General features: G+C 69.0%; 45 protein-coding genes. 13 read left to right on the forward strand and 32 right to left on the reverse strand.

Annotated elements, in window-relative coordinates; genetic code table 11:
- Positions 1-76 precede the first annotated feature (76 nt).
- On the reverse strand, positions 77-1,867 hold the full coding sequence (locus AC3WPZ_RS05510) for a DEAD/DEAH box helicase (protein WP_492438538.1): 1,791 nt from the start codon (positions 1,865-1,867) through the stop codon (positions 77-79).
- Between the two features lie 307 nt (positions 1,868-2,174).
- Here AC3WPZ_RS05510 and ettA point away from each other — a divergent pair, with 307 nt between their 5' ends.
- From ettA to AC3WPZ_RS05525, 3 genes are all read left to right on the forward strand, one after another.
- Positions 2,175-3,836, forward strand: coding sequence for an energy-dependent translational throttle protein EttA (gene ettA / locus AC3WPZ_RS05515; protein WP_291121668.1), 1,662 nt, complete (start codon positions 2,175-2,177; stop codon positions 3,834-3,836).
- Positions 3,837-3,953: 117 nt separating this feature from the next.
- Positions 3,954-4,508 carry a DUF1415 domain-containing protein gene (locus AC3WPZ_RS05520; RefSeq protein WP_382321028.1) on the forward strand — a complete coding sequence of 185 codons (555 nt, stop codon included), beginning with the start codon at positions 3,954-3,956 and terminating at the stop codon, positions 4,506-4,508.
- Between the two features lie 109 nt (positions 4,509-4,617).
- Complete coding sequence (locus AC3WPZ_RS05525; RefSeq protein ID WP_444687116.1) at positions 4,618-6,732, forward strand: DUF1631 family protein; 2,115 nt, start codon at positions 4,618-4,620, stop codon at positions 6,730-6,732.
- A gap of 10 nt (positions 6,733-6,742) precedes the next feature.
- On the opposite strand, the gene AC3WPZ_RS05530 is transcribed toward AC3WPZ_RS05525, so the two are convergent.
- Positions 6,743-8,071, reverse strand: coding sequence for a TAXI family TRAP transporter solute-binding subunit (locus AC3WPZ_RS05530; protein ID WP_382156196.1), 1,329 nt, complete (start codon positions 8,069-8,071; stop codon positions 6,743-6,745).
- Between the two features lie 170 nt (positions 8,072-8,241).
- Between AC3WPZ_RS05530 and AC3WPZ_RS05535 the strand changes: the two genes are divergently transcribed.
- Entirely contained in the window at positions 8,242-9,207 is a 966-nt protein-coding gene (locus tag AC3WPZ_RS05535; RefSeq protein WP_382321026.1) for a Bug family tripartite tricarboxylate transporter substrate binding protein, read from the forward strand.
- Positions 9,208-9,214: 7 nt separating this feature from the next.
- On the opposite strand, the gene AC3WPZ_RS05540 is transcribed toward AC3WPZ_RS05535, so the two are convergent.
- The 15 genes from AC3WPZ_RS05540 to AC3WPZ_RS05610 form a co-directional block, all read right to left on the reverse strand.
- The gene (locus AC3WPZ_RS05540) at positions 9,215-10,801 is read right to left on the reverse strand and encodes a methyl-accepting chemotaxis protein (protein WP_492438524.1); all 1,587 of its coding nucleotides are present in this window, start codon (positions 10,799-10,801) and stop codon (positions 9,215-9,217) included.
- Between the two features lie 112 nt (positions 10,802-10,913).
- The gene (locus tag AC3WPZ_RS05545; RefSeq protein WP_492438526.1) at positions 10,914-11,648 is read right to left on the reverse strand and encodes a copper-binding protein; all 735 of its coding nucleotides are present in this window, start codon (positions 11,646-11,648) and stop codon (positions 10,914-10,916) included.
- A 23-nt stretch (positions 11,649-11,671) separates the two neighbouring features.
- Positions 11,672-12,190: a cupredoxin domain-containing protein gene (locus tag AC3WPZ_RS05550; RefSeq protein WP_382156202.1), complete on the reverse strand. Its 519-nt coding sequence runs from the start codon at positions 12,188-12,190 to the stop codon at positions 11,672-11,674.
- Between the two features lie 23 nt (positions 12,191-12,213).
- Complete coding sequence (locus AC3WPZ_RS05555; RefSeq protein WP_444687113.1) at positions 12,214-13,623, reverse strand: multicopper oxidase family protein; 1,410 nt, start codon at positions 13,621-13,623, stop codon at positions 12,214-12,216.
- A 1-nt stretch (position 13,624) separates the two neighbouring features.
- Positions 13,625-15,001 (reverse strand): TolC family protein, encoded by a 1,377-nt coding sequence (locus AC3WPZ_RS05560; protein WP_444687112.1) that lies wholly within the window; start codon positions 14,999-15,001, stop codon positions 13,625-13,627.
- Between the two features lie 80 nt (positions 15,002-15,081).
- Positions 15,082-15,471: a hypothetical protein gene (locus AC3WPZ_RS05565; protein ID WP_444687111.1), complete on the reverse strand. Its 390-nt coding sequence runs from the start codon at positions 15,469-15,471 to the stop codon at positions 15,082-15,084.
- 41 nt (positions 15,472-15,512) lie between these two features.
- Complete coding sequence (locus tag AC3WPZ_RS05570; protein ID WP_444687110.1) at positions 15,513-16,586, reverse strand: glycerophosphodiester phosphodiesterase; 1,074 nt, start codon at positions 16,584-16,586, stop codon at positions 15,513-15,515.
- A 41-nt stretch (positions 16,587-16,627) separates the two neighbouring features.
- Complete coding sequence (locus AC3WPZ_RS05575; protein WP_444687109.1) at positions 16,628-17,371, reverse strand: amino acid ABC transporter ATP-binding protein; 744 nt, start codon at positions 17,369-17,371, stop codon at positions 16,628-16,630.
- A 12-nt stretch (positions 17,372-17,383) separates the two neighbouring features.
- Positions 17,384-18,487 (reverse strand): amino acid ABC transporter permease, encoded by a 1,104-nt coding sequence (locus tag AC3WPZ_RS05580; RefSeq protein ID WP_444687108.1) that lies wholly within the window; start codon positions 18,485-18,487, stop codon positions 17,384-17,386.
- 2 nt (positions 18,488-18,489) lie between these two features.
- On the reverse strand, positions 18,490-19,662 hold the full coding sequence (locus AC3WPZ_RS05585) for an amino acid ABC transporter permease (RefSeq protein WP_444687107.1): 1,173 nt from the start codon (positions 19,660-19,662) through the stop codon (positions 18,490-18,492).
- A 1-nt stretch (position 19,663) separates the two neighbouring features.
- Positions 19,664-20,698, reverse strand: a complete 1,035-nt coding sequence (locus AC3WPZ_RS05590) for an amino acid ABC transporter substrate-binding protein (RefSeq protein ID WP_382321010.1) — start codon at positions 20,696-20,698, stop codon at positions 19,664-19,666.
- Between the two features lie 287 nt (positions 20,699-20,985).
- On the reverse strand, positions 20,986-22,605 hold the full coding sequence (locus AC3WPZ_RS05595) for a hypothetical protein (RefSeq protein WP_444687106.1): 1,620 nt from the start codon (positions 22,603-22,605) through the stop codon (positions 20,986-20,988).
- A 37-nt stretch (positions 22,606-22,642) separates the two neighbouring features.
- A complete protein-coding gene (locus AC3WPZ_RS05600; RefSeq protein WP_291121655.1) occupies positions 22,643-23,194 on the reverse strand; it encodes a hypothetical protein in 552 nt (183 codons plus the stop codon).
- A 90-nt stretch (positions 23,195-23,284) separates the two neighbouring features.
- Positions 23,285-23,860 (reverse strand): hypothetical protein, encoded by a 576-nt coding sequence (locus AC3WPZ_RS05605; protein ID WP_444687105.1) that lies wholly within the window; start codon positions 23,858-23,860, stop codon positions 23,285-23,287.
- Positions 23,853-24,404: a hypothetical protein gene (locus AC3WPZ_RS05610; protein ID WP_444687104.1), complete on the reverse strand. Its 552-nt coding sequence runs from the start codon at positions 24,402-24,404 to the stop codon at positions 23,853-23,855. The genes AC3WPZ_RS05605 and AC3WPZ_RS05610 overlap by 8 nt, the downstream gene beginning before the upstream one ends.
- Positions 24,405-24,711: 307 nt before the next feature.
- On the opposite strand from AC3WPZ_RS05610, the gene AC3WPZ_RS05615 reads away from it, so the two are divergent.
- Complete coding sequence (locus tag AC3WPZ_RS05615) at positions 24,712-26,454, forward strand: long-chain fatty acid--CoA ligase (RefSeq protein ID WP_444687103.1); 1,743 nt, start codon at positions 24,712-24,714, stop codon at positions 26,452-26,454.
- A gap of 3 nt (positions 26,455-26,457) precedes the next feature.
- Here AC3WPZ_RS05615 and AC3WPZ_RS05620 read toward each other — a convergent pair whose 3' ends face one another.
- Complete coding sequence (locus AC3WPZ_RS05620; protein ID WP_382156226.1) at positions 26,458-27,369, reverse strand: LysR family transcriptional regulator; 912 nt, start codon at positions 27,367-27,369, stop codon at positions 26,458-26,460.
- A gap of 108 nt (positions 27,370-27,477) precedes the next feature.
- On the opposite strand from AC3WPZ_RS05620, the gene AC3WPZ_RS05625 reads away from it, so the two are divergent.
- The 6 genes from AC3WPZ_RS05625 (at position 27,478) to acuI (ending at position 35,599) form a co-directional block, all read left to right on the forward strand.
- Complete coding sequence (locus tag AC3WPZ_RS05625) at positions 27,478-28,311, forward strand: alpha/beta hydrolase (protein WP_382321000.1); 834 nt, start codon at positions 27,478-27,480, stop codon at positions 28,309-28,311.
- A gap of 91 nt (positions 28,312-28,402) precedes the next feature.
- Positions 28,403-29,623, forward strand: coding sequence for an efflux RND transporter periplasmic adaptor subunit (locus tag AC3WPZ_RS05630; protein WP_444687102.1), 1,221 nt, complete (start codon positions 28,403-28,405; stop codon positions 29,621-29,623).
- Between the two features lie 23 nt (positions 29,624-29,646).
- Positions 29,647-32,874 carry an efflux RND transporter permease subunit gene (locus tag AC3WPZ_RS05635; RefSeq protein WP_444687101.1) on the forward strand — a complete coding sequence of 1,076 codons (3,228 nt, stop codon included), beginning with the start codon at positions 29,647-29,649 and terminating at the stop codon, positions 32,872-32,874.
- 20 nt (positions 32,875-32,894) lie between these two features.
- A complete protein-coding gene (locus AC3WPZ_RS05640; RefSeq protein WP_444687100.1) occupies positions 32,895-34,319 on the forward strand; it encodes an efflux transporter outer membrane subunit in 1,425 nt (474 codons plus the stop codon).
- 38 nt (positions 34,320-34,357) lie between these two features.
- Positions 34,358-34,591: a hypothetical protein gene (locus AC3WPZ_RS05645; RefSeq protein WP_382320994.1), complete on the forward strand. Its 234-nt coding sequence runs from the start codon at positions 34,358-34,360 to the stop codon at positions 34,589-34,591.
- A gap of 3 nt (positions 34,592-34,594) precedes the next feature.
- Positions 34,595-35,599, forward strand: a complete 1,005-nt coding sequence (gene acuI / locus AC3WPZ_RS05650; RefSeq protein ID WP_382320991.1) for an acrylyl-CoA reductase (NADPH) — start codon at positions 34,595-34,597, stop codon at positions 35,597-35,599.
- A gap of 3 nt (positions 35,600-35,602) precedes the next feature.
- Here the strand turns inward: acuI and AC3WPZ_RS05655 are convergent, their stop codons facing one another.
- Both AC3WPZ_RS05655 and AC3WPZ_RS05660 read right to left on the reverse strand, forming a co-directional pair.
- On the reverse strand, positions 35,603-36,373 hold the full coding sequence (locus tag AC3WPZ_RS05655) for a DUF2189 domain-containing protein (protein WP_382156241.1): 771 nt from the start codon (positions 36,371-36,373) through the stop codon (positions 35,603-35,605).
- Between the two features lie 86 nt (positions 36,374-36,459).
- A complete protein-coding gene (locus tag AC3WPZ_RS05660; RefSeq protein ID WP_444687099.1) occupies positions 36,460-36,855 on the reverse strand; it encodes a bacteriohemerythrin in 396 nt (131 codons plus the stop codon).
- Positions 36,856-36,986: 131 nt separating this feature from the next.
- On the opposite strand from AC3WPZ_RS05660, the gene AC3WPZ_RS05665 reads away from it, so the two are divergent.
- Complete coding sequence (locus tag AC3WPZ_RS05665) at positions 36,987-37,736, forward strand: 2OG-Fe dioxygenase family protein (RefSeq protein ID WP_382156245.1); 750 nt, start codon at positions 36,987-36,989, stop codon at positions 37,734-37,736.
- Here the strand turns inward: AC3WPZ_RS05665 and AC3WPZ_RS05670 are convergent.
- From AC3WPZ_RS05670 to AC3WPZ_RS05695, 6 genes are read right to left on the reverse strand one after another with little or no spacing between them, the layout of a single operon-like run.
- Positions 37,728-40,049, reverse strand: a complete 2,322-nt coding sequence (locus tag AC3WPZ_RS05670; RefSeq protein ID WP_444687098.1) for a molybdopterin-dependent oxidoreductase — start codon at positions 40,047-40,049, stop codon at positions 37,728-37,730. The two genes, AC3WPZ_RS05665 and AC3WPZ_RS05670, sit on opposite strands and share 9 nt — an antisense overlap.
- Entirely contained in the window at positions 40,049-41,023 is a 975-nt protein-coding gene (locus AC3WPZ_RS05675; RefSeq protein WP_382328483.1) for a Bug family tripartite tricarboxylate transporter substrate binding protein, read from the reverse strand. Before AC3WPZ_RS05675 ends, AC3WPZ_RS05670 begins: the two co-directional genes overlap by 1 nt.
- A 32-nt stretch (positions 41,024-41,055) precedes the next feature.
- Positions 41,056-41,916 (reverse strand): sulfurtransferase, encoded by an 861-nt coding sequence (locus AC3WPZ_RS05680; protein ID WP_382320980.1) that lies wholly within the window; start codon positions 41,914-41,916, stop codon positions 41,056-41,058.
- A 13-nt stretch (positions 41,917-41,929) separates the two neighbouring features.
- Positions 41,930-42,925: a tripartite tricarboxylate transporter substrate binding protein gene (locus AC3WPZ_RS05685; RefSeq protein WP_382328485.1), complete on the reverse strand. Its 996-nt coding sequence runs from the start codon at positions 42,923-42,925 to the stop codon at positions 41,930-41,932.
- Between the two features lie 56 nt (positions 42,926-42,981).
- Positions 42,982-44,343 (reverse strand): adenylosuccinate lyase, encoded by a 1,362-nt coding sequence (gene purB, locus AC3WPZ_RS05690; protein ID WP_382320975.1) that lies wholly within the window; start codon positions 44,341-44,343, stop codon positions 42,982-42,984.
- Positions 44,344-44,358: 15 nt separating this feature from the next.
- Entirely contained in the window at positions 44,359-45,813 is a 1,455-nt protein-coding gene (locus AC3WPZ_RS05695) for an FAD-binding oxidoreductase (RefSeq protein WP_444687097.1), read from the reverse strand.
- Between the two features lie 116 nt (positions 45,814-45,929).
- Between AC3WPZ_RS05695 and AC3WPZ_RS05700 the strand changes: the two genes are divergently transcribed.
- A complete protein-coding gene (locus tag AC3WPZ_RS05700; RefSeq protein ID WP_382320970.1) occupies positions 45,930-46,703 on the forward strand; it encodes an IclR family transcriptional regulator in 774 nt (257 codons plus the stop codon).
- Between the two features lie 11 nt (positions 46,704-46,714).
- Here AC3WPZ_RS05700 and AC3WPZ_RS05705 read toward each other — a convergent pair whose 3' ends face one another.
- The 6 genes from AC3WPZ_RS05705 to AC3WPZ_RS05730 all read right to left on the reverse strand — a co-directional run bounded on the left by AC3WPZ_RS05705 (position 46,715) and on the right by AC3WPZ_RS05730 (position 51,950).
- On the reverse strand, positions 46,715-48,085 hold the full coding sequence (locus tag AC3WPZ_RS05705) for an MmgE/PrpD family protein (RefSeq protein ID WP_444687096.1): 1,371 nt from the start codon (positions 48,083-48,085) through the stop codon (positions 46,715-46,717).
- Positions 48,086-48,155: 70 nt separating this feature from the next.
- The gene (locus AC3WPZ_RS05710; RefSeq protein WP_444687095.1) at positions 48,156-48,701 is read right to left on the reverse strand and encodes a DUF4256 domain-containing protein; all 546 of its coding nucleotides are present in this window, start codon (positions 48,699-48,701) and stop codon (positions 48,156-48,158) included.
- A gap of 16 nt (positions 48,702-48,717) precedes the next feature.
- A complete protein-coding gene (gene bktB / locus AC3WPZ_RS05715; protein ID WP_382320964.1) occupies positions 48,718-49,908 on the reverse strand; it encodes a beta-ketothiolase BktB in 1,191 nt (396 codons plus the stop codon).
- A 55-nt stretch (positions 49,909-49,963) separates the two neighbouring features.
- Positions 49,964-50,536 (reverse strand): histidine phosphatase family protein, encoded by a 573-nt coding sequence (locus AC3WPZ_RS05720; protein WP_382320962.1) that lies wholly within the window; start codon positions 50,534-50,536, stop codon positions 49,964-49,966.
- Positions 50,537-50,554: 18 nt separating this feature from the next.
- Positions 50,555-51,334, reverse strand: coding sequence for an SDR family NAD(P)-dependent oxidoreductase (locus AC3WPZ_RS05725; protein ID WP_382320959.1), 780 nt, complete (start codon positions 51,332-51,334; stop codon positions 50,555-50,557).
- A 1-nt stretch (position 51,335) separates the two neighbouring features.
- Complete coding sequence (locus tag AC3WPZ_RS05730; RefSeq protein WP_444687094.1) at positions 51,336-51,950, reverse strand: RluA family pseudouridine synthase; 615 nt, start codon at positions 51,948-51,950, stop codon at positions 51,336-51,338.
- Between the last annotated feature and the right edge of the window lie 144 nt (positions 51,951-52,094).

Consider the following 52,094-nt stretch of genomic DNA (forward strand, 5'->3'; position numbering starts at 1 on the left):
CCCCCCCCCCCCCCCCCCCCGAGGGGGGTGGTGCGGTCAAGGGACATGACCGCACTGTAGTGGGAAAGCCGCCGCTTCAGCGGATGCGGCCGTAGCTGGTGCGCAGCGGGTCGGCCGGGCCACCCGCGTTGCCGCGCTGACCACCGCCGCCGCCGCCGCCACCGCCCTTGCCCCTGCCGCCACCGCGGTTGCCGGTGCGCATCGCGTCGATGCTGGTGCGCAGCGGATCGGGCTGGCCGCCCGGGTTGGCCGCGCGCGGACGGGGTTCCTTGATGCGCAGGCTGCCCAGGTGGGCGTTGGGGCCGGGCTGGCGCTCGGCACCGGGTTCGCGGTCCTCGCGCGGGCCGCGGTCTTCACGGAAGCCGCGATCTTCGCGCGGCGGGCGCTGGCCCTGCTGGCCACCACCGTGGCGCTGGCCCTGGCGCTGGCCATTGCCACCGCCGCCATTGCCATTGGCGCGTTGACCGCCGCCACCGTTGCCGCGACGGCCTTCGCCACGCGGGCCGTCGGCCTGGCTGCCATCACCCGCGGGGCGCTGGCGCTGACCGCCACCGCCGTTGCCACGGCCTTGCGGCTCGCTGGCCTTCTTCTCGCGCACGCGCTGCAGCATCTCGGTGCGCGCGGCCTTGGCGGCCGCCGCCATCACCTCGCGGCTGGGCGGCTTGCCCGCGCCACCCCAGATGGTCTGGCGGCCCATGGCGATGGGCTCGGCCTTCTCGCCTGGCTCTGGCATGAACTCGGGGAAGATCTGCACCGGGATCTGCTGCTTGGTGAAGCGCTCGATCTCCATCATGAAGCCTTCTTCGTCCAGGCTCACGAGGTTCACGGCTTCGCCGCTGTTGCCCGCGCGGCCGGTGCGGCCGATGCGGTGCACGTAGTCTTCGCTGACGTTGGGGATCTCGTAGTTCACGACGTGCGGCAGCTCGTCGATGTCGATGCCGCGCGCGGCGATGTCGGTCGCCACCAGGGCGCGGATCTCGCCACTCTTGAAGCCGGCCAGCGCCTGGGTGCGGGCACCCTGGCTCTTGTTGCCGTGCAGCGCCATCGCGTGGATGCCGTTCTTGGTGAGGTACTCGGCGACGTTGTTGGCGCCGAACTTGGTGCGCGTGAACACCAGCACCTGGCTCCAGTTGTGCTGGTTGATGATGTGCACCAGCAGGGCCTTCTTCTTGCCTCGGCCCACGGGGTGGATCACCTGGGTGATGCGCTGCACCGTGGTGTTGCGAGGAGTGACCTGGATGTGCAGCGGGTCCTTGAGCAGGGCGCTGGCGAGGTCGCGGATCTCGTCGCTGAAGGTGGCCGAGAACAGCAGGCTCTGCTTTTCCTTGGGCACCAGCGCGAGGATCTTCTTCACGTCGTGGATGAAGCCCATGTCGAGCATGCGGTCGGCTTCGTCCAGCACCAGCATCTGCACGGTGGAGAGGTCGAGGAAGCCTTGCTGCTGCAGGTCGAGCAGTCGGCCGGGGGTGGCCACCAGGATGTCGACGCCGCGCTTCATGGCGTTGATCTGCGGGTTCATGCCGACGCCGCCGAAGACGACGGTGGAGGTCAGCGAAAGGTGTTTGCCGTACACGCGCACCGACTCTTCGACCTGGGCGGCGAGTTCGCGGGTGGGGGTGAGCACCAGGGCACGGATGCCCACGCCGCCGAAGCGGCTCTTGGCGCGCTCGCTGCCGGAGAGGCGTTGCAGCAGCGGGAGGGTGAAGGCGGCGGTCTTGCCGGTGCCCGTCTGGGCGCCACCGAGCAGGTCGCGGCCGGCCAGCACGGCGGGGATGGCCTCCACCTGGATGGGGGTGGGGGTTTCGTAACCGTGCTCGCGCACGGCTTGCACGATGGCCGGGGCCAGGTTCAGATCGTCAAAGGTCATGTAGATGAGGCGCCCGTCCAGGGCGCTGGGGGCATCGGCCACTCCGGATGTCGCGGCCTGGTTGGCTGCGGCGCCCGGTCAGTCTGGGGCAGATGGATTCAGGAAGTCGGTGGCCGCAAGCGGGTTGCGCACACCCCGGCGAAGTGCCGGCGCCGAGCCAACTGAAGTGCCCGACAGGGTCTATTGTCGCACGATCGGGGCTTTGCCGCCGTCAACCGCCGCTCAAAAGCGGTCCATGGGTGTCTGAGGGGATAATCATGGGTTGCGCGGCCGTCCTGGCTGCAGATTCTTCAGGCAGAACATTCCCATGGCTCAATACGTCTTTTCCATGAACCGGGTCGGCAAGATCGTGCCGCCCAAGCGACAGATCCTCAAGGACATCTCGCTCTCGTTCTTCCCGGGCGCCAAGATCGGCGTGCTGGGCACCAACGGTTCGGGCAAGTCCACGCTGCTCAAGATCATGGCCGGCATCGACAAGGAGATCGAAGGCGAAGCGATCCCGATGCCGGGCATCCGCATCGGCTACCTGCCCCAGGAACCCCAGCTCGACCCCGAACAGAACGTGCGCGAGGCGGTCGAGGCCAGCATGAGCGGTGTGCGCGCCGCGCAGAAGCGCCTGGACGAGGTCTACGCGGCCTATGCCGAGGAAGACGCCGACTTCGACGCCCTGGCCGCCGAGCAGGCGCAGCTCGAAGCCATCATCGCGACTTCGGGCACCGACGGCGAACACCAGCTTGAAATCGCGGCCGACGCGCTGCGCCTGCCGCCCTGGGACGCCAAGATCGGCGTGCTCTCCGGCGGTGAGAAGCGCCGCGTGGCGCTGTGCTGCCTGCTGTTGTCCAAGCCCGACATGCTGTTGCTCGACGAGCCGACCAACCACTTGGACGCCGAATCGGTGGACTGGCTCGAGCAGTTCCTGCAACGTTTCCCCGGCACCGTGGTGGCCATCACCCACGATCGCTACTTCCTGGACAACGCGGCCGAGTGGATTCTCGAACTCGACCGCGGCCACGGCATTCCCTACAAGGGCAACTACTCCACCTGGCTGGAGCAGAAGGAAGCCCGCCTGGAGCAGGAGCAGCGCACCGAAGACGCCCGCACCAAGGCCATGAAGAAGGAACTGGAGTGGGTGCGCCAGAACCCCAAGGGCCGCCAGGCCAAGAGCAAGGCGCGCCTGGCCCGTTTCGAAGAGCTGAGCGACGTCGAGTACCAGAAGCGCAACGAAACCAACGAGATCTTCATTCCCGTGGCCGAGCGCCTGGGCAACGAGGTGTTCGAGTTCAAGAACGTCAGCAAGTCCTTCGGTGACCGCCTGCTGATCGACAACCTGAGCTTCCAGATCCCCGCGGGCGCCATCGTCGGCATCATCGGCCCCAACGGCGCGGGCAAGTCCACGCTGTTCAAGCTGATCAGCGGCAAGGAACAGCCAGACTCCGGCGAAGTGAAGATCGGCCAGACCGTGAAGATGGCCTTCGTCGACCAGAGCCGCGAAGGCCTGGACGGCGACAAGACCGTGTGGGAAGACATCTCCGGCGGTCTGGACATGATCACCGTGGGCAAGTTCCAGATGCCCAGCCGCGCGTACTGCGGCCGCTTCAACTTCTCCGGCGGCGACCAGCAAAAGCGCGTGGGCAGCCTCTCGGGCGGTGAACGCGGTCGCCTGCACCTGGCCAAGACGCTGGCCGAGGGCGGCAACGTGCTGCTGCTGGACGAACCCTCGAACGACCTGGACGTGGAAACCCTGCGCGCGCTCGAAGACGCGCTGCTCGAGTTCGCCGGTTGCGCGCTGGTCATCAGCCACGATCGCTGGTTCCTCGACCGCATCGCCACCCACATTCTGGCCGCCGAGGGCGACAGCCAGTGGGTGTTCTTCAACGGCAACTACCAGGAGTACGAAGCCGACAAGAAGAAGCGCCTGGGTGAAGAGGGTGCCAAGCCCAAGCGCATGCGCTTCAAAGCCTTGAAGTAAGCCCACCCCCGCGCCGGCCCGATGCTCGGGCCGTCACCCCCTCAAGGGGGCAATGCCTGCGGGCCGGGGGACCCGGACCCGCGGCATTCTGGACCAGCACCACCTCTTCTTCCCGACATGTCCACTTTGACCGCCGAAGACGTTCTTGCCGCCACGCGCCACTGGATCGAGAAGGCCGTCATCGGCCTGAACCTGTGTCCGTTCGCGCGCGCGGTGTACGTGAAGAACCAGGTGCGCATCGTGGTGAGTACGGCGCGGCACCTGGACGCCTTCCTGGACGATCTCGACCGCGAGCTCGACCTGCTGGTGAACACGCCGGCCGAAGAGATCGACACCACCCTGCTGGTGCATGCCACGCTGTTCCCCGATTTCGAGGTCTTCAACGACTTCCTCAACGTGGTGGACGACGTGGTGGCCGAGCACGAGCTCGAAGGTGTGATCCAGGTGGCGCCGTTTCACCCTTTGTTTCAATTCGAGGGCACGGCGCCGGACGACGTGACCAACGCCACCAACCGCGCGCCGTTTCCCACGCTGCACCTGCTGCGCGAGGACAGCGTCGAGCGCGCGATCGAGACCGCCGGCGGTGACGCCGACGCCATCGTCGAGCGCAACTTGCAGACCCTGCGCGAGCTGGGCGCCGATGGCTGGCGCGCATTGATGGCTGAGCGGTGAACGCCAGGCCTTTCCGGCCTACTTTTGCGCTATGGTGACGGCACCCTCCTGCCGATAATGTGCAGAACCCTTTCCGTTTTCTTCCCCGCTCACGAAGGACACCGGCTGCATGGACGCCAGCAACACCCAGGCCTTTGACGCCTGCCTCCGCGAAGCCCTGGCGCAGACCCGCGAGTGGGTGCCGCGCTGGCTGGGCAAGCTGCACAGCACCCTCAAGGACCGCGAGCTCTCGGCCAGCCAGCTCAGCGAGAAGCAGGGCATGCTGCAGGCCCGCACCACGCTGGAGTCGCACCGCGACCTGATCGCCACCCGTTTTCTCGCCGCGTTCGCCGAGTCGATGGAGAACGCCCTGCCGCACACCGGCACCGGTTCGCGCCGCTCGCCCACCGTGAGTTTCGACGAGCTCGAACTCATGGGCGACGACCAGGTGCAGGAAACCGTGGAGCTCGCCCGCGTGCAGCAGGTCGTCAAGATGGCGGTGGACGAAGAGCTGGTCACGCTGACCTCGCGCATGAGTGGCGCCCAGGGTCTCACGGTCGTGAACCCCGAGGCCAACCCCCTGCGGGTCGAGGTGATCGTGGCCGCGCTGATGACGGCGCTCAAGGGCCTGCATGTGGAAGCCGCGGTGCGCACGCGCTGGCTGCAGGTCGGCGCCATGTCGCTCGGCGACGAGCTGCGCCACCTGTACGCCTATTTGAGCAAGCAACTCGATCGTGCGGGCGTGAAGCCGGCCGGTTACGTGGTGACGCAGACCGCGGCGCCTCGCCGGTCGGTCGCGGTGGCCAGCCCGCGGGACGAAGCGGTCTCGGTGCAGGAAGTGCTGGTCAACGACAACCTGCTCACGCTCGACCATCTCCACCAGTTGCTGGTCGGCAACCTCGACCTCAACGAGAAGTCCAACAGCAAGACGGCGGTGTCGGACAACGTCATGGGCCGCACGCTGGCCAGCGAGGTGGTCACCCTCATGCTCAAGCGCATCGCGGCCGACGAGCGCCTGCTCGCGCCGGTGCGCAACCTGGTGCAGGACATGAAGCCCGCGCTGCTGCAGCTGGCGCGCAGCGAGCCGCGCTTCTTCGCCGACAAGCAGAACCCCGCGCGCCGCCTGCTCGACGCCATCACCGAGCGCAGCCTGGCCTTCACCAGCGAGATGGACCCGGGCTACAACCCGTTCTCCAACCAGGTGCGCGGCATCGTGCGCACCCTGCTCAAGCCGGGCGAGGACCTTGCCGAGCGCTTCCCCAGCCTGCTCGCGGACCTGCACCGTTCGCAAGCGGAGTCCGTGGCGCCCGCGCAGGTTCAGGCGCGTGGCCTGGCGGTGCAGACGCTGGTGCGCGTGGAGCAGCGCAATCTGCTGGCCGAACGCGTGGCGGCCGAGATCCGCGCGCGCAACGACTTCGACAAAGCGCCGGGTGTGGTGCGGCGCTTCCTCACCGGCCCCTGGTCGCAGGTGGTGGCGCAGGCGCGGCTGGAGATGTCCGAGTCTTCACCCGTGTCGCCGGTCGACTCGCCCGCGCGGCGCTACAGCGACATCCTGCCCGACCTGCTGTGGTCCAGCCAGCTGGCGCTGGCCAGCCTGAACAGGCCGCGCCTGGTCAAGGTCATCCCCGGCGTGCTGCGCACGCTGCGCGAAGGCCTGGACTCCATCGACTACCCGCGCGAGCAGACCGAGGCGTTTTTCCAGGCGCTCATGGGCCTGCACGAGGCGGCCTACAAGACCCAGCGCAGCAGCCAGGAGCCGCCGCCCGAGGAAGAACAGCCCAGCATCCAGCCGGAGATGGACGACGAGCCCTGGATGCAGCGCACCGAGGCGCGCGATTCCTGCCTGATGGACGACGTGCTGCTCGACTCTCAGCTGACCTCCACCCAGCCGGCGTTTCTCGAAACCCGGCCCATGCAGCGGCAGCGCGACTGGGCCGAGGTCAAGGCCGAGATGGCGGTGCAGCGCACCTCGGACCTGCCCGTGGGCTCCTGGGTCGATGTGCTGCAGGACGGTCAGGCCATGCGCTGGCAGATCACCTGGGCCAGCCCGCACGGCACGCTGTTCCTGTTCACCGGCGCGAACGGCCGTTCGCTGTCCATGACCAAGCGTGGGCTCGAACGCCTGCTGGAACAGGACCGCCTGCGCGTGGTGGCCGACCACGGCGTGGTGGACGAGGCCCTGGACGAGGTGGCTCGCCAGGCCTGGCTCAACAGCGCCATGGCGCAGGACAAAAAAGGCCCCTGAGGAACGGCCCTCAAGCCTTGCGCAGCAGCTTCTTGCGCACCAGGTGGATGTTGTTGCGCAACGCGTAGAGCTCGTCGGTGTACGACAGCGGCACCACCACCTTTTCCACCTTGGCCTCCATCGCGTTCAGCTGCTCCAGCAGCTCCTGCGCGCTCTCGTCGCTGTTTTCGCTGCGCTGCTCCACGTCGCGCAGTTCGGCGTACCAGCGGAACACGCGCTTGCGGATGCGGAAGGTGTAGAGCGGCGGCACGATGCGCGAGAGCGGCAGCGCCAGCGCGATGATCAGGCCCATGGCCAGCCACATGCGCTCGATCAGGTTGGCCAGCCAGAACGGCAGGTAGCGCTGCAGGAAGGGCTGCGTGCCGCCCTTGATGGCGCGCTGCGCCTCGGGCGCGATGGGCACCTCGCTGTGCTCCAGGCTGGGGTACTCGCGCGCCCGGCTGAACCAGCTCGCACCGCTGTGCAGGCTGATGGCGGTCTGCGCGAACAGCTGCAGGATGGCCGGGTGCGTGTTCGCCTGCGCGAGCAGGCTGGTGGTGGACGCCACCAGGCGCACGTTGCGCGGCGGGATGTTGTTGGCCAGGTCCACCATGCCCTGCGGCATCACCACGGGGGTGAGGTAGCCGAAGCGGCGCGAGTAGGCCTCGCTTTGCGCGAAGTCCAGCAGGCGCACGCCGGGCGTCTGCAGCAGCATCTGCACCATCAGCGATTCGGGCGCCGAGGCGAACACCACGGCATCGAGCTCGCCGTTGAGAAAGGCCACCGTGGCGGGTGTCTGCTCCAGCTGGCTGAGCGTCATCTCGGAGGCATTGAGGCGGTTCACGTCCAGCAGCGTGGAGAACAGGCGCGGCACGCCGCTGCCCGGCGTGCCCACGTTCACGCGCCAGCCCTTGAGTTCGGAGAGCTTGCTCACGGTAGGCGACTTGCGCAGGCGCTTGGCGGCGTCCTCCCGGTAGAACAGCCAGAGCGGTTCCACGAACAGGCTGCCCAGGGAGGTGATGGAATCTTCGTCGTCGTAGCCGATGTCGGCCGTGCCGCCCTGCACGAAACCCAGGTCGGCCTGGCCGGTGCGCAGCAGCTCCAGGTTGGCGGACGAACCTTCGGAGGGCAGCAGCTCGACCGTGATGCCGTTGCGCGCGAGCGCCTCGGCGTAGCGTTTGCCGAAGGCTTCGTAGGCGCTTTGCGCGGGCCCGGTGGCCAGCACCACGCGGTCCGGCGGGTTGGGCTTGAGCCACCAGTAGGTGAAACAGAGCAGGGCGACCGTGAGGATGGCGAACGGGCCGGCAGACAGCAGCATCTCGCGCAGGGAGAGCAGGGTGTATCGCAGGGTCTTGGGCATGGCGCGACATTAGCATGCCGACCCCCTGCGCCTGCTGTGACAGGATGTTCGGCCGGTGTCCGCTTTTCTCCTGGCGGAATCCGCCCAATCTCGCTTTGACGCCCTGGAACGCGCTTCCTACGATGGGCTCCATCGCTGCCTGTGGCGCAGCAGATTCCAACGGAGACACCATGAAGACCCTCGCCTGCGGCGCATTCGCCGCGATCCTCGCCTGCGGTGCCGCGCACGCGCAGCAGGATTTCCCGAACCGCAACGTGACCCTGGTGGTGGGCTACGCCGCCGGTGGCGCGATCGACCAGTCGGCCCGCCTGGTGGGCCAGGCGCTGGCCGCGCAGTGGGGGCAGTCGGTGATCGTGGAGAACCGCGCCGGTGCCAATGGCACCATCGCCGCGGCGGCGGTGGCCCATGCCAAGCCCGATGGCTACACCCTGCTGGTCACGGCCACCAGCCACACGCTCAACAAGTTCGTGGTCAAGGGCCTGCGCTACGACGTCGAAAAGTCGTTCGCACCCATCGCGCTCACCGTCGATGTGCCCAACGTGCTGGTGGTGAACGCCGCTTCGCCCTACCAGAACGTGGGCCAGCTGGTCGCCGCCCTGCGCGCGAAGCAGAAGTCCTTCAGCTACGCCTCGCAGGGCGTCGGGGGCATTCCGCACCTGGCCGGCGAGATCTTCAAGTTGCGCACCGGCACCGACATGCTGCACGTGCCCTACAAAGGCGCGGCACCGGGCATGACCGACCTGGTGGGTGGCGTGGTCGACATGTCGTTCCCGTCGCCTGGCTCGATCACGGCCTTCGTCACGGCGGGCAAGCTGCGCCCGCTCGCGGTCACGTCCAGCCAGCGCTTCCCTCACCTCAAGGACGTGCCCACTTTCGCCGAAGCCGGCATCGCCGACTTCACCATCGGCACCTGGCACGGCGTGCTCGCGCCGGCCGGTACGCCGCCCGCGATCGTGGCGAAGATCAACGCCGACATCAACGCGATCATCCAGACGCCCGAGTTCCGCGACGCCCTGGCCAAGCAGGGCAACGTCGCGGCCCAGCCGGTGACGCCGGCGCAGTTCGCCGCCAAGCTCGCCGGCGAACTCAAGGCCTTCGAGGCCGTGGCTGCGAAGATCGACCTGAGCGCGAACTGAAGGCCGCTCAGGCCCGCACGGCGCCCGCGCGCTGCTGCAGGCGGAAGACGCGCACCGCGTCGTTCATCACCTGGGCCTGGGCCTGCAGGGAGCCCGCGGCGGCGGCGAGTTGCTCGACCATGGCCGAGTTCTGCTGGGTCACCGCGTCGAGCTGGCCCACGGCATGGTTGATCTGGCCCAGGCCCAGGGCCTGTTCCTGCGTGGCGTGGGTGATGTCGGCGATCAGGCCGTTGACCTGTTCGACCGACTGCACCACCTCGGTCATGGTCTTGCCGGTGCTGTGCACCAGCTCGCTGCCGGCGGTCACCTGGCCCGTCGACTCGTCGATCAGCGCCTTGATTTCCCTGGAGGCGGTCATGGTGCGCTGGGCCAGGCTGCGCACCTCGCCGGCCACCACCGCGAAACCCCGGCCCTGTTCACCCGCGCGCGCCGCTTCCACCGCCGCGTTCAGGGCCAGGATGTTGGTCTGGAAGGCGATGCCGTCGATCACGCCGATGATTTCGCCGATGCGCTTGGACGAGCGGCTGATGTCGTCCATGGTGTGGATCACGCGCGCCATGGCATCGTTGCCTTCGCGCGCCACGCTGGCCGAGCGCTGCGACAGCACCGAGGCCTCGCGCGAGGCGTTCGCGCTCTGCTGCACCGTGCTGCTGAGTTCTTCCACCGAAGCGGCGGTCTGCTCCAGGCTGCTGGCCTGCGACTCGGTGCGCGAGGACAGGTCCTGGTTGCCGGCGGCGATCTGGCTGGAGGCCACCTGCACGCCCTCGACCTCGTGGCGCACGTCGGCCACGACGGCCTGCAGGTTCACATTGAGCTGGTTCAGGGCCTTCGTGAGTTCGCCGAATTCGCCATTGGCGTGGCCCTGGATGCGCGCGGAGAGATCCCCCGCGGCCATCTGGTTGGCAAAGGCCACCGCCCGTTGCAGGGGCGTGAGCATCTGCTGGCGCAGCAGGAGCGCGGCCACCGAGGCCACGGCGAGCAGGGCCACGCCGGCACCGAGGTGCGCCAGGGCGCCGAAGGGGGCGGCGAGTTCGCCCATGACCAGGCCCGCCGCCGCCATGCCCACCGAGCACAGCGCGATGCGTTTGCCCAGCGTGAGCCGGGTGATGTCCTGCAGCCGGCCGAGCCAGCCGCCCTGCACCACCTGCCCTTGCCGCAGCGAGAGGGTGGCGCGCCCGTCCTGGCCTTCGGCCCGCATGCGGGCATAGAGGGCTTCGGCCTGCTGCACCTTGTCGCGGCTGGGCGCGGTGCGCACCGACATGTAGCCCACGGTCCGGCCGTTTTCCAGCACCGGGGTGGCGTTGGCTTCCACCCAGTAGTGGTCGCCGTTCTTGCGCCGGTTTTTCACCAGCGCCGACCACGGCGAGCCGCTGGCCAGGGTGGCCCACATGTCCCGGAAGGCCTCGGTGGGCATGTCGGGGTGGCGCACGATGTTGTGCGGCTGCCCCAGGAGTTCTTCGCGATCGAAACCGCTCACGGCCACGAAGGCCGGGTTGCAGTAGGTGATGCGGCTTTGCAGGTCGGTGGTGGACACCAGCGTGACCCCTTCGGGGATCACATATTCGTTGTGGGTGACGGGCAGGTTGTTGCGCATGGGATGGTCATCGGCCATTGCGGCCGAAACCGAAGGGAAAAAACGCAGCAGCCGGCCCAGACTGGCCGCGGTTTGACGCAGATCAAACCGCGGACCAGCCACCCCCGCCGGCTCAGGGCGCCGGTTCGAGGCTCATCACGGTGTAGGCGCCGTTGACCTTGTCCGCCGTGAAGCGCACCTTGTCGCCGGCCTTCACCTTGCCCAGCAGGGCCGGGTCGCGCGCCTGGAAGACCATGGTCATGGGCGGCATGTCCAGGTTCCTGATCTCGCCGTGCTTGAGCGTGATCTTGCCGGCGGCGGTGTCGACCTTGCGCACCTCGGCCTCGCTGGCCGGCAGCGCGCCGGCCGCCGCATCGCCCGAGGTCGGTTTGAAGCCGCCGGTGGCCGCGCCCGCGTGGCGCTGGAACACGCGCGAGCTGCCGTCGCGCTGCACCAGCAACACGTCGTAGGCGTCGCGCCGATCGCCGTACACCGGGCCGTCCATGCCCGGGCTGCCCACCGGCATGCCGGGCACGGCCAGGCCGATCGCGTCGGGTTTCTCGGCGAGCAGGCGGCGGATCTCGCTGGCCGCCACATGGCCTTCGACCACGTAGCCACCGACCAGGGCGGTGTGGCACGAGCCGTACTTGGCGGGCAGGCCCAGGCGCTGGCGCACGGCGGTGTTGCCGGTGTCGAAGACCTGGACCTGGAAGCCGTCGGCGCGCATGAGCTCGACCCAGTCTTTGCAGCAGCCGCAGTTGGGGTCTTTCCAGACCTGCAGTGCAGGGGGGGCGGGCGTCTGGGCGAAGGCGCCGCTGGCCGCCAGGGACAGGCCGATCGCGGCGCTGAGCAGGTGTCGTCGTTGCATGGGGTGCTCCTGAAGGGTGGGCATCAGGCCTTGGGCTTGACGCGGATGGTGCCACGCATGCCGGCTTCGAAATGGCCGGCGATCAGGCAGGCGAACTCGAAATCGCCGGGGCGGTTGAAGGTCCAGACGATGTCGCCGGTCTTGCCAGCGGGCACGTGCGCCATGTAGGGCTCGTCGTGTTCCATGCCGGGGTGTTTTTTCATCATCTCGGCATGGGCCCGCAGGTCCGCGCCCGTGCCGAGCACGATCTCGTGCATCACCTTGCCCTTGTTGATGGCGCGCAGGCGCAGCGTCTCGCCTTCGCGCACCTCCAGGTGGTTGGGGCTGAGCTTCATGTCGTCGGTCATGCGGATGTCGATCGTGCGCGTGGCGGCGCCGGGTTCGCCCGCGATGCCCCAGGGCTTCTGCTCCTTGACCACCGCGCTGGCGGCTTTGCCGTGCTGGTCGCCGTGCGCGTGCGCGGCGGGCAGGGACAGGGCCCAGGGCAGGGCGAGCAGGCCGAGCTGGAACTGGCGGCGGGTGGTGGTGTTCGTCGTGTTCATGGTGTGTCCTTTCAAAAATGGAATCAGTGTTGGTGGTGGCCCGCGTCGGCGGCGGGTTTGCGCACGGTGGCGCTGGCGGGTGAGGATGCAGAAGGGGTCGGGCGCGCGGCCGCGGGTGCCGCGCCGGTCTCGACCAGGCGGGCCTGGGTGCCCGGCGGCATGGCGTAGGGTCCCGGATCGCTGTAGTCGCCGGCCTTCTGGTCGGCGCGCACCTTGAAGGTGGTGAACATGCCGCCCATCTCGATCGGGCCGTAGGGGCCGGTGCCGGTCATCATGGGGAAGGTGTTGGCGGGCAGCTCCATCTGCATCTCGCCCATGTCGGCCATGCCGCGCTCGCCCATCACCATGTAGTCGGGCGAGGCGCGCTGCAAGGGTTTGACCAGGCCCCGGTGGTCGGCGCCGATCATGGTCGGCACGCTGTGGCCCATGGCCCCCATGGTGTGGTGGCTCTTGTGGCAGTGCATGGCCCAGTCGCCCGGCTCGTCGGCCACGAACTCGATCTGCCGCATCTGGCCCACGGCCACGTCGGTCGTCACCTCGGGCCAGCGCGATCCCTTGGGCGTGGGGCCGCCGTCGGTGCCGCTCACCTCGAACTCGATGCCGTGGATGTGGATCGGGTGGTTGGTCATGGTGAGGTTGCCCACGCGCACGCGCACCCGCTCGCCCAGGCGCGCCACCAGCGGCGTGATGGCGGGGAACACGCGGCTGTTCCAGGCCCAGATGTTCTGCTCCAGCATGGTGTTGACCTGCGGCGTCATGCTGCCGGGCTCGACGTCGAAGGCGTTGAGCAGGAAGCAGTAGTCGCGCTGCACGTCCTCGATCAGCGGATGCTTCTGCCTGGGGTGCGTGACCCAGAAGCCCATCATGCCCATGGCCATCTGCACCATCTCGTCGGCGTGCGGGTGGTACATGAAGGTGCCGGGTCGGCGCGCGGTGAACTCGTAGACGAAGGTCTTGCCCGCCGGGATGGCGGGCTGGTTCAGGCCGCCCACGCCGTCCATGCCATTGGGCAGGCGCTGGCCGTGCCAGTGGATGGTGGTGTGTTCCGGCAGTCGGTTGGTGACGTAGAGGCGCACGCGGTCGCCTTCCACCACCTCGATGGTCGGCCCCGGGCTCTGGCCGTTGTAGCCCCACATGTTGACCATGAAGCCGGGTGCCACCTCGCGCACCACGGGTTCGGCCACCAGGTGGAACTCCTTCACGCCGTTGTTCAGGCGCCAGGGCAGGGTCCAGCCGTTGAGCGTGACCACCGGGTTGTAGGGTCGGCCCGCACCAGTCACGCCCGGCGGCGTCCACGGCGCGGCGGTGTCGGCCGAGGTCTGCTGCACGGCTTCGGGCAGGGCGGCGAGCGCCACGCGGCTCACACTGGTGGCGGCGACCGCCGTGGCGGCCGCGCCGGCAAAAAAATGTCGTCGGTTGAGGGAGGGGGTCATGTCAGTGTCCTGCGGCGGCGGCCGTGCCATTGCCGGATGAAGAGGAGGGGGTGTCGGGGCCGGCGTAGTCGGCGCCGGCGAGCAGGGCCTGCCAGTCGGCCTGCGCGAGCCAGTAGCCACGGCGCGCCTGCAGCGCGGCATCGAGCGCGCCCATGCGCTCGCGGGCGCTGGCCAGCAGCTCCCAGGTGCTTTGCAGCATGCCGTTGTAGCGCAGCTGGGTGTCCTGCTCCAGGGCGGTCTGCAGTTGCGCCACCACGGTCTGCGCGTGCTGGGCGCTCGCATGGCGCACCTGCAGCGCCGTCCAGGCCTGGCGCGCCATGGAGCGCCGCTCGGCTGCCTGGCGCAGCAAGGCCGCTTCGGCGCTCACGGCGCGCTCCAGCGTGTGGTCGCGCAGCAGGCTCAGGTTGTCGATGCGGGGTGGCGCCGAGTCCGCGCCGGTGACGGTGTCGAGCGCGGCATCCACCGCCTCGTTCCAGGCCTGTCGGCGCGCGGGTGACGGTGGGGCGATGTCGCGCCCGGCCAGCAGCCGGGTCTGCGCCAGCGTCGGGTGGCCGCGCAGCACGGCGGCTTCCAGCGCGGCCTCGCTCACGCCCTCGCCGGGCGAGGCTTTCGCGGGCAACTCCGGCAGGCTGGTGGGCAGCTGCTCGCCGAGTTGCGCCACGGCCTGCGCGTCCCACAGGCCCAGCAGGCGGGCCAGTCGCTCTTGCGCGGCCAGGGTGGTGCCGCGCGCGTTCACGCTGGCCTGCCAGGCGCTGGCCTCGATCAGTTGCTCGCGCATCTGCCGGGCCTGGCTCCAGTTGCCCGCCACCACCATGCGCCGGCCCAGCTCGCTGCCGGTGCGCGTGGCGTCCAGCACCTCGGCGAGCAGGCGCTCGCTCTGGCGCGCGGTCACGGCGTCGATCCAGGCGCGCTGCACGTCCCGCACGTGCGCCGCATAGGCCACGGCCACCTGGCGTTGAGTCAGGGGGTTCATGTCGGCGTGGGTGAAGAGCTCCGGCCGGTGCCGCAGCGAGAGCCGCAGCGCCTGCGTGAGGTCCAGGGTCGGCCCGCGCCGGGGCTCGGCGCGGGCTTCACCGGGCTGGGCCGATTCCCAGCGCAGCAGGTCGGCGTGGCCGCGCGGAAACTCGGCCACGCGCTGGTTGGCGCGTTGCCAGATCGCGCGCGCCGCGGCGATGTCGGTCGGTAGCGCGGGCAGCTCGGCGTTGCCGGTGGGCGGCAGCACCAGGGGCGGTGCGGTGACGGGGCGGGCCGGGTCGGCCGCGCCGAGGGCGTCGGAAGACTGCGCATGGGCCGACGCGAGGGCCAGGGCACAGCCGATGAAGAGGCCGGCCCGCGCGCGGGTGGGCCCAGGTGGCGACGTTCGCCAGAAAAGGGTCATGGAAATCTCCTGAAAACACAAACCAGCGCCCATCGCGCGCCCTCATCGGGCGGCGGCGGACGCACCTCGGGTATGTGCGCTCAGGAAATGGGTGGCTTGATGCCTTGGTGCGGCTCGGAGCTGACGAAGCGCTCGGCCGGTGGCGCGAGCAGGCCGTGCCGTGGGGACAGGGTGGGCACGGCGGGCACCGAAAGCGCCATCGCCGGGCCGTTGCAGACCTCGCAGCTCTTGTGCGTGTGTTCGCCGCCGCCGTCGGCCTGCATGTCGGCACCGTGCTCGGTCATGCCGGCGGCGCCCTGGTCATGGCCCTGGGCGTGCCCGACAGGCATGGCGTGGTCGGTGCCGGCCGCGGCGGGGTGGTGCATGGTGGCCTGTGCCGGCGCGACCAGCATCGACAGCGCCATGGCGTCGCCCATCCAGCCGCGAATCGGCAGCAGAGCGATCATGAGGGCGAGCAACAGGTGGCGCATGGACTGGAATGATACGGCGCGGGCCGATTTGGTTCCCGAGGTCAGGGCAACTGCGGCGCGACGCCGAAGCGCGGGGGCGGCGAGGGGAGGATCTCTTCCACCGGCGCGGGGGCCTTGGCCGCGCGCACCGCCACCTGCGGCGGCAGGGTCATGCCGCGCGCCTGCATCACCGCGCGCAGGCGGTCGGGGTAGTCGGTGATGATGCCGTCCACCCCCCAGTCGATCAGGCGCGCCATGTCCTGGGTGTCGTTCACCGTCCAGGGGATCACGCGCAGCTCCAGCGAGCGGGCGCGCTGCAGCAGGTGCTGGTCGATGTCGTTGAAGTTGGGCGACCAGAGCTTGCCGCCCGCGGCGGCCACCATGCCGGGCGCGTCCTCGAAGTCGGCCAGCCGCAGGCCGGCCGTCCACTCGCTGCTCTTGAGCGTGTTGCGCGACGACAGGTAGGACAGCGGCATGCCGGGCGCGAGCTGGCTGGCCACCTTCTGGATGCGCCAGTCGAAGCTCTGCAGGCTCACGCGCTGGCTCATGCCATGGGCCTTGATGACCGCCAGCACCGCGCGCACGAAGGTGTCGGGGTGGGGGGATTCGTCCGGGCGGCTGGGGTTGATCTTGAGTTCGATGTTGAAGCGCACCTGGTGGGCGCCCAGCTGGCGCACGCGCTCGAACAGCGCGGCCAGGGTCGGGATGCGCTGGCCGTCCTGCGCCTGCTGCTCGGCGAAATCGCGCGCGTAGCGGCTGGCCGGGTTGATGCGGCCCACGTCCCAGGCGCCGATCTCGGCCAGCGTGAGGCGGTGGAAGGGCTGGCCGCGCGCCTGCAGCCAGCGGCCGTCGGCGTCGCGCGTGAGGTCGGGGTTGGGGGCGATGTCGTGCGAGATCACCGGCACGCCCTCGGCGCTGAGCACCACGTCGAGTTCGAGCGTGCTCACGCCCACGGCCAGCGCGCGCTCGAAGGCCGCCAGGGTGTTTTCGGGAGCGAGGCCGCGCGCGCCGCGATGGCCCTGCACGTCGAATGCGAGCGCTGCGCTCGCGCACCACAGCGACAGGCCCAGGGCGGTGGTGCAGCTCCAGCGGATCCAGGTCAGGCGTTGCACGCCCTGCGGGGTGGGTTCGTTCATGGGGGCAGTCTGACAGCCTCCCATGTCCGATGCAAGACAGCTCAATGACCGAGGATTTTGGACAGGAAATCGCGGCTGCGTTCGTTCTGCGGGTGGTTGAAGAATTCGGTCGGCGTGTTCTGCTCGACGATCTGGCCCTGGTCCATGAAGATCACGCGGTCGGCCACTGCCTTGGCGAAGCCCATCTCGTGCGTCACGCAGATCATGGTGATGCCCTGGTTGGCCAGCTCGATCATCACGTCGAGCACTTCCTTGATCATCTCCGGGTCGAGCGCCGAGGTGGGCTCGTCGAACAGCATGATCTTGGGCGTGAGGCACAGCGCGCGCGCGATGGCCACGCGCTGCTGCTGGCCACCCGAGAGCTGCAGCGGGAACTTGCGGGCCTGCTCGGCGATGCGCACGCGCTGCAGCTGCTGCATCGCCTTTTCTTCCGCCTCCTTTTTCGGCAGCTTGCCGACCCACATGGGCGAGAGCGTGAGGTTCTCCAGCACGCTCAGGTGCGGGAACAGGTTGAACTGCTGGAACACCATGCCCACGTTCTTGCGCACGCGGTCGATCGCCTTGATGTCGTCGGTCAACTCGATGCCGTCCACCGTGAGCTGCCCCTGCTGGTGTTCCTCGAGCCGGTTGATGCAGCGGATCAGCGTGGACTTGCCCGAGCCCGAGGGCCCGCAGATCACGATGCGTTCGCCCCGGGCCACGTCCAGGTCGATGTCGCGCAGCACGTGGAAGTCGTTGCCGTACCACTTGTTGACCTTGTCGAATCGGATGATGGAATCGGACATGTGTGTTTTCTTTCAACGGGCCTTGCTGGCGCTGAGCTGTTTTTCGACCCACAGGCTGTAGCGCGACATCGAGAAACAGAACGCGAAATACACCAGGGTGATGAACAGGTAGGCCTCGATCTTGAAGGGCCTCCAGTTCACGTCGGAATTCAGCGCGAGCGCCAGCGCGCCGGTGAGCTCGTAGAGCGAGACGATGGTGACCAGCGAGGTGTCCTTGAACACCGAGATGAAGTTGTTCATCATGCTCGGCACCACCATGGCCAGGGCTTGCGGCAGCACGATCTTGCGCTGCGTCTGCCAGTACGACAGGCCCAGCGTGTCGGCCGCTTCCAGCTGGCCCTTGGGGATGGCCTGCAGGCCGCCGCGGATGATCTCGGCCATGTAGGCCGCCGCGAACAGGGTGATGCCCACGATCACGCGAACCAGCACGTCCAGCGTCACGCCCTGCGGCATGAACAGCGGGAACATGAACGAGGCCATGAACAGCACCGAGATCAGCGGCACGCCGCGGATGAGCTCGATGTAGACGATGCAGGCCGAGCGGATCGCCGGCAGCTGGCTGCGCCGGCCCAGGGCCACCACGATGGAGAGCGGGAAGGCCATGAAGAGCGAGAGCGTGGCCAGCATCACCGTGAGCGGCAGGCCACCCCAGAGGTCGGTGCGCACCGGGCTCAGGCCCGGCACGCCGCCGCGCATGAGCGTGAAGAACACCACCAGCACGCCGAGCCAGAGCAGCGGCAGCCAGGGCTTCCAGAAAGCGCGCATGCAGCTGAGCACCAGGCCGCCGAGCATGACGGCGGTGGCGATCAGCGGGCGCCATTGTTCGTCGTAGGGGTAGCGGCCGAACAGGATGATGCGGTACTTCTCGGTCACCACGCCCCAGCACGCGCCGATGCCGCGCGCGGCCTGGCAGGCGTCCGCGTCGTTGACGTAGACGGCGCGCAGGAACGCCCAGTGGATCAGCCCGGGCAGCAGGTAGACGATGAGCGCGCCGACGAACAGCGTGGTGAGGGTGCTGCGCCAGTCGGCGAACAGGTTGCGCCGCGCCCAGGGCACGAAGCCGGTGGTCCTGACCGGCGAGGGGCGGGGCGCGATGGGCACATAGGTGTCGGCCATGCTCAGCGCTCCTGGATGGCCACGCGCTGGTTGTACCAGTTCATGAAGGCCGAGGTGGACAGCGAGGTGGTGAGGTAGACCAGCATGATGATGGCGATGCACTCCACCGCGCGCCCGCTCTGGTTGATGGTGGTGTTCGCGATCGAGACCACGTCCGGGTAGCCCACCGCCACCGCGAGCGAGGAGTTCTTGGTGAGGTTGAGGTACTGGTTGGTCAGCGGCGGGATGATCACGCGCATGGCCTGCGGCAGGATCACCAGGTTCATCTTCTGCTTGGGGTTCAGCCCGAGCGCGGCCGCCGCCTCGTCCTGCCCGCGGCTGACCGACTGGATGCCGCCGCGCACCACCTCCGCCACGAAGGCCGAGGTGTAGATCACCAGCCCGATCAGGATGGCCATGAACTCGGGCGTGGCGCTCACGCCGCCATCGACCATGAAGGCCAGCTGCTCGGGGATGTTCCATTCGCGCGGCATGCCGGCCACCAGCCAACCCACCAGCGCGAAGACCGCGATGAGCGCGATCGGCGCCCAAACGCGGTCGGCGTTCTGGCCGGTGCGCTCGAAGCGCTTCTGCACGCCCTGCCGCCACGCCCAGGCCGCCACCAGGCCCAGGCCCACGCCCGCCAGCACCTGGCCCACGCCAGCCGAGGGAAACGGGAACGAGAAACCGCCCTTGCTCAGGTAGAACAGGTGGCCCAGGTTCCAGGCTTCGTTGGAGGGTGGCAGCAGCTCGATGAACACCAGGTACCACATCAGCAGCTGCAGCAGGATGGGCACGTTGCGGAACACCTCCACGTAGCCGTAGCACAGGCCACGCACCAGCGCGTTGCGCGAGAAGCGGCCCACGCCGAGCAGCACGCCCAGCAGCGTGGTGAGCACGATGCCGATGACGGCGACCTTGAGCGTGTTGAGCACGCCCACCCAGATTGCCTTGCCGTAGCTCTCGCTCGGGCTGTAGGGAATCAGCGTCTCGCCGATGTCGAAACCGGCGGCGGCGCCCAGGAAGTCAAAGCCGCTCTGGATGCCGCGAACGCGCATGTTTTCCTGCGTGTTGTGCGCAAGAAACCACACGCCCGCGGCGATCAGGAGCAGGGCGATGGCCTGGAAGATGAGACCGCGCGTGGCCCGGCTGTTGAGCGACCACGTGCGTTTCTTCGGCGGTGGCGCGGCGCTCAACTCAGCGCACCGGCGGGGCGTACATCAGGCCGCCCTGGGTCCACAGGTTGTTGGTGCCGCGCGGCAGGCCGATGGCCGTCTTGGGGCCGACGTGGCGCTCGAACTGCTCGCCGTAGTTGCCGCCGGCCTTGATGGCGCGCAGCGCCCATTCCTTGTCCAGGCCCAGCAGCTTGCCGGTGTCTTCGGTGCCCGCGCCCACCAGCCGCATGATGTTGGGGTTGGTGCTGCTCTTCATGGAGTCGGCGTTGGCCTGGGTGACGCCGTATTCCTCGGCTTCGATCAGCGCGTAGCCGACCCACTTCACGATGCTGAAGAACTCATCGTCGCCGCGCCGCACGGCCGGGCCCAGCGGTTCCTTGGAAATCAGCTCGGGCAGGATCACGTGCTCGTCGGGCTTGGGCGTTTCCTTGGCGCGGATCGAGGCCAGGCCCGAGGCGTCGGTGGTGTAGGCCTGGCAGCGGCCGGCCACGTAGGCGGCGGTGGCGGCCTCGACCTTCTCGAACACCACGGGCTTGAGCGCGAGGTTGTTGGCGCGCGAGAAGTCGGTCAGGTTCAGCTCGGTGGTGGTGCCGGACTGCACGCACACCGTGGCGCCCTTGAGTGCCTTGGCGCTCTTCACGTTGAGCTTCTTGGGCACCATGAAGGCCTGGCCGTCGTAGAAGTTCACGCCGGTGAAGGTCAGGCCCAGCGAGGCGTCGCGCGTCAGCGTCCAGGTGGTGTTGCGCGCCAGCATGTCGACCTCGCCCGACTGCAGGGCGGTGAAGCGCTGCTGCGCGTTCAGCGGCACGTAGCGCACCTTGTCGGCGTTGGAGAGGATGGCGGCGGCCACGGCGCGGCACACGTCCACGTCCATGCCGCTCCACTTGCCCTGGCTGTCGGCGGCCGAGAAGCCCGCCAGACCGGTGTTCACCCCGCAGATCAGCTCGCCGCGTTTCTTGACCGCGTCGAGGTCCTTGCCGGCGTGGGCCGGCAGGCCGATCAGGGTGGCGGCTGTGCCCAGGCCCAGGGCCGCCAGTTTCAGGGAATGCTGTTTCATCGGGGTCTCTCCAGTGGTAAGTGAAAGGGCAATGGCCGTCCCGCGAAACGCACCTGTTGGGTGCATGTTGCGGTGGCCACCGAAATGTAGACCCGCCTTTTTGGGGTAGGGATCGGGGTTTACGTGGGCGGATCATGCAAATTGCACATGAGGGCATCACGCTGCAGATTCCGTGCCATCGCGGTCTCTCGCGCGACAAACGCGGGTTTCGGCGGGCGAAGGCGCCCCGTATGCTTGTCCCACAACACCCGTCACGGAGACATGTGGTGAGCAGCACCACTCCACCGTCATGACGGGCAGACTACCTGCTGCGTCGGCACACACGCTTCCGGATCCAGTGGTGGTGGAGGCGGTGGTGGCGGGCAAAGCCGCCTCCTTTCCTCATACTCCGCTCGTTCCTCCAGATAGCGCTCATAGCGACGAAACTCTTCTGTCGCATGGGCGCGCTGGGCTGCCAGCCACGATTCATAGGCCTCCTGGTTCTGCAGCACGCCAGGTTTGATCGTGTAGGACTCATTCCACACGCGCTCACCCTGCATGCCCGTGAACCCGCGCAGGATGGCTCCCGACATGAAGCCGACCGATGCATCAGTTGCGCTGACGCCCACCACCCCCAGACGCAGGCCCAGATAAGTCATCGTATTCAAACGCACGACCGTGCCCTTCGGGGCGTCTTTGTACGCAGCCAGTTCCTCAGGCAACGCCGGACCATACGACCTATATCCGAGAGGCACTCTCTCGAAGACACATTCAAAAGTCGGCTGAGCGCTCGCCCATCCTTCCACGTGCTGTTCGCCCCACAAACACTGTCGAGAGCCACCCATGCCCTTCCCTTGGAAGAGCTTTCGGCTCCACCCACTCTTTGACTCTTCGGGTGGCGCGAGCGACCAATATCCACCACCTGCGCTGACGAACACCGTCGCAGCACTGCTTTGATCAACGACTTTCTCCAATACATGCGACGCATCGTCTGGCGTCCGCACCACCACAGGCGCCGAGCCACCCGTCCACGGACGGGCCACGAAATCCGGAAACGGCGGCATGGGTTGGCGCGGCGGCGACTCCAACCCCCGCAGTGCGGCCAACACATGTTCGCGAATGCGGCCAGCCGTGGGCACCGCGGGATTGAGGTAAATCTCAAGCAGCCCATGCCCGATCAGATCGCGCAGGCCATTGAGGCCTGCGGGTCGACTGAAATACGGAGGAATGTCCGTGGTGTTGGGAACCACGGCGCCCACGGTCCTCAAGCCATTGATGACCAAGTCCTTGTCGGCCAGCGTGTGTGGGCCGGACAACATCGGCGATGCTGGCGCTACATGCACCACCCTGACCGACTTCGCATCGGTCCTGCTGAGGGCATGCGCATAGGCCATGTTGACAAACAGATTGCCTTGCGAGTGCGCGAAGAAGAGCATCTTCTTCTCAAGGCGCGCCCAATGATCGATCTGTGCCCGGTGGCGACCGGCCACTTCGGCCATGTTCGGGTTCCCGAGGTTGGGGGTCAGCTCGGTCATCAGTGCCGCCCGAGACAGATCAAACAAGGAATCCAGAAAACCGACCAGACTGGGGATGGCCGACGTGATCGCTCGCCACCAAGCCCCCTCACCGCGCGTGGCAGAGAAGAACAGTTCGAAGCGGCCGGCCAGCAGGCCCCCATGTTCGTGAAGACGCTGGTCGAATGTCTCCACGAAATCGGCGAAGCCTTGGGTGTCGTTGTAGAACAGGTCGTACGTGATAGGTTCGCCGTTGGGGGTGGTAGATCCATAGAGAACAGAAATATGTTGACGCACCGCACGTTGCGCATCGCCTTCTTGCGTCTGAACTCCGTTGAAAAACCCGAACACCACTCCATTGCGCTCACATTGTTCTTGACCAAATGCATTCGACGCAGATATGACGCTGAGCACTAGTACCCATCGTCGCCACCACCCCAGAAGAGATCGGTCAGTCACAGCTATCCACCTTCGGCATCGAGGAAACAGAACCACTGCGAGCTGCGTTGTATGCGAGGAAGGCTTGGAGCCGCTCCTTGGTGTTGGTCGTCATTGCCTTGATTTCTTGAGCCATCTCCCAACTTTGTGTTGAGCCCTCTGGCCCGGAAAAAGCCAGTGATTCACACCCCACGGCCCTCCACGACGCTTGCGACACGCGCTCAAGCGCCACCGCATCGTTCTTGTCCACCAACAGCATTTGCTGTAACGCTCGCGCCGTCTGCATCGCAGCCTTTCTTTGTGCCGGGTCCGTGTACTTGCGATGAATGTGGGTCTCGATGTCATCCCGCACGCCGTTGCCATTCGCGTCCATGCCTTCAACGCTGGGCAGGCGCTCGAGCTTGGGCAATTCGCCGCTCGCTTCCAGTTGCTCGATCACTTGTTGAGGCGTGCGCGCTGCGTCGCCACCCTCCGCACGCTTGTCCCCCCCGCAACCAATTAGCGCGAGCGTCCCAATCAACGCGCTTACCCCCAGCCCCTTGGCCAACTTGCGACTTGGTTTCATTTCGATGTTCCTTCCTTGAATATTGCAGTTGCTGAGTGGTCGACACACGCCGAGTTCGACCACCGCCGAAGTGAATGTAGTCCAATAGAACTACGCATACTCCAGGGAGCATTGCCGCGGCGGCGTGCCCTGCTGGATGCATGAAAGACATGAAATTGGATCGATCTGTGCCCGGTGGCGACCTGCCACTTCGGCCATGTTCGGGTTTCCGAGGTTGGCGGTCAGCTCGGTCATCAGTGCCGCCCGAGACAGATCAAACAAGGAATCGAGAAAACCGACCAGACTCGGAATGGCCGACGTTATCGCTCGCCACCAAGCCCCCTCACCGCGGGTGGCAGAGAAGAACAGTTCGAAGCGGCCGGCCAGCAGGCCACCATGTTCGTGGAGACGCTGGTCGAACGTCTCCACGAAATCGGCGAAGCCTTGGGTGTCGTTGTAGAAGAGGTCGTGGGTGATGGGTTCGTCGTTGGGGGTTACCTCTCCGAAGACTTTGCGTATTTCGCGACGCGCATCATTCGCCTGCAGGTATGTCGTTTGTACGCCATTGAAGAAGCCCAAGGTAACGCCGCTCCTGTCGCACGGCTCTTGACTCATGGCGGAATGGTGCATCAACAATCCGCAGATCGTTGCGCGCAATAGGCGGTTGCGAAGCAGCATCTCAATCACAGCCGCGACTTTCATAGGACGAAGTTACGGAGCCACTTACAGCCTTGTTGAACGCAAGGTACGCATTCAGCCTCTCTTTGGTATTGGTGGTGATGGACTCCAACTCGTTGGACATCCGATAGCGGTGCTTCTCGTTGTCGGCTCCTGCAAAGATGTCAAAAGAACAGTCAACCGCTTTGGCTATTGCCTGTGCTGCCGCATCAATAGCCACAGAATCGCTCTTATCAACCAGCAGTGCTCGTTGAAGAGCCCGCGCCATCTGCATCGCAGCCTTTCTTTGTGCCGGATCCGTGTACTTGCGATGAATGTGGGTCTCGATGTCATCCCGCACACCATTGCCATTCGCGTCCATGCCTTCAACGCTGGGCAGGCGCTCAAGCTTGGGCAGCTCACCACTCGCTTCCAGTTGCTCGATCACTTGTTGGGGCGTGCGCGCTGCGTCGCCACCCTCCGCACGCTTGTCTCCCCCGCAACCAGCCAGCGCGAGCGTCCCAATCAACGCGCTCACCCCCAGCCCCTTGGCCAACTTGCGACCCTGTTTCATTTCAATGCCCTCCTTGAATATTGCAACTGCTGAGTGGTCGACACATGCCGCGTTCGACTCCAGTCAAAGTAAATGTAGTCCAATAGAACTACACATACTCCAGGGAGCATTGCTGCAGCTGCGTGCCTGTTGGATGCATGAAAGACATGAACTTGGATCGTAGGGGTCGTCATTGCCCTGATTTCTTGAGCCATCTCCCAACTATGTTTTGAGCTGCCATCGCGGTCTCTCGCGCGACAAACGCGGGTTTCGGCGGGCGGAGGCGCCCCGTATGCTTGTCCCACAACACCCATAACGGAGACATGTGATGAGCAGCACCACCGAAGGCGGGCGCGCCGCGTCCACGCCCGATCCGCACGCGCACCACCGCTTCTGGCCCACGCGCCTGCCGCACCGCATCACCACGCCCGCCACCTCGCTCTGGTGCAACCTGGACGTGAGCGCGCAGCGTTACCCGGACAAGCCCGCGCTGGTGTTCTTCGATCACGTGCTCAGCTACCGCGAGCTGCGCGCGCAGGTGGAGCGCCTGGCGGCGCACCTGCGGCAGCAGGGTGTGCAGGACGGCGACCGCGTGATCCTGTTCATGCAGAATTGCCCGCAGTGGGTGGTGGCGCACTTCGCCATCCTGCGCGCCAACGCGGTGGTGGTGCCGGTCAACCCCATGAATCGGGCCGAGGAGCTCAAGCACTACCTGATCGATCCCGACGCGCGCGTGGCCATCGCCGCGGCCGACCTGGCCGGTGAACTGCTCAAGGCCAACAGCGAGGTGCGCGAGGGCGACCGCCTGCGCCACCTCGTGGTCTCGCACTACAGCGACGCCATCGGCCCGGCCGCCGAGATCCCACCGGCCTGGGCCGACTGGCTGGGCACGCGCCACCCCACACCCTCGCTGCCCGGCGGCACGGTCAGCGACTGGGCCGAGGCGCTGGCCTGCGGCGGCAGCGCGCCCGCGCACAACCGGGGCCCGCACGACCTCGCCGTGCTGCCCTACACCAGTGGCACCACCGGCCTGCCCAAGGGCTGCATGCACCCGCACCGCACCCTCATGCACAACGCGGTGGGCGTGGGCCTGTGGACCAACAGCACGTCGGAGAACGTGGGCCTGCTGGTGGTGCCCATGTTCCACATCACCGGCATGGTGGCCGGCATGCACGCGGGCGTGTACAACGGCGCGACCATGGTGGTGATGCCGCGCTGGGACCGCGAGCTCGCCGGCCGGCTCATCTCGCGCTGGCGCTGCACCCACTGGACCAACATCCCCACCATGGTGATCGACCTGCTGGCCAGCCCGAACTTCGACCAGTACGACCTCTCCAGCCTGGTGCTGGTGGGCGGCGGCGGCGCGGCCATGCCGCAGGCCGTGGCGCAGCGCTTGCTCGACCAGTTCGGCCTGCGCTACTCGGAAGGTTATGGCCTGACCGAGACCGCCGCGCCCTCGCACAACAACCCGCCCGACCACCCCAAGCAGCAATGCCTGGGCATTCCTTTCCTGGGCACCGACGCGCGCGTGGTCGACCCGATCACGCTGCAGGAAATGCCGCAGGGCGAAGCGGGCGAGATCATCATCCACGGCCCCGAGGTGTTCGACGGTTACTGGAAACGCCCCGAGGCCACCGAGGCCGCCTTCATCACCTTCGAAGGCAAGCGCTTCTTCCGCTCGGGCGACCTCGGCCGGGTGGACGAGGACGGTTACTACTTCATCACCGACCGGCTCAAACGCATGATCAACGCCAGCGGCTTCAAGGTCTGGCCGGCCGAGGTCGAGGCGCTGATGTTCCGGCACCCGGCGATCGCCGAGGCCTGCGTGATCGCGACGCAGGATGCCTACCGGGGCGAGAGCGTCAAGGCGGTGGTGGTGCTGCGCGAAGCCGCGCGCGGACAGACCAGCGAGCAGGCCATCCTGGACTGGTGCCGCGAGAACATGGCGGCCTACAAGTGCCCGCGCACGGTGGAGTTCGTCACCGCGCTGCCCAAGAGCGGCAGCGGCAAGGTGATGTGGCGCCTGCTGCAGGAGCAGGAGGCCGCGAAGGCACCGCCCAGCACCGCCTGAGGTTCAGCCCGACAGCTCCGGGTGTTTCGAGAACAGCTCGGCGACCCATTCCACGAAGGCCCGCACCTTGGCGCTGAGGTGGCGGTTCGGCGGGTACACCACGTAGAGCGGAATGGTGTGGGTCGACCAGTCGGCGAGCACCCGCACCAGCTCGCCGCGCTCGATCAGCGGCACGGCGGTGAAGGCCCCCATCTGCGCCACGCCCAGGCCCGCGAGCACCGCCGCGGTCATGGCGTTGCTCTCGTTGACGGACAGCCGGGTCGGGCCCGTGATCTCCACCGTCTGGCCGTCCTTCTCGAACTCGTTGATGAAGGGGCGGCCGTTGCGCGGGGAGAAGTAGTTCAGCATCGTGTGCTCGCTGCCCAGCTGGTCCGGGTGCGTGGGCGTGCCGTGCGCCTGGAGGTAAGCCGGCGAGGCCACGGTCATCAGCGCCATGTTGGCCACGCGCCGGGCCACGAGCGACTGGTCCAGCAGTTCGCCGCCGCGGATCACGCAGTCCACGTTGTCGGCGATGAGGTCCACCGCGCGGTCGGAGACACCCAGGTCGAGCTGGATGTCGGGGTAGCGGCGGTAGAAGTCGGCGAGCGCGGGAATGATGATGTGCTGCGCCACCGAGGTCCCCACGTCCACGCGCAGGCGCCCGCTGGGGCTGGCCTGGGCGTTGGTCATGCTGGCCTCGATGTCGTCCAGGTCGTTGAGCACGCGGGCCGTGCGCTCGTAGTACGCCGCGCCATCGGGCGTGACGGTCACGCGCCGGGTGGTGCGGTTGAGCAGCTTGACCTTCAGCCGCGACTCCAGGTGCTGCACCATCTTCGTCACCGTGCCCTTGGGCAGGTCCAGCGACTCGGCCGCCTTGGTGAAGGTGCCGGCCTCCACCACCCGCGCAAATACCCTGATCGATTGGATCTGATCCATGCCCTCTGTCCTTGATGTGCTTTGTGGCGGGATTGTTCATGCAATGGAAACAGACAACTGGCGGCAGGTGGCTTTATCCGCAGAAAGGGTGTGTCTATAGTTCAGGTCATGGTTTCAACTGCCTCATCCTCTGCCGCCGTGCCGCCCGCACGCACCTTGTCGGTGCCTGGCAAGCCCCCGCTGGCGCTGCGCGTCTGGGGCGCGAAGCCGCGCGGCGGCGTGGTGCCGCTGGTGCTGCACTTCCATGGTGGCGCCTTCATCTCGGGCGATCTGGACAGCGGCGCCTGCCTGGCCGAGCTGCTGGCGAGCTCGGGCGCGGTGGTGGCGTCATTGGCCTATCCGCTGGCGCCGGCGCACCGGTTTCCCGATGCGGTGGAGGCCGGCTACACCACGCTGGAATGGCTGTTCAAGCAGCGCACGCGCCTGGCGGGCACGGGCGCGCCGCTGTTCGTCGCGGGTGAGGAGGCCGGCGGCAACATCGCGGCGGCCGTGGCCATGATGGTGCGCGACCGCGCGCACCCGCCGCTGGCCGGCCAGATCCTCGTCGCGCCCATGCTGGACCCGTGCGGTGCCACGCCCTCGCTGCGCCAGACCATGGGCGAATCCACCGGCTGCAAGTGGATGGATGGCTGGCAGCAGTACCTGCGCGGCCCGATGGACGCGGAACACCCCTATGCCGTGCCCTGCCGCGCGCAACGGCTGGCCGGCCTGCCGCCCGCGCTGATCCTCACCGGTGGCGACGACCCGATGCGCGACGAGGCCCTGGCCTACGCCGATCGCCTGCGCGAGGCGGGCATCGCGGTGCACAGCGGCCTGCTGCCCCCCACCACCGGCTGGCCCGAGTCGCTGAGCGAACAGCCCGCCGGGGAATGTCCGTGCGCCATCGAGGTGCGTGGTCACGTCCGGGCCTTCTTCCAGGCCGCGACGCCCCCGCCGTCCTGACGGACCCGCACCCCCCTTTCCCATCCACCTGAAATGCCCACCCCGGTGATCCACCGGGGGCGGCCCCGTTCGCCCTCAAAAAGGAAAAAACATGTCCGACCTGTCCCAATTCAAGCGCCGCGTCTGGTGGCCCACCGCCGCCGCCCTGGCCGTCCTCATCGTCGCGGGCGTCGTGCTCGTCCAGGAAGCGAGCCCGGCCCGGGCCAGCGCACCGGTGGGCGCACCCCCGCCCATGCCGGTCTCCGTGGCCACCGTGGCCGAGAGCGACGTGGCCGCCTGGCAGGAGTTCTCCGGCCGCCTCGAGGCGGTCGAGCGGGTGGACATCCGCTCCCGTGTGGTCGGTGTGGTGCAGGCCACGCATTTCCGCGAAGGCGCGCTGGTGGCCAAGGGCGACCTGCTGGTGTCCATCGACCCCGCGCCCTACGAAGCCGAGTTCGCGCGCGCCGAGGCCCAGGTCATCGCCGCGCAGGCCCGCGTGACCCACGCCAGCAACGAACACGCCCGCTCGCGCCGCCTGTGGGACGACAAGGCGATCGCCCAGCGCGAGCTGGACGATCGCGAGAACGTGCTGCGCGAAGCCGAGGCCAACCTCAAGGCCGCGCAGGCGCAGCTGCAGGCCGCGCGCCTGAGCCTGGGCTACACCCAGGTGCGCGCGCCGGTGGCCGGGCGCATCGGCAAGCTGGAGGTGACCGTGGGCAACCTGGTCGCCGCCGGCCCCGGCGCGCCGGTGCTCACCACCCTGGTCTCGGTCAGCCCGATCTACGCCAGCTTCGATGCCGATGAAAGAACCGTCTCCGGCGCGCTGCAGGGCCTGGCCGGCGGCGCGCGCCCGGCGGTCGAGCGCATCCCCGTGCAGATGGGCACCTCGGCCACCAGCGACACGCCCCATGCCGGCCAGCTGCAGCTGATCGACAACCAGGTCGACCCGCGCAGCGGCACGGTGCGCGTGCGCGCCGTGTTCGACAACAAGGACGGCCGCCTGATGCCCGGGCAGTTCGCGCGCATCCGCATGGGCCAACCGCAGACCGCGCGCACCCTGCTGGTGAGCGAGCGCGCCGTCGGCACCGACCAGGACAAGAAATACGTGCTGGTGGTGGGCGAGGGCGACAAGACCGAGTACCGCGAGGTCACGCTGGGCGCGCCGGTCGACGGCCTGCGCACCGTGCTCAGCGGCCTCAAACCCGGTGAGCGCATCGTCGTCAACGGCCTGCAGCGCGTGCGCCCGGGCGACGTGGTGCAGCCGCAAGCCGTGCCCATGAACAACGCCCGCGCCGGCACGCCCGAGCGCGCGGTGGCGGTGGCCAGGTCCTGAGCCCCGCGCGTGAAAAGAACACCATGAACCTCTCGAAATTCTTCATCGATCGGCCGATCTTCGCGGGCGTGCTCTCGCTGCTGATCCTGATCGCCGGCCTGGTCGCGCTGCGCGGCCTGCCGATCTCCGAGTACCCCGAGGTGGCCCCGCCTTCGGTGGTGGTGCGCGCCCAGTACCCGGGCGCCAACCCCAAGGTGATCGCCGAAACCGTGGCCACGCCGCTGGAGGAATCCATCAACGGCGTGGAGGGCATGCTCTACATGGGCAGCCAGGCCACGACCGACGGCGTGATGACGCTGACCGTGACCTTCAAGCTCGGCACCGACCCCGACAAGGCCCAGCAGCTGGTGCAGAACCGCGTGTCTCAGGCCGAGCCGCGCCTGCCCGAGGAAGTGCGCCGACTGGGCGTGACCACGGTCAAGAGCTCGCCCGACATCACGATGGTGGTGCACCTGGTCTCGCCCAACGACCGCTACGACATCAACTACCTGCGCAACTACGCGGTGCTCAACGTGAAGGACCGGCTCGCGCGCATCCAGGGCGTGGGCCAGGTGCAGATCTTCGGCGGTGGCGACTACTCCATGCGCGTCTGGCTGGACCCGCAGAAGGTCGCGCAGCGCGGCCTCTCGGCCAGCGACGTGGTGAGCGCGATCCGCGGCCAGAACGTGCAGGCCGCCGCCGGCGTGGTCGGCGCCTCGCCGGGCCTGCCCGGTGTGGACATGCAGCTCTCCATCAACGCGCAGGGCCGCCTGCAGACCGAAGAGGAGTTCGGCGACATCATCGTCAAGACCGGTGGCGACGGCGCCGTGACCCGGCTGCGCGACATCGCGCGGCTGGAGATGGGCGCGGCCGACTACTCGCTGCGCTCGCTGCTCAACAACCAGCCCGCCGTCGGCATGGGCGTGTTCCAGGCGCCGGGTTCCAACGCGCTGGACATCTCGGCCGAGGTGCGCGCCACCATGGCCGAGCTGCAGAAGAACATGCCCGAGGGCGTGGAGTTCCGCATCGCCTACGACCCCACGCAGTTCGTGCGCGCCTCGATCCAGTCGGTGATCACGACCCTGCTCGAAGCCATCGCGCTGGTGGTGCTGGTGGTGATCCTGTTCCTGCAGACCTGGCGCGCCTCCATCATCCCGTTGCTGGCGGTGCCGGTGTCGGTGGTGGGCACCTTCGCGGTGCTGCACCTGCTCGGCTTCTCGATCAACGCGCTCTCGCTGTTCGGGCTGGTGCTGGCGATCGGCATCGTGGTGGACGACGCGATCGTGGTGGTGGAGAACGTGGAGCGCAACATCGAGGCCGGCCTGTCGCCGCGCGACGCGACCTACCGCGCGATGAAGGAGGTCTCCGGGCCCATCATCGCGATCGCGCTGGTGCTGGTGGCGGTGTTCGTGCCGCTGGCCTTCATCAGCGGCCTCACCGGCCAGTTCTACAAGCAGTTCGCGGTGACCATCGCGATCTCCACCGTGATCTCGGCCATCAACTCGCTCACGCTCTCGCCCGCGCTCGCGGCCCTGCTGCTGCGCGGCCACGACGCGCCGAAGGACGCGCTCACGCGCGGCATGGACCGGATCTTCGGCGGCCTGTTCCGTGGTTTCAACCGCTTCTTCCACCGCGGCGCCGAGGCCTACAGCGGCGGCGTGCGGCGCGTGATCTCGCGCAAGGCGCTGATGATGGTGATCTACCTCGCGCTCGTGGGCGTGACCTTCGGCCTGTTCAAGGCCGTGCCCAGCGGCTTCGTGCCGGCGCAGGACAAGCAGTACCTGATCGGCTTCGCGCAGCTGCCCGACGGCGCCACGCTGGACCGCACGGAAGACGTGATCCACCGCATGGGCGAGATCACCAAGCAGAACCCGAACGTGGAAGACGCGATCGCCTTCCCCGGCCTGTCCATCAACGGCTTCACCAACAGCTCGAACTCCGGCATCGTGTTCGCCACGCTCAAGCCCTTCGCCGAGCGCCGGCGCGCCGACCAGAGCGGCGGCGCCGTCGCGGGCCAGCTCAACCAGGCCTATGGCGAGATCCAGGACGCCTTCATCGTGATGTTCCCGCCGCCCCCGGTGGCGGGCCTGGGCACCACGGGGGGCTTCAAGCTGCAGCTGGAAGACAAGGCCTCGCTCGGCTACGAAGCGATGGACGCGGCGGTCAAGGCTTTCATGGCCAAGGCCTACCAGACGCCCGAACTCGCCGGCATGTTCACGAGCTGGCAGGTCAACGTGCCGCAGCTCTACGCCGACATCGACCGCACCAAGGCGCGCCAGCTCGGCGTGCCGGTGACGGACATCTTCGACACCATGCAGATCTACCTCGGCAGCCTGTACGTGAACGACTTCAACCAGTTCGGCCGCACCTACAGCGTGCGCGCCCAGGCCGACGCGCCCTACCGCGCGCGCGCCGAAGACGTGGGCCTGCTCAAGGTGCGCTCGACCTCGGGCGAGATGGTGCCGCTGTCGGCGCTGATGAAGGTGAACTCCAGCTTCGGCCCGGAGCGCGCCATGCGCTACAACGGCTACCTCTCGGCCGACATCAACGGCGGGCCCGCGCCCGGCTTCTCGTCCGGCCAGGCGCAGGACGCGATCGAGCGCATCGCCGCCGAGACGCTGCCGCAGGGCATCGGCTTCGAGTGGACCGAGCTCACCTACCAGGAGATCCTGGCCGGCAACTCCGCGCTGTGGGTGTTCCCGCTGGCCATCCTGCTGGTGTTCCTGGTGCTCGCCGCGCAGTACGAGAGCCTCACGCTGCCGCTGTCCATCATCCTGATCGTGCCCATGGGCCTGCTCGCGGCCATGACCGGCGTGTGGCTGGACGGCGGCGACAACAACGTGTTCACCCAGATCGGGCTGATCGTGCTGGTGGGGCTGTCGGCGAAGAACGCGATCCTGATCGTGGAATTCGCGCGCGAGCTGGAGTTCGCCGGGCGCTCGCCGGTGCAGGCCGCCATCGAAGCCAGCCGCCTGCGGCTGCGCCCCATCCTCATGACCTCGCTGGCCTTCGTGATGGGTGTGCTGCCGCTCGTGCTCGCCACTGGCGCGGGCGCCGAGATGCGCTCGGCCATGGGCGTGGCCGTGTTCGCCGGGATGATCGGCGTGACCGCCTTCGGCCTGTTCCTCACGCCGGTGTTCTACGTGCTGCTGCGCCGCCTGGCCGGCAACCGCGCGCTCAAGCTGCACGGCACCGTGCCGCACCTGGAGGGTTTCGCCTCCGGCGGTGGCGGCAGCGCCCGCGCCGTGCCCGCCGCTCCCCTGACCCATTGAAGACCCGGAAGGTGAACCCTGTGAAACATTTTCATCGCCTGCTGACGCTGACCGCCGCGCTCGTGCTGGCCGGTTGCGCCACCGCGCTGCCGCCCTTGCCGGCGTCGGTGCCCACGCCGCCGCAGTTCAAGGAACAGCCGCGCCAGAACGAACACTGGACCATCGCCCAACCCGCCGAAGCGCAGGCCCGGGGCACCTGGTGGAAGGCGTTCAACGACCCGGTGCTCGACGACCTGGCCGAACGCGCCGCCGCCGGCAACACCAGCATCCACGAAGCCGCGGCCCGCCTGGCCCAGGCGCGCTCGCTGGTGCGCGGCGCGCAGGCCGATCGCCTGCCGCAGATCGGTGTGGGCGCCGACGCCTCGCGCGGCGCCGGTGCCAACACCGCCAACGGCACCACGCCGGCCACGCTGCTGCAGGCCGGCGTCAACCTTTCCTACGAGCTCGACCTGTTCGGGCGCCTGGCGGGGGCGCGCGACGCGGCCGCGCTGGACGCGCAATCGCGCGAAGCCCTGCTGCAGAGCACGCGCCTGCTGGTGCAGGCCGAGGTGGCCCAGACCTACCTGGCGCTGCGCGCGGTGGACACCGAGCGCACCCTGGTGCAGGACACCGCCGCCGCCTATGCGGACACGCTGCGCCTCACGCAGCGCCGCTTCGAGGCCGGCGACGTGGCCGAGCTGGACGTGATCCGCATCCAGACCGAGCTGGCCGCCACCGAGGCCGAGGGGTTCGCGCTCGGCCGCAGCCGCGCCGAACTCGAACACGCGCTGGCCGTGCTGGTGGGCGAGCCGGCCTCCGGCTTCGCGCTGGCGCCCGCCGACGGTGCCCGGGTGCTGCCCGTGATCCCGGCCGGCGTGCCCGGCACCGTGCTCACCCGCCGGCCCGACGTGGCCGCCGCGCAGGCCGCGCTGCTGGCCGCCCAGGCCCGCGTGGGCGTGGCGCAGGCGGCGTGGTTCCCCAGCGTGTCGCTCACGGCGGCCGCGGGTTATGCCTCGCCCGACCTCGGCGACCTGTTCAAGTGGTCGGCGCGCGCCTGGGGCGTGGGCGCGCTGCTGTCGATGCCGCTGTTCGACGGCGGCCGGCGCGAGGCCGGTGTGCAGGGCGCGCAGGCGCAGCTCGACGCCGCCGCCGCGAGCTACCGCGGCCAGGTGCTCACGGCCTTCCGCGAGGTCGAAGACCAGCTCTCCGCCCTGCGCTGGCTGCAGGACCAGTCCCTGGCCCAGGGCCGCGCGGTCAGCGCCGCGCAGCGCGCCAGCGCGATCTCGGAAACGCGCTACCGCAACGGCCTGGTGAGCCAGCTCGAATTGCTCGACGCGCGCCGCAACGAGCTGATCAACCGGCGGCAGGCCCAGCGCGTGGAGGCCGCCCAGCAGCAGGCCACGGTGCGGCTCATCCGCGCCATCGGCGGCGGCTGGGAGGCGGGCGCCCCCGCCCGGGGCGCCTGAGCGACCTCGGCGGCGGGCCGGGGCCGGCACAATAGGGCATGCCGTCCCCGTCCGAGACCCTCCGCCGCCTCTGGCAGCCGCACCGTGGCCTGTTCTGGCTCATGGTCGGCCTGCAGCTGCTGTCGTCCTGCATCGTGCTGTTCGTGCAGCTCACCGACCCGCCCGACGCGCTGCGCCTCGTGCTCGGTCTGATGGCGCTGACCGATTCGCTGCTGGCCTGGTGGCTCACGGTGCGCCTGTGGCGCGAGTCGGCCCCTGCCACCCCTTCCTAGGAGATGCCCGTGTTCGAAGCCCTGCTGATCACCCGACCCGAGTCGGGCTACCGCTGCGAACTCACGCAGCTCGACGAGGCGCAACTGCCCGCCAGCGGCGACGTGACGGTGCGCGTGGACTGCTCCACCATCAACTACAAGGACGGCCTGGCCATCACCGGAAAATCGCCCGTGGTGCGCAGCTTCCCCATGGTGCCCGGCATCGACTTCGCCGGCTCGGTGACGCAGAGCGACCACCCGAAATGGAAGGCCGGCGACCGCGTGCTGCTCAACGGCTTCGGCGTGGGTGAGACGCACTGGGGCGGGCTGTCGCAGATGGCGCGCGTCAAGGGCGACTGGCTGGTGGCCCTGCCCGACACGCTGAGCGAGCGCGACGCCATGTCGCTGGGCACGGCCGGCTACACCGCCATGCTGTGCGTGCAGGCGCTGCAGAAACACTGGGCCGACGCGGGCGTGGCCGCCGGCAGCGGCGAGGTGCTGGTGACCGGCGCGGGTGGTGGCGTGGGCAGCGTGGCGATCTCGCTGCTGGCCGGTCTGGGCCACACCGTGGTGGCCTCCACCGGCCGGCCGCAGGAAGCCGACTACCTGAAATCGCTGGGCGCGGCCAGCGTGATCGACCGCAACGACCTGAGCGCGCCGGGCAAACCGCTGCAGAAGGAGCGCTGGATCGGCGTGGTGGATTCGGTGGGCAGCCACACCCTGGCCAACGCCTGCGCCAGCACACGCTACGGCGGCGCGGTGGCGGCCTGCGGCCTGGCCCAGGGCATGGACCTGCCCGCGAGCGTGGCGCCGTTCATCCTGCGCGGCATCACGCTTTACGGCATCGACAGTGTGATGGCGCCCATGGCCCAACGCGAGGCCGCGTGGGACGCGCTCGCGAAGACGATCAACCGCGAACAGCTGGCGTCGATCACGACAGAGATCGCGCTGCCCGACGCGATCGCCGCCGGCAGCCAGATCCTGGCCGGCCAGGTGCGCGGGCGCCTGGTGGTGAAGCTCAAGGCCTGAGCTTCATCGCGGCGGCACCACCTGGCGGTAGGCGTGCCAGGTGGCGTGGCCCACCACCGGGCCGACGACGATCAGACCCAGGAACCAGGGCAGCATGGCCAGCACCACCAGCAGCGTGATCAGCGCGCCCCACCAGGCCATCACGCCCGGGTTCTGCAGGCAGGCGCGGATGCTGGTGAGCGCGGCCGAGATCGCATCGACCTCGCGGTCCAGGATCATGGGGATCGAGACCGCGCTGGTGACGAAGATCAGGCCCGCGAACACACCGCCCACCAGGGTGTAGGTGATCAGGAACTCCAGGTTCTCGCGCGCCAGCAGCTGCGAGAGCAGGTTGGCGGTGTCGGGCAGGGTGCTGAAGCTGACCGCGAACACCACCAGCGAGGCGCGGCCCCACAGCATCTCCAGGATGAGCAGCACGCCCGCGAAGATCGCGATCGAGCCCTTGGTCTGCTCCCAGGCCAGCAGCGAGTCCGGCAGCGAGGGCTCGCGGCCTTCCTGCAGCGCGCGGCTCACGTGGTACAGGCCCAGGCACAGGAACGGCCCCAGCAGCAGGAAGCCGGCCGAGAGCGCCAGCACATAGGCCGGCGCGGCGCGGAACACCGCCATGAGCGCGTGCCCCATGAGGAAAAAACACAGGCCGTAGAACAGGCCGACGCGGCTGCGCAGGAAATCGCGCCAGCCCAGGCGCAGCCAGCGCAGCGGGTCGCCGGCGTTCAGCTCGGCCAGTCGCAGGTCGAACACCGACGGCGGTGGCGGTGGGGATTCTTCGGTCATGGCTTGTCTCCTCGGGAATGGCGCGCCATCTCGTGGGTGGGTGGCTGGTGCGCGGGAACGGTGGCGGGTCGGTGCAGCGGATCGGTTCAGCTGAGCGCGTGGCTTCGCAGGTGCAGCGCCAGCCCGGCGTCGAAGGCGTGCGTGTGCTTGGCAAACCACGAACCCAGTTCGCGCGCCATCTGGCGCACGGTCCCGAGCTGGCCGCCGCGGACCTGTCCCAGGCCCTCGCGCAGCAGGTTGAGCACCACGCGGTGCGCCAGCGCGTGCGCGTCCGCCTGGCCGTGGCCGGTCTCGCGCATCCAGCTGTCTTCCTGGCCGAAATGCGTGGCCACGTGCGACACCAGCTCGGCCCAGGCCTGCGGCAGCTCCGCGTCGCTGGCGGTCTGCGCGCGGGCCAGCCGCGCCATGAGTTCGCGGTTCATGTTGTCCAGCGGGTCGAAGTCCAGCCAGAGGACCTCGGTCCATTGCGCGGTGCTTTCCATCGGGTGCTGCTCCTTGGGGCCCAAGCTTGGCAGCGGCGGCGCGCCGGCGCCTTGATCCAGCGCAAACGCGCGCCACGCCAAGGCCCGACAGGCCGTGGGCCTGCTGGCGCGCCGCTACACTGGGCGGCCATATGACCAGCGAATTCCAGCCCCCTTACGTGCCGCTGTCCGATGTGCACAGCGCCTTGAAAACCACCGGCTTCGCCTTGCTGAGCGCCGAGGCCGTGGGCGAGTGGCTCGCCGCGCGGCCGGTGGACCTGGCCGGGCTGCACACCGGCTGGAACCAGCTGCCGCCCGACGCCTACCTGAAGGACGGCGGGCGCTACCGCAGCCGCCGCCACAGCTGCTTCGTGGTGGAGGACGACCGCGTGCGGCAGGTGCCGCACCGCGCGCACTGGCAGCCGCTGGAGTACAACGCCCTGCACGGCGGCATGCAGCGCTGGTTCGAACCCATGGAGCCCGCCACGGTGGCGCAGCCGGTGTGGAGCCGCCTGCTGGCCCGGCTGGGCGAGGCCGCCAGCGCGCTGCGCGGCGCGCAGCCCTGGAGCGTGGAGGCCCACGTGTTCCGCATCGACACCACCGACGGCATCGGCCGGCCCACGCCCGAAGGCGCGCACCGCGACGGTGTGGACCTGGTGGCCGTGTTCATGGTGGACCGCCACGCCATCAAGGGCGGCGAGAGCCGCGTGTTCGAAGCCAACGGCCCGAGCGGCCAGCGCTTCACGCTGCGCGAGCCGTGGTCGCTGCTGCTGCTCGACGACGCGCGCGTGATCCACGAGAGCACGCCGATCCAGCCGCTGGAAGGCGATGCCCTCGGCTGGCGCGATACGCTGGTCGTGACCTACCGCAGCGGGGCCTTCCAGGGCGACGCCTCAGCCTGACGGCGGCGGTTCGTAGGCGCGGATCGGCGGCAGCGGTCCGTCGAAACGCTCGACCTGAACCGTGCTGAGCTGGCCCGCGCAGCCCTGGGCCAGCGACGAGGTGCCGATGTCCCGGGTGAGCACATTGGGGTTGCCGTGCGCGCACATCGGCCGGCCCTGGGCATCCTGCACGGGGTCGTACCAGGCGCCGGTGGGCAGCTGAATCACGTCTTCGCGCATGTCGGCGCACAGGCGCGCGCTGGCCAGGCAGGCCCCGATCTCGTTGAAGAGGCGCACGGTGTCGCCCTCGCGGATGCCGCGCGCGGCGGCCGCGGCCGGGTGCAGGGTGCACACCTCGCGGCCCTGGCGCTTGGTGGACTGGCTGTGGGCGCCGAAGTCGAGCTGGCTGTGCAGCTTGGAATGCGGCTGGTTGGCCACCAGCCACAGCGGGTGGGCCGCATCGGGCGCGAAGCTCGGGGGCAGCCAGGCCGGGTGGCCGGGGCAGTCCGCGTAGCCGAAGCCGGCCACCACGGGTGAGCTGATCTGCACCTTGCCGCTGGGCGTGGCGAGCTTCGCGCCCTCGGGGTCGTGGCGGAAGGCGCGCAGGATGCCGCCATCGTCGTCCTTCTGCGGCAGCAGGAGCTCGCCGCGTTGCCAGAAGGTCTCGAAGTCCGGTGCCTCCTGGCCCATGGCTTCGAGCCCGGCGCGCGTGCGCTCGTACAGGTGCGCCAGCCATTGGCGCGTGTTCCGGCCTTCGCTGAAAGCCTGCAGGCCGCCCAGGCGCCCGGCCAGGTCGCAGAAGATGTCGTAGTCGTCGCGCGCCAGGCCATGGGGTTCGGCGATGCGGTGCATGGCGACCACCAGCGGGTCGGTGGGGGTCGCGCCGATGTCTTCGCGCTCCAGCGTCATGGTGCAGGGCAGCACGATGTCGGCGTGGCGCGCGGTGGCGGTCCAGGCGATCTCATGCACGACAAAGGTGTCGAGCGTGCGGAAGGCGTCGGCCAGGCGCTTGAGGTCCTGGTGGTGGTGGAAGGGGTTGCCACCGGCCCAGTAGGCCAGGCGGATGTGCGGGTAGGTGCGGCGCTGGCCGTTGTAGTCGAACGGCTGGCCCGGGTGGAGCAGCATGTCGCTGATGCGCGCCACCGGAATGAAGGCCTTCACGCCGTTGTCGCCCTGCGGCAGCGCGGCGGCGGGCACCGCGTTGTTGCGCTTGCCATAGTGCGCCAGCGTGCCCAGCGCGTAGTTGTAGCCCCCGCCGGGCAGGCCGAGCTGGCCCAGCGCGGCCGCGAGCACCGCCCCCATCCAGACCGGTTGTTCGCCGTGCTGCGAGCGCTGCAGCGAATGCGCCACCACCACGAGCACGCGCTGGCCAACCAGCGCGCGCGCCAGGTCGACCAGTTGCCGCTCGGGCAGGCCGCAGATCGGCGCGGCCCAGGCGCAGCTCTTGGGCACGCCGTCGCCGCGGCCCATCAGGTAGTCCTCGAAGGCTTCCCAGCCGTCGCAGTACCGATCGATGAAGGCGCGGTCGTGCGCGCCGTCGCTCACGAGCTGGTGCACCAGGGCCAGCATCAGCGCGGTGTCGGTGCCGGGCACGGCGGGCAGCCAGTCGAACGCCGCCTCGTCGGGCAGGTCGCTCTTGAGCGGGCTGATGGAGACGAAGCGGCAACCGCGCGCGGCGGCCGCGCGCATGGACTCGCGCTCGATGTGCCGGCTGATGCCGCCCGAGGCCACGCGCGAATTTTTCAGCGCCATGCCACCGAAGGCCAGCACCACGTCGGTGTGTTCGACGATCTGCTCCCAGGTGACGTTGCGCCGCGCCACTTCCTCCATGGTGCCGATGACGTGCGGCAGCATCGGGCCCGAGGCGCCGGCGCTGTAGCTGTTCACCGAGCGCACGTAACCGCCCAGGGTGGTGTTCAGGAAGCGGTGGACCTGGCTTTGCGCGTGGTGGAAGCGCCCCGCGCTCGACCAGCCGTAGGAGCCGCCGAAGATGGCCTCGCAGCCGTGTTGTTGCTGCACGCGCCGCAGTTCGTCCGCGAGCCGGTCCAGCACCTCGTTCCAGGCCATGGGCACGAAACGGTCGTCGCCGCGCCGCGCGTCGGGCCCTGGGCCGTTCTCGAGCCAGCCGCGCCGCACCATCGGCGTGGTGACGCGGGCGCGGTGGTGCAGGGCGGTCTTGAAGTTGTCGATCAGCGGGTTCGGGTCGGGGTCGCCCGCGTGGGGCCGCACGACGAGTTCGCCGTTCTGCCAACCGGCGGAGAAGACACCCCAGTGGGCGCTGTGCGGGCGCAGGGCGATGTCGGGCTCAGATGAAAACGAGGAGGGCAAAGACACTATTCCGCCTTGAGGTTGCCGCGTTCCACGCCGCGCTTGTAGTTGGCGATGTCTTTCAGCACGAAGTCGCGGAAGGCCGCCCCGGTCAGGGACGATGCCTGGGCGCCGTCCGCGCTGTAGACGCGCTGCACCTCGGGCGCCTGCATGGCCTGTTTCACGGACCGGGTGATCTTGTCGATGACGGGCTGCGGCGTGCCTTTGGGCGCGGCCAGACCGTACCACTGCGTCATCACCACGTCGATGCCCGACTCCTTGAGCGTGGGCACCTGGGGCATGCTGGGGATGCGCTTGTCGGTGCTGACCGCGAGCAGGCGCAGCTTGCCGCCGTTGATGGCGCCCATGAGCGGCGTGTAGGGCGCGAAGAAGCTGTCGACCAGGCCGCCCATGAGGTCGGTCATGACCGGGCCCGAGCCCTTGTAGGGCACGTGCAGGATGTCCAGGCCCCCTTGCTGCTTGACCATCTCCATCACGATCTGCGCGGCACCGCCCGTGCCGGTGGAGGCGTAGGTCATCTTGCCGCCCTTGGCGGTGGCGATGTAGTCCTGGATGGTCTTGATGGGGGAGTCGCCACGGACCACCAGGCCATAGGGCGTTTCCACCAGCTGGCTGACGAACACGAAGTCGTCGGGCACCTTGTAGGGCAGGTTGGTGCGGATCGCCGGCGCGCTGCCCACGTTGCCGCTCATGGCGAGCAGCAGGGTGTAACCATCGGGCCTGGCCTGCGTCATCAGTTCGGCGGCGATGTTGCCGCCCGCCCCGGGCCGGTTCTCGACCACGATGGGTTTGCCGACGTGTTTGCCCAGCTCGTTGGCGATGGTGCGCCCATAGAGGTCGCCCCCGCCCCCGGGTGGGAAGCCGATCAGCAGGCGGATCGGCTGATCCGGGTACTGGGCCGAGGCCACGGCGGCGAGGCCCATGAGCCCGGCGGCCACGACCGCGCGGGCGCCGCGGCGCAGCAGGGGTGTGAGGTGCATGAAGGTCTCCAGTGTTTTTTGGTGAGAGGGTGTCAGGCCGCGCCGGTGGCGATCGGGGCGCCCGGCTGGGCGCTCCATTCGCTCCACGAGCCGGGGTAGAGCGCCGCGCCGCGCAGCCCGGCGACCTCCATGGCCAGCAGGTTGTGGCAGGCGGTCACGCCGGAGCCGCACTGGTTGACCAGTTGCGCCGCCGGCCGGCTCCCGGTGATGGCGTCGAATTCCTGGCGCAGCTGCGCGGCCGGTTTGAAGCGGCCGTCCGCACCCAGGTTGTCCTTGAACAGCCGGTTGCGCGCGCCGGGGATGTGCCCGCCGATCGGGTCCATGGTTTCGTTCTCGCCGCGAAAGCGGTCCGGCGCGCGCGCGTCCAGCACCAGCCGCTCGGCGCTGTCGATGTTGGCCTTGACCTCGTCGTACGACACCGTGGTGACCAGCGAGGGTTTCAGGCGGAAGCTGCCCGGGGCGGGCGCGCCCGGCGCGTCCTGGCTCAGCGCGTGGCCCGCCGCTTTCCAGGCGGCGATGCCGCCGTCGAGCACCGCCACGGCCGGGTGGCCGGCCCAGCGCAGCATCCACCACAGGCGCGCCGCGTACATGCCGCCGGCGTTGTCGTACGCGACCACCTGCGTGTCCGCATCGAGCCCGAGGGCGGCCATGGCCGCGGCGAAGGTCTCGCGGCTGGGCAGCGGGTGGCGGCCGTTGCGGCCGGTCTTCGCGGTGGACAGCACCTGGTCCAGGTGCACGTAGCGCGCGCCCGGGAGGTGCCCGCTGTCGTAGGCGCGCTGGCCGGCTTGCGGGTCGGTGAGTTCGAAACTGCAGTCCAGCACCATCAGCGGTGCGCCGCTCTTCTGGGCGGCCGCGAGTTCGTCGGCGGAGATCAGGGTGTCGAAGGTGATCATGAAGCGGGTGCCCTTACTTGCTGGAGATTTCCTTGAGCAGGGCCGGCGTGAGCGCGGCCTTGTAGCGCGCGATGTCTTCGAGGATGAAGCCGCGGAACGCGTCCATGGGCAGGTTGCGCTCGGTGGCGGCGTCGCGGCGGATGGCGTCGCGCACTTCCGGTGTGGCGAGCGCGCGGCTCAGGTGGTCCGACAGGTGCTTGACCACGGCCTCGGGCGTGCCTGCTGGCGCGACCAGGCCGTACCACTGCGTCACCGGCACGTTCACGCCGAGCTCCTTGAAGGTCGGCACATCGGGGATGGCCGGGTTGCGCTTGTCGCCGGTGATGGCCAGCAGCCGCAGCTGGCCCTGGCGCACCTGGTTCACCAGCGGCGAGGCGGTGGCGAAGAAGCTGTCGACCTGGCCGCCCAGCATGTCCGTGATGGCCGGGCCGGAACCCCGGTAGGCCACGTGCAGCATCTCCACGCCGGCCTCCTTGACCACCATCTCCATGCCCATGTGCGCGGCCGCGCCGGCGCCGGTGGAGGCGAAGCTGAGCTTCTGTGTCTTGGCCGCGTCCAGCAGCTCGCGCGCCGTCTTGAAGCGCGAACCGTGCGCGACGAACAGGCCGTGCGGCGCTTCCAGGATCATGCCGATGGGCGCGAAGTCTTCGGGCACCTTGTAGGGGATGCTCTGCGGCCGGGTGGCCGGCGCCACCGCGAGGTTGCCGCTCATGGCCAGCAGCAGGGTGTAGCCGTCGGGCTTGGCCTTGGCCACCAGGTCGGCGGCGATGTTGCCGCCCGCGCCGGTGCGGTTGTCGGCCACGACGGTCTGGCCCAGGCTCTTGCTCAGCGCGTTGGCGATCAGCCGGCCGTAGAGGTCGCCACCGCCACCGGGCGGGAACCCGATCACCAGCTTGATGGGCTGGTCGGGGTAGGCCGCGAAGGCCGGTGCGGCCGCGCCCAGGCCGAGCGAGAGCGCGAGGGCCAGCATGGTGCGGCGGCGAAGGGCTTTGAGGGCAGGGTGGTTCATCGGTTGGTCTCCATTGTTGTGGGGGAAGGAAGCAGCTGTGCCGCAGGCAGAGAATCTCAGTCCCGCAGCCAGGGCTGCTGCTGGGCCACCACGCGGTCCACCGTGGCGCCGCATTGGCCGAGGTACTGCAGCGGGTCGGTGAAGTCGCGGATCTCGTCGTCGCTCAGCAGCTTGGAGAGGCCTTCGTGCTGGCGCATGGCGTCGGCGAAGTCGAGCCGGGACGTGATGCCGTGCATGGAGGCCTCGTAGATCCACTCGTGGGCCGTCTGCTTGCCCACGCGCTCGGAGAGCTCCAGCATCACGCGCTCGGACAGCAGGTAGCCGCGCATCTTGTCGAGGTTGGCCGCCATCACGTCCGCGTTGACCTTCAGGCCGGCCAGCAGGTTCCTGGCCTGGAACAGCATGGCGCCGGCGATCAGGCAGCACTCGGGCAGGGCCTTCCATTCCATCTTCCAGGCGATGCCGTCGCGCTCGCTTTCCTGCACCATGCCCTCGACCATCATGGCGGCGTTGTAGCGCAGCGGGCGCGAGAGGCCGGCCAGGTTTTCGGCGGAGGTGGGGTTGCGCTTGTGCGGCATGGTCGACGAGCCCAGCTTGCCGTCGGAGAAGCCTTCTTCCACCTCGCCGAATTCGTTGCGCTGCATGTTGAACAGCTCGTTGCCGATCTTGGAGAGCGTGGCGCCCAGCATGGCCAGCAGGTTGGCGTACTCGGTGAAGCGGTCGCGCGCGGGCGCCCAGCTGATGGCGGGTGTGCCCAGGCCCAGCTTGGTGAGCATGAGCTGTTCGAGCTCCTGTGCCTTGGGGCCCAGCGAGGCCTGGCTGCCCACGGCGCCGGCCAGCATGCCGACCAGCACGCGCGGCGCGGCCTGCACCAGGCGCTCGTGGTGGCGACCGAGCTCGTCGAGCCAGATCGCGCACTTGTGGCCGAAGGTGATGGGCAGGGCCTGCACGCCGTGGGTGCGGCCGGCCATGGGCACGTCCCGGTGCGCCATGGCCAGGCGGGCCAGCTCCTGGCCGACCGCCTTCAGGTCGCGCAGCGCCACGGCGTGGAACTCCTTGAGCTGCAGGGCCACGCCGGTGTCGACCACGTCCTGCGTGGTCGCGCCGTAGTGCACCCATTCGCCGTTGTCCTTGCTGCAGCGGGCCTGCAGCTGCTTGAGCGCCGGCACCAGCGAATGCTTGATGCGGCGGATCTCGGCCGACATGGTGGCGATGTCGATGTGCTCGACCCGCGCCTGCTGCGCGATCTCCTGGGCGGCGGCGGCCGGGATGAGGCCCAGCTCGGCCTGGGCGGCGGCCAGGGCGGCCTCGAAGTCGAGCCACTTCTGGATGCGGTTCTCTTCGCCGAAGATGCGGCGCAGCTCATCGGTGCCCCAGAGGTGCTGGAGCGATTGCATGTCGAAGACGGAAACGGGCATGGAAATCCTGAAGGGTTAGAGAACGGGTTGGGGGACGGGCAGCGCGCGCGGCAGCACGCGCCCGGGGTTGAAGGTGTTGGCGGGATCGATCGCCTGCTTGATGCGCGCCATCAGCTCCAGCGCGATGGGCGGCTTGTGGTGGAGGAAGGCGGCCTGCTTGAGGCGGCCGATGCCGTGTTCGGCCGAGATCGAGCCATGCAGGCGCGCGGTGATGGCGTGCACCGTGTCGTGGATCGTGTCTTCGTGGCGCAGGAAGTCGCTGTCCGGCATGCCCGGGGGCTTGCTCTGGTTGTAGTGCAGGTTGCCGTCGCCGACGTGGCCGAAGCAGACCACGCGCACGCCGGGCAGCAAGGCCTGCAGCGCCGCGCCGGCCTCGGCGATGAACTCGGGGATGCGCGAGACGGCGACCGAGATGTCGTGCTTGATGGACGGCCCGTCCAGCCGCTGGGCCTCGGGCACGTGCTCGCGCAAGGCCCACAGGTCGTGGCTCTGCTGGCCCGAGCGGGCCAGCACCGCGTCCAGCACCAGGCCTTGTTCGATCGCCTGGCCCAGCACGTCTTCCACCGCGGGCGAGGGGTCCATGCGGGTGGAGGTTTCCGACACGTCGAACAGCACCGCCCAGCCGTACCCGCCGGGCAGGGGATCGCGCATGCCCGGTGTGCCGTGCGCCAGCACCTGGTCCAGCGCCTGGCGCCCCATCAGCTCGAAGGCCGTGACCCGTTCGCCGACCGCCGCGCCCAGCTCGGCCAGCAGCTCCACGGCGGCCTGCGGATCGCGCACGGCCACCCAGGCGGTGACCACCTGCCGGGGTGGCGCGAACAGCTTGAAGGTGGCGGCCGTCACGATGCCCAGGGTGCCCTCACCGCCAATGAACAGCTGCTTGAGGTCGTAGCCGGTGTTGTCCTTGCGCAGGGCGCCCAGGGCGTCGAGCACGCGGCCATCGGCCAGCACCACCTCCAGGCCCAGGGTCAGGTCGCGCGTGTTGCCGTAGCGCAGCACCTGCTCGCCGCCGGCGTTGGTCGACACCACACCGCCCACCGTGGCGCTGCCCTCCGAGGCCAGCGAGAGCGGGAACAGGCGCCCTTGGGCGGCGGCGGCTTCCTGCGCCGCCAGCACGGTGCAGCCGGCCTCCAGCGTCATGCTGTTGTCCAGCGGGTCCACGCGCCGCACGGCGGTCATGCGGTCCAGGCTCAGCAGCACTTCGCTGCGCGAGGTGTCGGGCGTGGAGCCCCCCACCAGGCCCGTGTTGCCGCCTTGCGGCACCACCGCCACCTGGTTCGCCGCGCACGCGGCCACCACGCGCGACACCTCCGCCGTGCTGGCGGGGCGCACCACGGCGCGCGCGGCGCCGGGAAAGTTGCGCCGCCAGTCGCCGACGTAACGCGCGGTGGCCGCGTCGTCCGTCAGCACATGGCTGGCGCCGACGATCGCGATCAGTTCGGCAACCAGGGGGTCAGGGGCATTCGACATGGTGGGTGTGTTGGGTTTGTTCATTTCATTCAATGAACTATGATTCAATGAATGAAACTATAAATCCGGCCACCCCCGCTGTCAACCGAGATAATCCGCAGTCGCGGACACCCACCATGAAGCCAAGCAAAAACCACCCAGCCCCATCGGTCCTTTCTGGCGAGCCGGCGAACGCCAGCGCCCCCAAGCCGCCCGCGGGCGTGCTCGAGCGCGGCATCTCCATCCTCGAATGCTTTCGCGAGGACCGCCTGCGCATGTCCCTGCGCGAACTGGCCGAGTGCACCGGGCTGGACAAGGCCACGCTGCTGCGCCTGCTGGGCGTGCTGCAGCGCGCGCGCATGGTCCACCGGTTCGACAGCGGCAGCTACGCGCCGGGCCCGGCGCTGCTGCACATGGGCATGCTCTACCGCAGCACCTTCGATCTGGGCACGCGCCTGCAGCCCGTGCTGCACGCGGTCATGCAGCAGACGGGTGAGACCGTGGCCTTCTACATCCGCAGCGGCGACGACCGCGTGTGCCTCTACCGCGAGAACACGGTCAAGGAGGTGCGCCACCATGTGGAGGTGGGCACGCGCCTGCCGCTGGCGGCGGGCGGCTCATCGGCCCACATCCTGCTGGCCTTCACCGGCAGCCCCACGCCGCACCAGGCCGAGATCGACGCCAAGGGCTACGCCATGACGCGTGCCGAACGCGTGGACGAGATGGCCTCGGTGGCGCTGCCGGTGTTCGACGGCGATGGGACCTTCCTGGGCGCCATGGTCGTCATCGGCCTGGCCTCGCGCCACAACATAGTGGCCCAGCGCAAGGCGGCGGACATCGTGCGCCAGGAACTCGCGCTGCAGGGCTTCGCCAGTGCCGCGCCCAATGGCTGGCGCGTGCCGACCGCCTGACGCGGCCCTGCTCAAATGCCGAAGAGGTCGGCGCTGGGCCGGCAGGGCGCCTCGTCGTTCGACGCGTCCGCGAAGGCCCCGCACCAGCGGGTCAGCTGCGCGGCCTGCGGGTCGGTCATGGCCGGCGCGAAGGCCCGCATGCGCGCCTGCAACTGCGCCCAGTCGAAAGGGTCTTCCGGGTCGCCCCGGCGCAGCTCGCGGTAGGCGCTCAGGCTGCGGCCGTCCTTCAGCGTGACCGTCACGCGCGAGGGGCGTTTTTCCGGGAAGCCGCGCTGAAAGGCCTCGTCCGTGCTCACGTGCACGCGATCGGCCAGGGCCAGCAGCACGGGCGATGACAGGTCGGGCGTTTCCATGTCGGCGATGCCGAGCCGACCCTGGATCAGCAGCGTGGCCACCACGTAGCGCAGGCAGAACGGCGTCTCCGCGGGCTTGGTGGGCCAGTGCACGCCAGCGATCTTCAGCGCGTGCGGAAAGATGACCACCTGCACCGACTCGATGTCCTGCACGGCAGGCGCATGCTGGTCGAGGATCTCGCGGGTGGCGTCCAGCGGCGTGAAGAGCTGGGCGCAGCAAGGCCAGGCCTTGATGGTGGCGGTGTTCAGGCGCTCGGGCGCGTCCAGGTCGCTGTCCAGCGCGGTCAAGGGGCCGTCGCCACCCAGCAGCGCGTAGAGGCCGCGCCGCCCCGTGACGAATGCGCGCGCGCCGGGGAAACCTGCCTGTGCCGCCCAGGCGGCCATCAGGCCGTTGCGCACCGCGAAGCCGGGGTGCAGCGATTTGGCCTCGTGGGCCTCGTCATCGACCAGTTGCCACAGGCCAGCCGACTGGGTGGCCGCGATGCCCAGGGCGTGGTGCAGCTGTGCCTGCGGCAGGCCCAGCGCCACCGCGCTGGCCGCCGCCGCCCCCACCGTGCCCGCCGTCGCGGTGGCGTGAAAGCCCGCGGCGTGGCGGGTGCCCAAGGCCTCGCCCACCCGCAGCGCCACCTCGTAGCCGGCCACGATGGCGTCCGCCGCGCGGCGCATCGACAGCGCCTGCGTGGCCGCCAGCGCGAGCACCGGCGAGATCGCCACCACACCCGGGTGCAGCATGGCGGCGCGGTGCGCGTCGTCGATCTCGCGCAGGTGCGCGATGCCCGCATTGGCGAAGCCGGCCGCCAGGGGCTGCGCCGGGGCGCCACCGAACACCGGCGCCGGCCCGGGGCCGGGCACGCTGGTGCGGGCCAGCGCCCTCAGCGCCGAGGCGCCCGGCATGCCGACGGCGGCCCAGCCGGCGGTGAACCAGTCCAGCAGCGCCTGGGCCAGCCGCTCGCGCGTGGCGTCAGAGAGGGGCCGCTGCTGAAGGCTGGCGAGGTGGGCGACCAGGGTGGACTCGTGGGTGGAGGGCATGTGACTGGTTCATTAAATGAAATGTGTTTCATTATATAAACCAAGCCCCACCACGAACCGATGCGCCGATTCAGACGCTCACCCAGCCCCTGAACCCGCGCGAGGCGTAATACGACTGCACGCCGTTGTGGTACGTGAACACCTGGTCGTAGCGCCGGTCGCAGAACAGGGCGCCCCCCAGCTTGCGGATCTCGGGCGGCGTGGCCACCCAGCTGGAGGTCTTCAGGTCGAACTCGCCGAATTGTTGAAGCTGGCGGTACTGCGCCTCGGTCAGCAGCGACACGCCCATGGCCTGGGCCATCTCGGCCGCGCTGCCCGCCGGCTTGTTCTCCTTGCGCGCGGCCAGGGCTTCGCCGTCGAAGCACAGGCTGCGGCGCCCCGCCGGGCTTTCGGCGGCGCAATCGCAGAACAGGTAGGCGCCGTGCTCGTCCGCCGTGCCGATGACGTCGGGCTCGCCGCCCGTGCTCTCCATCTCGGCCAGGGTGTTCAGCTTGTCGGGCTTGCTCTGAAGGCGGGCCAGCACGTCGGCCCAGCCGACCTTGGCATGCCGCTTCATGTGCTTCTCGAACCGCTGCTTCAAGGTGCGCAGCAGCTCGTCGCGTTGTTCGGCTTTCATGTGGCGCCCCCTGTGTTCAAACCCGTTCGAAGATCGCAGCGATGCCCTGGCCGCCGCCGATGCACATCGTCACCAGCGCGTAGCGGCCCTGGATGCGCTGCAGCTCGTGGAGGGCCTTCACGGTGATCAGCGCGCCCGTGGCGCCGATCGGGTGGCCCAGCGAGATGCCCGAGCCGTTGGGGTTGACCTTGGCCGGGTCCAGGCCGAGGTCGCGCGTGACGGCGCAGGCCTGCGCGGCGAAGGCTTCGTTGGCCTCAATCACGTCCAGGTCCTTCACCGTGAGGCCGGCCTTCTGCAGCGCCAGCTTCGTGGCCGGCACCGGGCCGATGCCCATGTATTTCGGGTCCACGCCCGCGTGCGCATACGCCACCAGGCGGGCCAGCGGCTTCGCGCCGCGCGCCTTGACCGCGCCGCCATCCATCAGCACCACGGCCGCGGCCGCGTCGTTGATGCCCGAGGCGTTGCCGGCGGTCACGGTGCCGTTCTCCTTCAGGAACACGGGCTTGAGCTTGGCCAGGTCGTCCAGGGTGGCGTTGGCGCGGAAGTGCTCGTCGGTGGCGTAGGCCACGTCGCCCTTCTTGCTCTTGAGCATCACGGGCACGATCTGATCCTTGAACAGGCCGGCCTCGGTGGCGCGCTGCGCGCGGTTGTGGCTTTCCACGGCGAGCCTGTCCTGGTCCTCGCGCGTGATGCCCCACTTGGCCGCGATGTTCTCGGCCGTCACGCCCATGTGGATGGTGTGGAAGGGGTCGTGCAGCGCGCCGACCATCATGTCCACCATCTTGGTGTCGCCCATGCGCGCGCCCCAGCGCATGTTGAGGCTGGCGAACGGCGCGCGGCTCATGCATTCGGCACCGGCGCCGATGGCCACGTCGGTGTCGCCCAGCAGGATGCCCTGCGCGGCCGACACGATGGCCTGCAGGCCCGAGCCGCAGAGGCGGTTGACGTTGAAGGCGGGCGTGCCTTCGGCGCAGCCGCCCTGGATGGCCGCGACGCGCGAGAGGTACATGTCTTTCGGCTCGGTGTTGACCACGTGGCCGAACACCACGTGGCCCACGTCCTTGCCTTCGACGCCCGCGCGCGCGAGCGACTCGCGCACGACGAGCGCGCCGAGTTCGGTGGGAGGCTGGTCTTTCAGGCTGCCGCCAAAGGTGCCGATGGCGGTGCGCACGGCGCTGACGACAAAAACTTCTCGCTGGTTGCTCATGGTGTTCTCCGGGTGATGAAGGGGGGCGCCTGCCATCGTAGCGCGGCAGGACCGTTCAGAAGGCCTGCCGCGCCACCACCCGCAGCTGCGTGCCGCTGCCGTCCTTGCCCGGCCGGGTGAGCAGGATCTCGCCCATGGCCGGGGTCTGGCCGGTGAGGGCGGCGACGTTGATGTGGTGCGTGACCAGCGCCAGGTTGCGCGGGGCCGACCAGCCTTGCACGGCATCGAGCACCTCGCGCGTCTGCTCGTCGCGCTCGTCGGGGCTGAAGAAGGCGTTGAGCGGCGCCCAGACGGTGTTCTTCTTGAAGGCCAGCATGGCGGTGTCCACACAGCGGCACCAGGCGCTGGAGCGCACCTCGTTGATCTTCACGCGCTCGCGCAGAAAGGCTTCGTGCATCTTGTTGGCCTGTTTGCGGCCGGTGTCGCTGAGCATGCGCTGGGTGCGGCAGTCGCCGAGCGTGAAGCCCGGCGGGTCGCCCGCGCCGGGCTCGGTCTGCGCGTGGCGCATCAGCAGCACGCAACCGCCTTCGCGCAGCAGGGTCCAGAAGCCCGCGTCCTGCGTGAAGGCGAGGGTGGGCAGGGTGGTGAGGGCGAGGGCGGTGGCCTGGGTGAAGTGGCGTCGTTGCATGGGGTCTCCCGGTCGCGGTCAATCGCGCACGTCGGCGACAGGGTTGCTGCCGAAGTCGGGCCGGTCCAGCCAGGCCAGCACGCTCGCGGCGGCGTCTTGCGGGGTGCTGAGCTGGCCCTGGCTTTTCAGGTCCTTGAAGCGTCCGACGTCGGGGAACGCCGCCGGGTCGCCCGAGCGCAGTTGCGACTGCATGTCGGTGTCGATCACACCCGGAGCCAGCGACACCAGCCGCGCGCCATGTGGGCGCTGCGCTTCGTCGAGCGCGCTGCAGCGGGTGAAGTGGTCCATGCCGGCCTTGGCGGCGCAGTAGGGCGCCTGGGCCGCCATGGCGCGCCGGCCCAGGCCCGAGGAAATGTTGAGCACCTTGCGCGGGCCGCGCCAGCCGGTGTCCACCCAGGCGCCGGTGGCGCGCAGGAAGGCGGCGGTGAGCTGCATGGGCGCCTCCAGGCCCACGCGCAGCGCGTTGGCGAGGTCGTCGGGCGGGCAGTCGTCGATGGGGCCGATGCGCGGGATCACGCCAGCGTTGTTGATCAAGGTGGCGCTGGCGAAGCCCTGGGCGGCCTGCTCATTCAACCAGTCCTCCAGGCGCTGCGCGGCGCCGGTGGTGTCGGCGAGGTCTTGCGCCCATTGTGTGAGGGTGGCGTCGAGTCGCTGGGCTTCGTCGGCGAGCTGGGTGTTGATGTGGCGTGAGATGCAGAGCAGGTGGCCGTTGGGCCGCAGCGACTGCAGGGCCATGGCCAGGCCCATGCCGCGCGAGCCGCCGGTGAGGATGGTGAGTTGGAGTGGGGTGGTGGTCATGTCAGAAGGGGCAGGGGCTGTGGAAGTGCACGGTGTCGCCGTGCTGCGGATGGGGCAACGAGAGTTGGTGGGCGTGCAGCAGCAGGCGCGGGGCGCGGGCCTGCTGCTCGGGGGTGGCGTACAGCATGTCGCCGAGTATGGGGTGGCCGATGGCTTGCAGGTGCACGCGCAGTTGGTGGGTGCGGCCGGTGACGGGTTCGAGTTCGAGCCGGGTGGTGGTGTCGTCGTCGGTGAGGGGGCTGGCGAGGCGCCAGCGGGTGACGCTGGGTTTGCCGAGTTCGGCGCTGACGATGCTGCGGGGCCGGTTGGGCCAGTCGATGGTGAGGGGCAGGTCGATGGTGTTCCAGCCGTTGTCGGGTTGGGGTTTGTGCAGGGTGCCGGCGACGACAGCGGTGTAGCGTTTGTGGACTTCCCTTTGTTCGAAGGCGCGGCTGAGCTGGCGTTGGGCTTCGATGCCTCTGGCCATGACGACGAGGCCGGAGGTGGCCATGTCGAGCCGGTGGACCACCAGGGCGTCGGGCCATTTCGCCTGGGCCCTTGCGCTGAGGCAGTCCTGCTTGTCGGGGCCTCTTCCGGGGACGGCGAGCAGGCCTGCGGGTTTATCGAGGACGATCATTTGTTCGTCTTCGTGGATTACCTTTAGGGTGCTCACTCGCTGCACCTCGCGGGCGCGTGGGCGCATGGCGCTCTGCTCCGCGGGTGTCCCCCGGCGGCTGGTGCCGCCTCCTCCTTTACCCCGCTGCGCAGAGCGCCATGCGCC

Source organism: Hydrogenophaga sp. FW305-3-2-15-A-LB1 (genome assembly GCF_058787875.1).

Bases quoted from the DNA above. Each gene is read 5' to 3' on its own strand.
- acuI (WP_382320991.1), top strand. From the start codon at position 34,595: ATGCCCGTGTTCGAAGCCCTGCTGATCACCCGACCCGAGTCGGGCTAC.
- AC3WPZ_RS05635 (WP_444687101.1), top strand. From the start codon at position 29,647: ATGAACCTCTCGAAATTCTTCATCGATCGGCCGATCTTCGCGGGCGTG.
- AC3WPZ_RS05685 (WP_382328485.1), bottom strand. From the start codon at position 42,925: ATGAACCACCCTGCCCTCAAAGCCCTTCGCCGCCGCACCATGCTGGCC.
- AC3WPZ_RS05625 (WP_382321000.1), top strand. From the start codon at position 27,478: ATGGTTTCAACTGCCTCATCCTCTGCCGCCGTGCCGCCCGCACGCACC.
- AC3WPZ_RS05565 (WP_444687111.1), bottom strand. From the start codon at position 15,471: ATGCGCCACCTGTTGCTCGCCCTCATGATCGCTCTGCTGCCGATTCGC.
- AC3WPZ_RS05720 (WP_382320962.1), bottom strand. From the start codon at position 50,536: ATGCAACGACGCCACTTCACCCAGGCCACCGCCCTCGCCCTCACCACC.
- AC3WPZ_RS05525 (WP_444687116.1), top strand. From the start codon at position 4,618: ATGGACGCCAGCAACACCCAGGCCTTTGACGCCTGCCTCCGCGAAGCC.
- AC3WPZ_RS05600 (WP_291121655.1), bottom strand. From the start codon at position 23,194: ATGAAACCAAGTCGCAAGTTGGCCAAGGGGCTGGGGGTAAGCGCGTTG.
- AC3WPZ_RS05680 (WP_382320980.1), bottom strand. From the start codon at position 41,916: ATGATCACCTTCGACACCCTGATCTCCGCCGACGAACTCGCGGCCGCC.
- AC3WPZ_RS05730 (WP_444687094.1), bottom strand. From the start codon at position 51,950: ATGATCGTCCTCGATAAACCCGCAGGCCTGCTCGCCGTCCCCGGAAGA.
- AC3WPZ_RS05510 (WP_492438538.1), bottom strand. From the start codon at position 1,867: ATGACCTTTGACGATCTGAACCTGGCCCCGGCCATCGTGCAAGCCGTG.
- AC3WPZ_RS05530 (WP_382156196.1), bottom strand. From the start codon at position 8,071: ATGCCCAAGACCCTGCGATACACCCTGCTCTCCCTGCGCGAGATGCTG.
- AC3WPZ_RS05615 (WP_444687103.1), top strand. From the start codon at position 24,712: ATGAGCAGCACCACCGAAGGCGGGCGCGCCGCGTCCACGCCCGATCCG.
- AC3WPZ_RS05580 (WP_444687108.1), bottom strand. From the start codon at position 18,487: ATGGCCGACACCTATGTGCCCATCGCGCCCCGCCCCTCGCCGGTCAGG.
- AC3WPZ_RS05620 (WP_382156226.1), bottom strand. From the start codon at position 27,369: ATGGATCAGATCCAATCGATCAGGGTATTTGCGCGGGTGGTGGAGGCC.
- AC3WPZ_RS05570 (WP_444687110.1), bottom strand. From the start codon at position 16,586: ATGAACGAACCCACCCCGCAGGGCGTGCAACGCCTGACCTGGATCCGC.
- AC3WPZ_RS05610 (WP_444687104.1), bottom strand. From the start codon at position 24,404: ATGAAACAGGGTCGCAAGTTGGCCAAGGGGCTGGGGGTGAGCGCGTTG.
- AC3WPZ_RS05700 (WP_382320970.1), top strand. From the start codon at position 45,930: ATGAAGCCAAGCAAAAACCACCCAGCCCCATCGGTCCTTTCTGGCGAG.
- AC3WPZ_RS05560 (WP_444687112.1), bottom strand. From the start codon at position 15,001: ATGACCCTTTTCTGGCGAACGTCGCCACCTGGGCCCACCCGCGCGCGG.
- AC3WPZ_RS05535 (WP_382321026.1), top strand. From the start codon at position 8,242: ATGAAGACCCTCGCCTGCGGCGCATTCGCCGCGATCCTCGCCTGCGGT.
- AC3WPZ_RS05675 (WP_382328483.1), bottom strand. From the start codon at position 41,023: ATGCACCTCACACCCCTGCTGCGCCGCGGCGCCCGCGCGGTCGTGGCC.
- AC3WPZ_RS05725 (WP_382320959.1), bottom strand. From the start codon at position 51,334: ATGACCACCACCCCACTCCAACTCACCATCCTCACCGGCGGCTCGCGC.
- AC3WPZ_RS05550 (WP_382156202.1), bottom strand. From the start codon at position 12,190: ATGAACACGACGAACACCACCACCCGCCGCCAGTTCCAGCTCGGCCTG.
- AC3WPZ_RS05630 (WP_444687102.1), top strand. From the start codon at position 28,403: ATGTCCGACCTGTCCCAATTCAAGCGCCGCGTCTGGTGGCCCACCGCC.
- AC3WPZ_RS05660 (WP_444687099.1), bottom strand. From the start codon at position 36,855: ATGGAAAGCACCGCGCAATGGACCGAGGTCCTCTGGCTGGACTTCGAC.
- AC3WPZ_RS05520 (WP_382321028.1), top strand. From the start codon at position 3,954: ATGTCCACTTTGACCGCCGAAGACGTTCTTGCCGCCACGCGCCACTGG.
- AC3WPZ_RS05575 (WP_444687109.1), bottom strand. From the start codon at position 17,371: ATGTCCGATTCCATCATCCGATTCGACAAGGTCAACAAGTGGTACGGC.
- AC3WPZ_RS05555 (WP_444687113.1), bottom strand. From the start codon at position 13,623: ATGACCCCCTCCCTCAACCGACGACATTTTTTTGCCGGCGCGGCCGCC.
- AC3WPZ_RS05665 (WP_382156245.1), top strand. From the start codon at position 36,987: ATGACCAGCGAATTCCAGCCCCCTTACGTGCCGCTGTCCGATGTGCAC.
- AC3WPZ_RS05545 (WP_492438526.1), bottom strand. From the start codon at position 11,648: ATGCAACGACGACACCTGCTCAGCGCCGCGATCGGCCTGTCCCTGGCG.
- bktB (WP_382320964.1), bottom strand. From the start codon at position 49,908: ATGAGCAACCAGCGAGAAGTTTTTGTCGTCAGCGCCGTGCGCACCGCC.
- AC3WPZ_RS05705 (WP_444687096.1), bottom strand. From the start codon at position 48,085: ATGCCCTCCACCCACGAGTCCACCCTGGTCGCCCACCTCGCCAGCCTT.
- AC3WPZ_RS05590 (WP_382321010.1), bottom strand. From the start codon at position 20,698: ATGAAACAGCATTCCCTGAAACTGGCGGCCCTGGGCCTGGGCACAGCC.
- purB (WP_382320975.1), bottom strand. From the start codon at position 44,343: ATGCCCGTTTCCGTCTTCGACATGCAATCGCTCCAGCACCTCTGGGGC.
- AC3WPZ_RS05645 (WP_382320994.1), top strand. From the start codon at position 34,358: ATGCCGTCCCCGTCCGAGACCCTCCGCCGCCTCTGGCAGCCGCACCGT.
- ettA (WP_291121668.1), top strand. From the start codon at position 2,175: ATGGCTCAATACGTCTTTTCCATGAACCGGGTCGGCAAGATCGTGCCG.
- AC3WPZ_RS05710 (WP_444687095.1), bottom strand. From the start codon at position 48,701: ATGAAAGCCGAACAACGCGACGAGCTGCTGCGCACCTTGAAGCAGCGG.
- AC3WPZ_RS05655 (WP_382156241.1), bottom strand. From the start codon at position 36,373: ATGACCGAAGAATCCCCACCGCCACCGCCGTCGGTGTTCGACCTGCGA.
- AC3WPZ_RS05540 (WP_492438524.1), bottom strand. From the start codon at position 10,801: ATGCGCAACAACCTGCCCGTCACCCACAACGAATATGTGATCCCCGAA.
- AC3WPZ_RS05695 (WP_444687097.1), bottom strand. From the start codon at position 45,813: ATGTCGAATGCCCCTGACCCCCTGGTTGCCGAACTGATCGCGATCGTC.